The organism is Alloalcanivorax xenomutans (assembly GCF_032810065.1).
Classification (GTDB): domain Bacteria; phylum Pseudomonadota; class Gammaproteobacteria; order Pseudomonadales; family Alcanivoracaceae; genus Alloalcanivorax; species Alloalcanivorax xenomutans.
The window spans coordinates 2,976,547-3,034,217 of sequence record NZ_CP136538.1 but is presented as its reverse complement, the minus strand read 5'-3'; the positions used below and the strand labels follow the sequence as shown (position 1 = coordinate 3,034,217).

Here is a 57,671-nt window from a genome sequence, read left to right as displayed (position 1 = left end):
ATCGATTTCGGCGATGGCCTCCTTGAGCGGGTCCGGTGCCGCGAACAGCTCGCTTTGCATCGGCGCCGCCGGGCGCGTGGGCGCCGGCGCCGGCGCGGGGGTGCCGGTTTCCAGTTCCAGCAGTTTTTCCGTGGCCCGCTGGATCACTGGTGCCGGCACCCCGGCCAGTTGTGCCACCTGCAGACCGTAACTGCGGCTGGCGGGCCCCTCCTGCACCCGGTGCAGGAACACGATGCGATTGTCGTGCTCGCTGGCGGTGAGATGAGCATTGTAGACAGTGTCCAGAGTCTCCGGCAGCTGCGTCAACTCGAAATAATGGGTGGCGAACAGAGTGAAGGCGCGCAGCCGCGTGGCCAGATGTTCCGCCGCCGCCCAGGCCAGACTGAGCCCGTCGAAGGTACTGGTGCCGCGACCAATCTCATCCATCAATACCAGACTTTCCGGCGTGGCGTTATTGAGGATGTTGGCGGTTTCCGACATTTCCACCATAAAGGTGGAGCGGCCGCCGGCCAGATCGTCGGAGGAGCCGATGCGGGTGAAGATCCGGTCCAGCGGCCCGATGCGGGCGCTGGCGGCGGGCACCGCGCTGCCGATGTGAGCGAGCAGCGCGATCAACGCGGTCTGACGCATATAGGTGGATTTACCGCCCATGTTCGGACCGGTGATGACGACCATGCGGCGGCGATCATCCAGGTGCAGGCTGTTCGGCACGAACGCCTCTTCCAGCACCTGTTCCACCACCGGGTGACGGCCGTCGACGATCTCCAACAGTGGTGTCTCCAGTAATTGCGGCCGTACCCAGCCGAGCGCCTCGGCGCGTTCGGCCAGGGTCGCCAGCACGTCCAGTTCGGCCACCGCCGAGGCGCAAACCTGCAACGGACCCAGATGCGCCGCCACCGTTTCGATCAACTCCTCGTAGAGCCGTTTTTCCAGCGTCAGCGCCTTGCTGGACGCGGACAGCGCCTTGTCCTCGAAGGTCTTCAGCTCCGGCGTAATAAAGCGTTCGGCGTTCTTCAGGGTCTGCCGGCGTTGATAGTCCACCGGCGCCTGCTCCGCCTCGCGGCGGGACAGCTCAATATAGTAGCCGTGGACCTTGTTGTACTTGACCCGCAGAGTGGCAAAGCCGGTGCGCTCGCGCTCGCGCTTTTCAATATCCACAAGCACCGCGCCGGCGTTCTCACTGATGGCGCGCAACTCATCCAGATCCTCGCTGTAACCGGGAGCGATGACACCGCCGTCGCGGATCAGCATGGGCGGATTCTCGATCACGGCCCGGGCCAGCAATTCGCACTGTTCCGGGAACTCGCCCAAGCGCTCATGGGCTTCGGCGAAGGCGTTGGATTCCGGCAAGGCCGCGTGCAAGGCCGGCAGCGCTTCCAGGCTGGCGCGCAGGCGGGTCAGATCGCGGGGGCGGGCGGAGCGCAGCGCCACCCGGCCGAGGATCCGTTCCATATCGCCAATCCGGTCCAGCACCTGGCGCAGCGCCTCGAAACGCCAGCCGTCACGCAAGGCATCGATACGATCCTGGCGGCCATTGAGCACGGCGCGGTCACGTAATGGCTGGTGCACCCAGCGCTTCAGCAGGCGCGCGCCCATGGCGGTGGTGGTGTTGTCCAATACCCAGGCCAGGGAATGCTGCTCCCGGCCATCCAGCGTTTCGGTCAGTTCCAGATTGCGGCGGGTGGCGGCGTCCATGGCCACGCTGTCGTCGAACGACTCCACCGCCAGACCGGTGACATGGGGCAGGGCGCTACGCTGCGTATCGCGGGCGTACTGCAACAGCGCGCCGGCGGCGGCCACCGCGGCGCCCGCCGGCTGCCCGAAGCCGGACAGGTCCTGCACCTGGAACTGCTTGCACAGCTGCCGCCGCGCTGCTTCCTCATCGAATTCCCACACCGGCCGGACCCGGCTGCCGGGGCGCTCCGTCAAGGCCGTCGGAAAACCGTGTGCTTCGCTCAGCAACAACTCCGCCGGCTGCCAGCGCTCGAGTAACGCCTGCAACTGCTCCTGGCCTTCCACCTGGGTCACCACGAAACGGCCGGCGGCCACATCCAGCGCCGCCGCGCCCACACGGGGGCCGTCCTCGCACAAAGCGCAAAGCAGATTGTCGCGGCGCTCTTCCATCAAGGCTTCGTCACTCACGGTCCCCGGCGTGACGATGCGTACCACCTTGCGTTCCACTGGCCCCTTGCTGGTGGCCGGATCACCGATCTGCTCGCAGATCACCACCGACTCACCGAGCTTCACCAACCGTGCCAGATACCCTTCCGCCGCGTGATACGGAATCCCCGCCATCGGAATCGGCTTGCCGGCGCTTTGCCCGCGCTGGGTCAGCGTGATGTCCAGCAACCGGGCCGCCTTCTGCGCATCGCCGAAGAACAGCTCATAAAAATCCCCCATGCGGTAGAACACCAACTGGTCCGGGTGCTCGGCCTTGATGCCAAGGTACTGCTGCATCATGGGGGTGTGGCCGGATAGATCTTCCTTTGCCATATCTGCGTTTGATCCTCGATTTCTGGCGTTTTGGGCCATGCCATACCGTTCAAGACTTGCGTGAGCTTGCTTGAAACAGGGGCGCTCGTGTCGGAGCGAAGCGAACGATGAAGCATAACAAACGGAACACCGGGCCTCTATTGGCGATGTGGCGACGAGGGCGCGCTGGCCGGCAATCGATACTATCAGGCGGAGGCCGGATAAAGCATGGGCGGGAGGGAAGATGCGAAATCGCCATCTTCCCTAGCGGTGACCAGCAACGGGGCGTGTTTACACCTGCTCAAGCCCCAGATCGGCCAGTGCCGCGGCCGCGAATTCCCGTTGCTCGCTTGTCGGTTTCTGCTTCCAGTACAAACCCACCTGTCTGGCACCATTGTCCTGACAGGTCACTTTCTCCAAGGTATCGATGGAAGAGAGGGCGCGACCAACCTGATGCTCGGTGGCCATTTGCTTGAGTTTATAGCGGGCGATTTTCCCGACGGGAGTGAGTGGCATTTCCTCAAGGATAAAGGCGTGCTTTGGCCGGGCCGGTGGTTCGGCGATGCGTTCACCCGTATGCGCGATGAGCTCCTCGGGACTGACTTGCGCTCCTGGTGTCAGAGCGACATACAGAACCGGGAGTTCCCCCGCATAGGCATCGGGCATGGCGACCGCGGCAGCTTGTGCCACGGCCGGGTGAGCCATGGCTACTTCTTCGATCAGCAGCGGGTCGATATTGTGCCCGCTACGGATGATGATTTCCTTGCTGCGGCCAACCAATCGCAGGTCGCCTTCCTCGGTGACTTCACCAAGATCCCCGGTGCTGATCCAGCCATCGGCCGGGCCGCCCTGAATACCGTCGTTGGTGCGGTAGCCGAGAAAGACATTCGGACCGGACACGAACACTTCACCGGTGTCGCCGGGTTGGAAGCTGCCGTTCGGGCCGCCAATCGCCACCTTCATCATGGGGATGGGCCTGCCGCCGAGGATCGGGTGATAACTTCCATCAGCGCTTTGCGCGGTGGTGATGCCGGCGGTTTCAGTCTGGCCATAAAGCTGGCACACCGGTTTGCCGCTGAATTCTTCCACCTTCCGCTTCAATTCGGCGGGCAGTGGCGAGCCGCCGGTTACGAACCCTCGTAATGTACTCAGTGTCGAGCCGGCACGTGGGCTGGATACCATCGCCGAGAGCATGGTCGGTACTCCGCCGACAAGGGTCGCCCGGGTCTCGTCCACCAAAGGCCAGAAGCGGCTGATGACTTCTGGATTGCGTAGGCCCAGGGCGGTAGGAAACATCAGCGTGGCGCCGGCCGCGATGCCGGAAAGCAGCATGTCGACGGAGCCGCCGACGTGAAACAGAGGCAGCCCGGTAAGAATGCGATCGTTCTCCCGCCATCCGAGCGCCGAGGCGGCCATGATAGCGCCGGCCGCCAGATTGCGCTGCGTCAGTTCGGCAAGTTTGGGGGCGCCGGTGGTGCCGCCAGTATGAACCAGCGCCGCCGGTGCCGCGGGAAAATCCTCAACAGGCGAATCAGTATTGCCGTCTGCAAGCAGCTGTGCCCAGGAAAACGAAGCTGAGGTCGGCTCGCCCAGAGCCACCTCGATCAGGTTGATCTCGCTATCCAGTAACTCGATGGCGGCGCCGACCCGCTCGTGGACGTCCAGGGCGGGGTGAGGGCCCATGACAATGATCTCTCTGGCCCGGGCCAGTTTGAACTGGGCGGCCAACGCTTCCGGAGACAACAACAGATTCACCGGGAAAGCGACGCCCACGGTGAGGGCGGCAATCAGGCTGGAGACCGCTTGAGGAACCAGTGGCAGAAGTATGGGGATACCGTCTCCCTGACTGACGCCTCGTGCTTTCAGTGCCCGGCAAAGGGTTTCCACTTCCTCGAGTAGCTGACCATAAGTGAGTGTCACGGGTTGTGGGTCGCTGGCATCGCGCAGATAGATCAGCGCGGGATGATCCGGACGCCGGGCTGCGGTCCGGCGCAGCAAAGCCAGCGGGCTGGGAGCCTGTTCAAGCAGTTTGGCGGCCTCAGTGTCGTCATGAGGAATAGCCTGGCTCATCGATTCGTCTCCTGTTTCTTTGTTTTCAAATGAGGATGGATTGCCAACCCGCCCGAACTGAGACGAAAAGAGCTTTCGGTGACGGTGCTCAGGTTTCCAGTGATTTTTTGATCACTTCAACCCACAACGAAATCATTCGCCATCGATATTCGGGCCGTTTTCTCAGGATGTCGGAGAAGGCCACGCCTCTGAGGAATTCCACACTGAGATCCGCCAGAAGCTGATAATTTTCGTGCTTCTTCCAGCATTCAAGGAGCTTCCCGACCACCCGGTCCAGGTCAAAGCGGGCTGCTTTTTCCGCCTGATACAGAGCGTCGCGTAATTCCTGATCGTTTCGTGAGATCGCCCACAGCTCCATTTCGGCCAGATACGAGGGGCGGGCCATGTTGTCGCTCAAGGCGATCAGTGCTTTCTCCACGTCCTCGGCCGGGTCCGAGCAACTCAGAAAGGATTCATTGATCTGTTGCTCGTTCATTCGCACCAGTCTTTCGATGGTGGAGGCGAGCAGATCCGCCCTGCTCGGGAAGTGATAGAGCAGGGCGCCGCGACTCACGTTCGCTCTTTTCTGAACCGCCACCGTGGTGGTTTTTGCCACGCCTTCATCAATCAGCAATGCCACCGCCGCGTCGGTAATCCGGTCCTTCAAGGAAGGGACGGGCCGTGCTTCGGACGTTGAGGTCTTCATTGAGTTTGCACTCCGAAATCCAGGGTGATACTTTGCAGTCAGTCATGACTGACTGTCAAGAAGTCGAAAACCCCCTTATTGGAGAGAATCATGCTGGAATTGACAACCGTCCGGATTTCCCAGGATGAGAAAAACCCAAGAATCGCCCGGCTGCTCCTCAATCGTCCGGAAAAACTCAATGCCATCATCGATGAAACCGGTGACGATATCCGGCGCGCGGTAAGGTGGGCGGAAGAGAACGACCAGGTCCACGTGATTGTCGTTGAAGGCGCCGGCAAAGGGTTTTGTGGCGGTTACGATCTGACCTACTACGCTGAATCACAAAGAGAGAATCCCTGTCAGCAGGAAGCCATGCCCTGGGATCCCATGGTCGACTACGCCCATATGAAGCGGAACACCGAGGATTTCATGAGCCTGTGGCGGTCCCGTAAACCCACCATCGCCAAGATTCATGGCGCCGCCGCCGCCGGCGGAAGTGATATCGCGCTGTGCTGTGACCTGATGATCATGGCCGAGAATGCCCGTATCGGTTACATGCCCACCCGGGTCTGGGGATGCCCGACGACCGCCATGTGGACCTATCGGCTTGGGCCTGTCCGGGCCAAGCAGATGATGTTCACCGGGGATCTGATTTCCGGCAAGCAGGCTGGTGAATGGGGCCTGGCCAACTATGTGGTGCCGGAGGAGGAACTGGACGCCAAGACCATGGAAGTGGCGGGGCGCATTGCCGGGGTGCCAAGCAGCCATCTGAGCATGCACAAACTGGTGGTGAATCAGGTCATGCTGACCATGGGCCTGGAGCAGACCCAGATGCTGGCCACGGTGTTCGATGGCATCACCCGACACAATCCGGAAGGTCTCTGGTTCCGTCGTTATGCTCAGACCGAAGGGTTCAAGGCGGCCATCGAATGGCGTGACAGCGGCCGCGACATTCCCGAAGGCGATGAAGCGCGCCGCAAGATCGCCGAGCTGGAACAAAAGTTGAAGGAACTCAAGGGAGAGTGAGTCTCTCTGTCTGGCCGCTTCCCGGGTCCGACGAAGGGTGCGGCCAGGTCTGCATGGCATGGAGCCGGCTCACTGTTCTCTGAAAGGGCAAGATCAGATGCCCTTCCGTGTAGAGCCTGTCCAGCGATACATCGGCGTGCACGTAGAGCGGGCAAAGGCGGTCATAGCATTCGTCCACCAGGGCGATCAGCCGGCGTACGGCGTCGTCATGTCTGGACAGAGCCGGCAGCGCCCGGTCACCAGCGGCGACCTGGCTGGCGGCGTCCTCGGTGCCACGGGCGATGCCGGATGCCTTCGGTTTGCCACCCAGGGCCGGCACATCGCTGAGAAAAAGCGCCTGGAAATGGCTGCAAAGCGCCATGTAGTCAGAGCTGGACCTGGGTGTTTCACAGAGTTGAGCGAAGGTGGACCAGAGAGCGTGTTTCCCACGCCGGACCACCGGCAAGAGGCGCCGCTCCAACGTCCAGGGGGTGTCGGTAGCCGATTCTCCCGTTTCGAGATAGTCCAGGAAGGCGCCCTCCAGCGGCTCGCGATCCGCGATCCAGTATCGGGAAAAGGCGTTGCCGGCACGGAGCCGGTGGTCCTGCCCGCCGTCCACCCGGATCACCTTGAGATGTTGCTGTAGTGCGCTGACAGCGGGGGCGAAGCGGTCATAGTTAAAACCATCCTGATACAGATGTTCCGGTGCGCAGTTGGACGTGATGATCAGCGTCAGCCCGGCGTCGATGAGCGTTTCAAATAGCGGCCCCAGCAGCATGGCGTCACCGATATCGCTGACGAACAGCTCGTCGAAGCAGAGCACGCGCAGTTCACCGGCCAGCTCCCTCGCCAAGTGGCGAAGCGGATCGCCGTGGCCGGTTAATTGGAACAAGCGTCGATGCACCCATTGCATGAAATGGTGGAAATGCTGGCGGCGGACCGGGACCGAAAGACTGTGATGAAACTGGTCCATGAGCCAGGTTTTACCACGGCCCACCGGTCCCCAAAGATAGAGCCCGGCGGGGCGTTCGCCCCGTTTCAAAGCGTCAAAACACTGTTGCAGCGCGATCACGGCCTGTTCCTGGCCGGAGTCCATGGTGAAGCCATCCTTCAAGGCCTGGCGGTAGAGTGTCAGAGGGCCGGACTGGGGCATGGCGGTCACTGCCGAGGGTGGAAAGAGTTTGCTTGAGGTGAGCGGGAAATACGGTGTCGGCGGAACCACGGAAAGTCAAGCGCCTGGCTGCGGCGGGGCGAACTTGATTTATGTTAAAGATGTACATAATATACCTCTTTATAAGATGTATTTTTAATGTACCTTAAGGAGGTACCATGCTGTCAGCGGCCCAGATGGAGATCATCAAACAAACCGTTCCCGTGTTGGAGGACCATGGTGAGGTGCTGACGCGCCACTTTTATCAACGGATGTTCCGGGAAAACCCGGAGGTGCTGGCGTTCTTCAATCCGGCCCATCAGCATGCGGGAACCCAACAGCGCGCGCTGGCGGCCGCCATATGCGCCTACGCACGGAACATCGAAAACCCGGCCATGCTGGCGGGAGCGGTGGAACTGATCGCCCAGAAGCATGTCTCTCTGGGCATCCAGGCCGAGCATTATCCGATCGTGGGAGAGAACCTGCTGGCGTCGATCCGGGAAGTGTTGGGCGAAGCGGCCACGGATGAGATCATTGATGCGTGGGCGGCGGCTTACGGGGCATTGGCGGATCTCTTTATTCAACGCGAAGGTGAGATTTACCGCCACCAGACCGAGGTCCATGGCTGGCAAGGCTTCAAGCGGTTCGTCGTCCGGCAACGGGAAGCTGCCAGCGACAATATCGTTTCCTTGTATCTGGTCCCTGAAGACGGCCAACCTTTACAACCCCATCAGCCCGGTCAGTACGTGACGTTGCGTGTTACGCCTGAAAACGGTGTGCCGGTGATGCGCAACTATAGTTTGTCCAACCGGCCGGGCTCGGAGCACTACCGGATCAGCGTGAAGCGGGAGCTGGCCTGTGACGCCGGGGCGCCGGACGGTGTTTGCTCCAACTATTTGCATGACCGAATCGCGCAAGGCGATGTGGTGGAACTGGCGCCGCCCTGTGGTGAGTTTGTGTTGACCCCCATCGCGGAGGCCGGCAAGCCGCTGGTCCTGATTGCCGGCGGTGTCGGTATCACGCCGATCCTGTCCATGCTCTATGCGGCTCTGGAGCAGCAGCCTGACCGGGAAGTGATCTTTATTCAGTGCGCCCTTAACGGAGCGGTGCGTCCGTTCGAGCGGGAACTGGCCACGCTGCGCGGGGAGTATCCCAATCTGACCGTCCATGTACGCTTCAGCGAGGCTACTGATGAGGACCGTATCCGGGCGCTTCATGACAGTGAGGGCCTGCTGGATTCCGCTCTGCTGGATCAACTGATCGGAGACCAGGACGCGGAATTCTACCTATGCGGCCCGGCGCCAATGCTGAAGCATGGTTGGCGGCTGCTGAAGCAGCGCGCCGTGGAGGACGCCGACATCCATTTCGAGTTCTTCGGACCCGCCGGGGACCTTGCGGCTTAGCGAGCCCGAAGGCCGCCGGTTGAGATCGGGGGCGGAAAGCGCGGAAAATAAACCTGTCCGTTGCAAGCGCCCCGCCGGATACTTAGGCTTGGCGGTCTGTTTCACCGGGAGATCCGAAAATGGCATTCAAGGTTTATGTGGACGGTCAGGAAGGCACCACCGGTCTGCGTCTGTTCGAGTACCTGGAAGGGCGCGCGGACATCGAGTTGCTGCGCATCGACAGCGCTCTGCGCAAGGATCCGGACGAGCGCGCCCGGCTGCTGAACGCCGCTGACGTGGCCTTTCTGTGTCTGCCGGACGCCGCCTCGCGGGAAGCGGCGGCCATGGTCGATAACCCGGATACCTGTCTGATCGACGCCAGTACCGCGTTCCGGGTGGCCGACGACTGGGCCTATGGCCTGCCGGAACTGGAAGCCGGGCAGCGTGACCGCATCCGTGCCAGCAAGCGGATCGCCAATGTGGGCTGCCACGCCAGTGCCTTTATTCTGGCGGTGCGGCCGCTGGTGGATGCCGGACTGCTGCCGGCGGATTACCCGCTCAGCGCCACCTCCCTGACCGGCTACAGCGGCGGCGGCAAGAGCATGATCGCCGACTACGAAGCCGATAGCGAGGGCCGCCTGCGGGCGCCGCGCGCCTACGCCCTCGGCCTGGAGCACAAGCATCTGCCGGAAATGCAGCGCTACACCGGCCTGGCCCGGGCTCCGATCTTCGTCCCCACCGTGGGCCCTTTCCTCAAAGGGCTGGCGGTGACCGTGCCGCTGCAAATGTCCCACCTGAAACCGGGCACCGACGTTGGCCAGCTCTATGAGGCCTTGCGGCACCGGTACGCCGACGAGCCGTTCATCCGCGTCCACGCCCCGGACGATCCCGCCGGCCTCAACGGCGGTTTCTTCGACGTTCAGGGCAGTAACGACACCAACCGGGTGGATCTGTTCCTGTTCGGTAACGGCGAGCGCCAGTGCGTGATCGCGCGGCTGGATAACCTGGGCAAGGGCGCCGCCGGCGCCGCGGTGCAGAACATGAACGTGCATCTGGGGATCGACGAGACCACCGGTCTCCTGATCGACTGATCCGGCGCCCCCGGCGCCAGGTCAATGATGGCGCAGCGCGTCGATGAGCTGCGCCTTCTTCATGCCGCTGCGGCCCTCGATGCCGACCTTCCTGGCCTGCTGATATAACGCTTCGCGGGTCCAGTCCTCATAGGGGGGCTGTTTGCCGCCCTTGCGTCCGGCATTCGGAGTGTTGGCGATGCGGGCGGCCTTGGACTTACTCATGCCCCGGTCACGCAGTGCTTCATACTGATCGGGGTTCTTGATCTGCTTGCCCCTTGCTTGAGTAGAACGAGCTTTGCGAACAGCCATGATCGTCTCTCCTCACATGATGGATAAGCGGACTCCCATGGTGCATTCCTCAGGTTGGACACGTTGTATAACTTTGCAAAGTTGCGATGGCCGTGGAAATCAACCACCGCAACCCGGCTCCATATTGAAAACGGAGCCTCCGCGTTTCGCTCAGAAGTCGTAACGCGCCTGCAAAGCAATGGAGCGGCCCGGTTCCAGCAGTGGACTTACATCGGGGAACTCCTGCCCATAGCTGGCCCGGTCCACGTAATCCTCGTCATTGAGGTTGTCCACCGACAGGCGCAGGGTCAGCGGCGGCACCGGCCGGTACTCCGCGTAGATGTCCACCACCGTGTAGCCCTCCTGTTTGGCGCCGTTGCTCTCCACGTCGTCGTTGTCGAGGGCGATTTCCGCGCTGGCGCCCAGTTCCAGCGGCCAGCGTGGCACTGCGAACACGCCGCTGACGGTGATCAACTCACCCAGCGGCGCGGTGAAATAGTTGCCGTCGTAGGAGGTGGCCGGGTCGCCGTCTTTCTCCGAATCGATGTTGGCGTATTTCACTGACACTTCGCCCAGGCGCCCCATGTAGCCCACCGCCAGGTCGTAGCCATCGATGTCGAAATCCGCCACCGCGGCCGGGTCGCCGCCGTAGGACGGCACCCGGGCGTTGGCGATGGCGGTGCGGAAGCGATTGGCCTCGGCGAAGAAGCCGCCACGATGCAGGTGCAATCCGGCGGTACGGTTGTGGGCGCGCACCGGCTCCAGATTGGCGTAGTCCCAGGCGCCGTTGAGGATGTAGTTCTCGGCCAGGGCGGTGCCCGCCCAGACATCGGTGTAGCCAGCGTTCAGTGACAGATGATCGTTGACGTGGAACTCGCCGAACACGTTGCTGCTGACGCCCTCGTCGTCGTGGTGGGAATCGTCGGTACCGGTGAAGGTCTGGTCGTCGTAGCGGGCGCCATAGGAGAGTTCCAGCCGTTCCCACAGATCCTGGCGAAACTGCACGAAGACCCCGGTATTGCGGGCGGCTTCCTCCAGGTCCGCGCTGCCGGCCTCACGAAATATCGCGCTGTCATCGTAATGGTCGAGGCCGAAGGTGATATTGGCGAAGCGGGTGTGCGCCACGTTCTTGAGGGTGGCGGAGACGCTTTCGGTGATGCCGGTGTAGACCACCCGGGTATCCGGCGCGGACAGCGGCACTTCGCGGGTGTCCAGTTCGGTTTCGTTATGAGCCAGCGTTACCGCCGGGTTCCAGTAGCCCTGGCCGGTGTCGCGCTGGTAATTGAAGACGGTATTGCGGCGGGTCAGATCGTAGACCCGGGAATCGGGCACCGGCCGGCCGCCGTCCAGACCGGCGAAGTTGGCCCGGTAGGGGCGGGCGGCATCGTCGTTGACCACTTCGTGACTGAGCTCGAAGCGGCCCGCTCCGGCATCCTCGTAGGCCACCTTGACCAGGCCGCTGATCAGTCCGGGGGCGGTGAAACGGGCGGTGTCGCCGTTGCCGTCTTCGTAGTCATTGCCGTCGGTATGCTTGATGTAACCCAGCCCCTCGAAGCCGCCGGCCCGGCCAAAGGCGGCGCCGGCAACGGACCGGGTATCGCCGTTGGAGGCATAGCGTCCGTCCAGGAAAGCGCCCGCATTGTCGTCCGGCGCCAGCAGATCGGCCGCGTCCACGGTCTCGTAGGCGAGACTGCCGCCCAGTGCGCCGGGGCCGGCGTCGGCCGCCGCTACACCGGCGGAGGCGCGCGCGGCTTTGAGCAGGGACGGGTCGATCAGATTGGTGGCGTTGTGGTGGAACACCTTGTTGTTCTGCCGGGCGCCATCCACGGTGACCACCATGGCGGTTTCCTCGACACCGCGCACATAGACTTTCTGGTTCATGGCGATGGGGCCGCCCACCGTCACCGACGCCTCCTTCTTGAACAGATCCTTGATGTCCTGCGGACGCTGCGCCTCGATGGTCGCGCGGTCGTAGTCGAGGGTGCGCGGCCGCCCGCCCTGGTGAGTCGGCGCTGTGACCGTCACAGGGGCGAGCCGGGTGCTGGTGCTGGCGGCCTTGAGCGTATAGCTGCCGTCATCTTGACGTTCGGCCATCAGTCCGCTGCCGGCCAGGATGCGGTCGAGGGCCTCCTCGCGGCTGAAGCGGCCGCGCAGGCCGTCGCTGTGCTTGTCCGCCGTCAGCCGGAGGTCGCCGGCAATAAAGGTGCCGGAGCGTTCGGCGAAGCGTGTCAGCACCGTGTTCAGCGGCCCGGGGGGAATGTCGTACTGCTGTTGCTCGCTGCCGGGCGGGGTGGTTTGGGCGGTGGCGCCGGTGAACGGTACGCCGCCCAGACCCAGGGCCACGCCAAGGGCCAGGGCGCGCAGCCGGCGGCGCGTCGGTGCTGAATGTGACACGGTATCTCCTGTTGTCGTCGGTGCCCGACAGTGCGGGCTTACCAATACATCGAACAGGTAGGTTGAAAGCGGAAAATTATTTTTCTTCTGCCCGGAAGCCGGGGCCAGGGCCGATCTCCGTCCACCAGGGCAGAGGGCGTTGGATACGGATCGGCAGGGCCGCCTCCAGCATGGTCAGTGCCCGTTCCGGTTGCGCCAGCGGATAACCGCCGAAGACCCGCAGACCGGCCACCTCCGGCGCCACGTTGATGAAGCCGTGTTGGTAGTGCCCCAGCTCCTTCACCAATTCGTCGAGGCGGATGTCGTCGGCCAGCAGGATGCCCCGATGCCAGGCCTCGCGCGCCGGGTCCGCCCGGGCCGGTGTCTCAATGTCCGTTGCGGAAAAGCGGGTCTGAAAACCGGCCGGTAGCCGCGCCTGCTGGTGGCCGCGGGTGGTGATTGCCACCTCGCCTGCGTAGACCGCCAGGAAAGTGCGCTCCTGTTCCAGACGGACGGTGAAGCGGATACCCAACGGGCGGGCGACGCCTGCTGGTGTGGCCACTTCCAATGGCCGTGGGTCGGGGCCGGTTTCCAGCAGGATCTCGCCGCGCAGTAATTGAAAGTGGCGCTGGGGTCCGGTCAGGTCGGTGTTCAGCGCGGTGTCCGTGTTCAACCACACCCGGGTGCCGTCCGCCAGTTCCAGGGCGCGGATCTCGCCGACGCCGGTGCGGTGGCTGGCCCGCCAGGCGGCGATCCGCTCGCCGGCGCCGGTGACCTGCCAGCCGGACCAACCGAGGCCGCCGCTGGCAAGCAGCAGCGCCAATCCCTTGATCACGCCCCGGCGCCGCAGCCGATCATGGCGTGCGCGCTCCAGAGTGGCTTCGGTGTGATGTGGATGGTCTCCAGTGGCGGCTTCGAAGCGCTGCTCCACCTGTTCCACCAGGCGCCAGCCCTGTTGATGGTCCGGGTGCCGGGCCAGCCATTGCCGCCAGCGCTCGGTGTCCGCCTCCGAGGCCTGGCCGGAACGCAGTAGCGCGAACCAGTCGGCGGCGTCACTGAGGATCCGGGGATCGAGCGGCGCGGATCGTGTCACGAGTGGGGCTCCGGGGCGCCATCCAAACGTGCCTGCAAACGCAGACAGGCGAGCATCGCCCGCGACAGATGGTTGCGCACGGTGCGGTCGGTTATCCCCAGACGCTGGGCGATTTGCTTGCCGTTCAGGCCGTGCACCATGGACAGCACGAAAGTGCGCGCCACCATCGGCGGCAGCCGTTTCAACATGCCGTCCACCGCCACCAGCGCTTCCAGGGCGGCGGCGCTTTGCTCGGCGGATGGCGCCTCGGCCTGCGGATGGTGGGCCAGGGTTTCCAGCCAGGCCCGTTCGATTTCCCGGCGGCGCCACAGATCCGCGCACAGCCCCCGGGCCATGCGGCTCAGATAAGGGCGGGCGCTGCCATGATCCAGCGGTCGCGGCCGCGTCAGCAGACGCAGGAAGGCATCGTGGGCCAGGTCGGCGGCATCGTCGGCATCGCCCAAGCGGCGCTGCAGCACGCGGTGCAACCAGCCGTGATATTCACTGTACAAGGCGTGGACCGTAAGGGGGTCCCGTGTGGCGCCGGACATTTGCCGCCCCCGACATTTTTATAAGGTTAGGGATGACGGCGAGTCTATGTGAGAATGGATATCATTACAATGATGTCCGGGGGGAGGACAGAACCGGGAGGAAGCCTTCCTGATCCAGAAAACGCTGGTGGTCGCGGAGGGCGGGCAGCAATTGTTGGTCCGCGTAGGGGCAGCCGGTGTTGCCGGGATCGTTCTGACGTCCCTTGCCCGCCTGTTCGGCGCCATGGCCCTGGCCATCCTCCAGCGCCAGGAGCATGGGCTCATAGCCCAGGCGCCAGGCCGTCAGTTGCGGCAGGCTGTGTCGCAGCGCGGCGAGGATGCCCAGGCCGGCGAAATCCAGATCGCCCCAGAAGAACGCGGGCAAGGTGTTACTGAGCCAGCGCGCCTGGAAATCAGCGCCGTCGCTGCCGGGCAGAAAGGCGAAACGGGTGTGGGGGCTGGTGAGGCGCTGAGCGCTGGCGCGGAAACCGCCGCTGTAGAGCAAGGCGTGGCCGACGGGCGCCTGTTCCACCAGACGCAGGAAGCTGTCCTGGTTTTCCACGATCAGTAAGCGGTCGAAACCGGCCGGCGCCCAGGCGGTGAGCAGCAAAGGACGTGGCCGGAGGTGTTGGGCGCGCTCGCCGAACAGGCGGGCGAGCAGGTCCTGGCGGCCATCGAGAAACTTGGAGTCGCCGCGAAAGCAGCGGGCGGAGAGTTCACGCAAGGTGAGGTCGCTGTCCAGCAAATTAGCGGCAAGGACGAAGTGGCCGACCATGTCTTCCGGTGATTCACCGGCCAGTGCCGGTTGGGCATCGAGCAGAGCCGCGCCGCCATCCTGGAAATGCGCTTCATGGCCGCTCAGAGCGTTCTGCCAGGCTCGTCTCCGTGGATCCACGCGGGGACGATCGAGCCAGTCGCGCAGTAGTGCCTCGCAGCTTGGATCAAGACGCAGTTGGGCGTTCTCGTAGCGTTCCTGAAAAGGATCCAACCGGGAGTCGTAATGGATGCTGAAGACCCGGTATTCCCGTGCCAGCCGTTCCACCAACTGCCAGCGATAGCGGGTGTCCTCACTGAAGCGGAACAATTCCGGCACCGTGGTTTTTTTGACCCGCCGGGTGATGGCCTGGGTGCGTGGGCGCTCCAGCCGGTCCAGGAACCAGCTCAGTAACCGCCGCAGCCAGGGCTCCTCCTCCAGCCAGGGCGGCGCGCTCATGGCATCCCTTCCATCACGAGAGCCCTTCTATCATGAGAGTCCTTCTCATCACGAAATCCCTTCCATGAAGTCCAGCGCGCCTTGCTGGCGGATCACGCGCCGGTGTTGATCCCACAGCTCGGCGATGCGTTCCTGGTTGAGTTGCTGGCGGTCCACCAGCACGCGGGTATTGAGTTCGCCCACCGGCACCGGGCTTGGCACCTTGCTGAACACGAACTGGTTGCTGACCAGGTCCAGGAAGGGGCCGGCCTTGCTGGTGGGCATGATGAAGATCAGTTGCAGGCCCAGGGTTTCGGTGAGGTAACGGATCACCTGGCGCGAGCGGGTTTCGTCCATGTGCATGAACGCCTCGTCGACGATCACCATGCGCAGGTGGCTGTCGCCTTCGTTGAAGCGGAACGCGCTGGTGATGGCGGCGGCGCGGATAATGTAGGCGGGCGTTTCCAACTGGCCGCCGGAGCCGGTGCCGTACTGGCTGAGACGGATCGGCGCCTTGCCTTCCGGGTGTTTGAGAATGTCGTAGCGGCGATAGCGCCGGTAGTCGCTGATTCGCTCCAGTTCGCGCAGTGCCTGCTGTTCGTCGCCGTCCAACAGCAACGCAAGCAGCCGGTCGCGCACATCCGTGGCCTTGTCGGAGAGGGTGCTCTCGAACAGGCTGGCGCCGTCGCCCAGGTTGGGAATCTCGGTGACTTCGCGGAAGAAGTCCCAGTATTCCTTGTATTCCTGCACCCACTCCCAGTCGAAGGAGAACCGTTCCCGGTCGGCGCCGAAGTAATGGTGTTCCAACTCCTTGTTCAGATTCTTGAGAGTACGCTCGCCGTCCTTGATGGCTTGCTGGATCTGGTTGCACAGATCGCTGACGAAGGTGGTGTTGAAGGTGTCACGCAGGCCGCCCAGTTGTTCCAGTTTGCTCAGCAGGACATTGTTGCGCAGCCGGTTGTGCAGGTTGTCCAGCTGCTGATGCAGGTGGTGCACGTGGCCAAAGAACGGGGCGCTGTGCAGCTCCTCGGCGGTTTCGATAAGGATCTGATCCGCCGGCTGGGCCTGCTGATTGTAGTCAGCGACAAGCCGTTCCAGAGTGACTGCGTTGCTGTTCAGGGTGTTGAGCAGGGCCCGCTCCTCGCTGTCGAAATCGATGTCGTCCTGGGCGGCCTGCAAGCGCCGGTCCATGGCTTCGATACGGGGCAGCACATCCAGATCCGGCCAGTAGCGGGTGCAGGCGTGCAGGTGTTCCTCGGCGTCTTCCTGATCCTGTTGCAGTTGCTCACTCTGGTCGGCGAGGGCATTGATGGCACGTTCGCAGGCGTGTTGCTGCTCGCCGATCTTGCCGTTTTCCTCCTTCAATTCGCCCTGCCGTTGGCTCAGCTGCTTGTGCCGCTGACGGGCGTCCTGCTGTTGCCGTTCCAGCTCTTCATGGTCACTGAGGTCGAGATTGGCCAGGGCCTGTTCGGTGTCGGACAACTGGCGCTGGCATTGCAGCAGATGAGTGACGGTGGCCACCCAGTCCAGCGGCTTGAACTCGAGCACTTGCTGTTGCAATTGCCGCACCGCCTGATAATCGTCGCTGGCGTGGCGGTAGCTTTCCTGTGCGTCCATCAGGGCGTTGCGCTGCGCATACAGGTTGCGCTCGCGGGCGGTCTCGCCGAACACCAACTGGCTGTCGTCCAGATCGCAGCGGAACAGCGCGTAGTTGCCGGAACCCAGGCCATCGCTGGTAATACCACGCCGGGTGCGGCGCAGGGTTTCGGCGTCGCCGACTCGTACCACATTGCCATAGGAGGCCTTCAGATAATGCTCCGCCGTGCGATGAGAAAAACGCAGCACATGGAAGATGGACTCCGCCGGCAGCGCGGCTTTCTCCGCGTCCCGCCGCGCTTGCTCGCCCTGGATCACCCGGGCCTTGTTGCGCTGGCGGCCGGCCAGCCGGCGTACCACGCGGATCGCCTCGGCTTCGTAATCCGGCTCCACCAGAATGCCGAAGCGGGCGCCGCCCAGGTAACCCTCGATGGCCATTTGCCATTCCGGGTCCTGCACTTCCACGTGATCGCAGAGCACGCGCGGGTCGGCCTGGGGGCACTGCTCGCGGATCGCTTGCAGCGCTTCTTCCACATCACGGGGATAGTTCACCCGTTTTGATTCCAGTGTGCTGATGCGGTGCTGAATCTGCTTTTGCTGTTCGTCCAGTTTTTCCAGAGCCTGCGCTCTTTGCGTCACCAGGCGGTCCAGCCGCTGCGCCAGGGAGAGGCTTTCCCGGTCGGAGGCGGTTTCCGCCTGTCCGTGCAATTGCTCCGCCAAATAGTTGTGCAACTGTTGCTCGGCGCGGGCCTGTTCCAGACCGATTTCCAGCGGCGACAAATCGATCCAGTCCCGCGCCAGCATCTGATTCAGGTCCGGTATCGGGCGCTGCTCCAGGGCCAGCAGTTCCTTGCTGGTGGCGCGCCAGCCCTTGCTGGCGAACAACGGCAGTTCCAGCTCGATGCTGTGACGGTTGAGCAGATCACGCAGATTGCGTAATGCGGTGAAGTTACGGCTGCGCTGCTGATCCTGCTCCAGCAGGGGGCGGGCGCCTTGCTGCAACTGTTGGGTCAGGCTTTCCAGCTGTGCCTGCAGTTGCTGTTTATCACGCAGCGCGGGGATGCCCTGTATGCGTGCTTCCAGCCCCACCAGTTCGTCGTGGGCCTGCTCCAGGCGCTGTTCCACCTGTTCCGCTTCTTCGCGCAACGCCTGTTGTTGCTGGCGGAGCTGGGATTGTTCCTCTTTTTTCTCCAGATACTGGCGCTGGTTGCGGCGGTAACGTTGCGCGGCGGCGCCGTAGGCGAGGGCGGTGCGCTCCAGCCAGGTCTCTTGATACTGCCCGGCCAGGCCGCGGGCCTGCTCCAGATAGTCCACGCTGGCGCGCAGTTGCCGGGCCTCCTGCTCCATGCCATGGATAGTGCGCAGCATGTCGCGGATACGACGTAGCGTGTCGCCCATGTCCTGGGCTTCCAGCACTTCGCCGGCGACGAACTGATCGATGGAGTCCACCGGTTTGTACGCCATGAAACGGGCGAAGGTGCGGGCGGCGTTCTTGGCTTCCTGCTGGGACACTGCGTCGCGGCGGCCGCGCAGGGCGCCGTACAACCGGGCGAGATAAGCGCCTTTCTTCTCGTAGGTCTCCACGTTCTTCTTGCCGAACGTCCGGCGCAGCGCATTGGGCAGCTCGGTGATTTCCACCACCTGACGCTCGGCGCCTTCGCCGTGCACGAAGTGCGACAGGCTCAGCATCTCGCCGGGCACGATCATCAACAGCAGTTCATTTTGCCGCGCCTGGGCGGTGATGCCGGCGCGGTCCAGATGCGCGCGCACGCCAATCACCGCCGTGAACGGCTCGGCGGTCTCGCCCTTGGTGGGATGAAACACGCCGGCCAGGTAACCGTCGCTGTCATAGGGGCGGGCGAAGGCGCCGTCGTCGCAGCCGAGAATATAGGACGCCAGGGTACGCACCTGCTTGCCGCCCCGGCCGCGCTGGGTGGTTTCGTCCTGGCCCGGGTTGTAATTGAACAGATTGTCGTGGGCGGCGGTCATCAGCGTCTGCAGGGCGTCGGCGGCGGTGGTCTTGCCGGAGCCGTTACCGCCGGAGAACAGATTGATGGGACCGTATTCCAGCTCTTCGGCGGGCAGGTTGCCCCAATTGACGGTGATGGAACGTTTCAAAAACATGGGCGGCTCGGATCAACAAAGGCGAACGTGAAATAACCGGTCATGATGGCAGCTCTTCCGATGAAGGGGCTTCGGCGTCCGGCCCGTCGCCGGTGAGCTGGCTGAGTACCGCGTCGGTGACCAGGCTGGTGATGTCCGGACGGATGGTCAACCAGGTCTCGGCGTCTTCCAGACCGTCGTCGCTGGCGGTGCGGATCAGCCGTAACTGACGCAGCCGGCGGAACAGGGCGCGCCGTTCGGTGAGCGCCTCCGGCAGGGGCCGGCCAAGCAGATTCTTGCTGGCCAGATTAAAGGCTTCCAGCGGCAGCATCACCTGGCCGTGTTCGTCGATCTGACCTTCGCGCAACGCTTTGTCGTACTCCGCGCGCAACACCAGAATGGCGGCCACTTCCTGTTGGCTCAGGCGCTCACGCAGACCCTGGTTGAAGCCGTCCTCGCTGTCGGCCAGGCCGGGCACCTCGGCGCCGGGCGGAAACAGCCGCAGCGAATGAAAACGCCGTTCGTGCAGCAGGCGAATGCGCAGCACGCTCAAATAATCCTCCACCAGATCGGCCACCTGCAGGTAGCGATCGTAGAGCTCCGTTTCTTTTTTGCTTTCGTCGCGGCACAACACACCCCGGTCCAGCAGCCGGATCATCAGTTCGGAGAACTGATCCGGGCCGACGCCGCGGGCCTCCAGAGCCTCGGCCAAAGCGTCACGTATCGTCATCGTGTTCCAGTTCCAGCAAGAAACCATCACGGCGGGCGAAGTAGCGTTCGCCGATGATGGGGTCGGTGGGTTCGATGCGCAGCCGGAAACCGTTGGCCCGATGGTCGGCGCTGCCCAGCTCGATCACATGGCTGAGCGCCAGCAGATCGGTGGCGCTGTTCACCGGCAGGTCGCGGTTGTCGATGCGGCGGCTGGCGCCCAGAGCCTGTCGCAAATAGTCACGCAGACCTTCGCCGTGGATGCTGAACGCCTTCTCCAGCAACTGTTGAATCGCCAGGTCGCGCAGTGTGGCCGGGTCCGGCGCGTCCAACTGCGTCATGCGGCTTTGCACCTGCCGTTTCTCCCGCTGCTCGCGCAGCCGGTTCTGGGCCGGATCCACCAGCCCCAGACGCAAATGGGCCATGGCTTGCCCGGCGGCCTCCAGGCGCTTGGCGGCGGTGGCATCATCCAGCTCGGACAGCTCCCGACACAGGCCGACAATATCGCTGTGCTGCTGGCTGTGCAGATAGCTGAGCTGGCGGATAATAATGTCCGCCCGCCGGGTAAAGCCCTGCAGGGTCCGGCGTAGCGCCGGCAGCATGATCTCGGCGGCGCTGCGCATGCGGGTCTCGATGCTGTCCAGCAACTGCCACAACACCGAGCCCTCCGGGTTGATCACCAGATCCGGCGCCAGCCGCCGCAGTTCCAGCTCCGCGTTACGCTTCCACGCCTTGGGCTTGCGGCGGATGCGCTCGATCGTGTTCTGGATGCGGTCGCGGTGTTTCTCCACGCTGTCGGCGGACATGCGGATCGCCACGTCCGGCTGGAAGCGCTTCTCCATGAACTCGAAGAACTGGTCGCTGGCCTGCTGCACCAGTTGCTGGGCCTCCACTTCCTTCACCAACTCCCGCTTGCGCTCTTCCAGCTCGGCGATGATGTCGGTGAAGTCGGCGATGATGCGTTCGGAATGCTCGTGGGCGTCGAGCAGATCATAGACCTCGCCGCGATCCAGAAACGCGGCCAGCGCATTGAGCGTATTGCGGGTATTGCGATGGCGGGTGCGGATGCCGCGGCCGTCCACCTCCGCCAGAGTCTGGGTGAACAGGCGCCCGGTGCGGCTGAACGGATAGGTGGACTGAAACGACGCCTCGTCCTTGTCCCGCTTCAGCCAGCCGTGCTCCACCAGCGTATTGAGAATCCAGGCGGCCTGCTCCCGATTGTTGCGGAAGCGGCCGCCGTCCTCATCGCCGCCCTCCAGCAAGGGCGCCCGTTCCAGCGCCTCGCTGAACACATCCAGCACCTGCTCGCGCTTGAGCGACTCGCCGTAATCGGCCTGGGCGCTGTACAGACGCTCGTGCAACAGCCGCAGACACTCCGTCACCTGCTCGCGGTACTTGCCGGTCAGCGGCTTGAAGAATTGGTGGCGGTCTTCCGTGAAAAACATGGCGTCAGCTAAAGAGTTGAAATAAAGCGTTGGAATAAGGGCCGATGATACCGGCAATCGGCGGCGGCTGCCTGCTGGCCTGCCCGCATATTCAGAGCTATGTTGGCATCTTCGGTTGGATGCGCAAACCGGGGCTGACGGGGCAGGATAGGGGCTATGGACAAGCAGATCGAGATTTATCAATCGTCCGATGGGCAGACGCAAGTGGAGGTGCGTTTCGAGCGCGATACCCTGTGGCTGACACAAGCGCAAATGGCGGAGCTGTTCGACAAGGATAGGGACACCATTGGTCTTCATCTGAAAAATATCTATGAATCCAATGAGTTACAGATAGAGGCAACTACCGAGGATTCCTCGGTGGTTCGTCGGGAAGGGAACAGGCAGGTGCGGCGGAAGCTGCGCTTCTACAATCTGGACGCGATTATTTCGGTGGGCTACCGGGTCAATTCAAAGAAGGGCACCCAGTTCCGCATCTGGGCCACCCAGCGCCTGAAAGAGTACCTGGTACAGGGCTACGCCATTAACCGTGCCCGCTTCGACAAAAACGCCTCCGAACTGGAGCAGGCCCTGACCCTGATAAAGAAAGCCGCGCGAAGCCCGGAATTGAGCGGGGAGGCCGGCCGTGGCCTGGTGGATATTGTCTCCCGCTACACCCAGACCTTCCTTTGGCTGCAACGCTACGACGAGGGATTGCTGGAAGAACCGTCCGGGGAACGGGGCGGCCAGCTACCGGACGAAGCCGAAGCGATGCGCTCATTGGGCAGCCTCAAAGCCCAGTTGATGGAACGGGGAGAAGCCACGGAACTGTTCGCCAGACCCCGGGGCGATGGCCTGGGCGCCATCCTGGGAAACCTGGACCAATCCGTCTTCGGCGACCCGGCCTATCCAACGGTGGAAAGCAAAGCGGCGCACCTGCTGTACTTCATCGTCAAAAACCACCCGTTCGCCGACGGCAACAAACGCAGCGGCGCCTTCCTGTTCGTGGACTTCCTGCATCGTAACCGGCGCCTGTTCAACTCCCAGGGCGACCCTGTCATCAATGACACCGGCCTGGCGGCTTTGGCGCTGTTGGTGGCGGAGTCCGACCCGAAACAGAAAGAGACTCTGATCCGCCTCATCATGAACATGCTCAGTCAGGGGTAGGTCGCTCGGCCTCTCGCAATTCGGCAATAACTTCAACTCGAAGCCGCTGTGGGAGCCCAGCTTGCTGGCGAATGAAATTACTCTCTATCTCCACCTCAGCCACCATCCCCCCACAACCAAGCCGCCACCGCCTCCCGATTCCCCAACGCAATCTGCTGCGCCTCCGGCGCCCGATTATCGGCCACATCCAAATGCAGCAGCTGCACCACGTAATTCACCAGCGCGGCACGGCAGGGAATCAGCAAACGGCCGTCTTCCATGGCGTAATCCCGGGCGATCATCGCCTGCTGGCGGGCGTCCAGACGCGGGTCTGGCACCACTTCCAGGGTCAGCGGGGTCTGCCAGGCCTCGTCCTCGTCGGCTCCCTGCCACGCCTCGGTAACCGGTTCCGGATCATCCTCGATCCGGCTCAACACGAAATCCCGGTACGCCGAGTTCTTCTCGCACCAGGCGCGCACATGCCAGCGCAGCCCGCTGTGCACCACCGTATGCGGCTGAATCACTCGCTCCTCCGGCACCGGATTACGCAGGGACGCATAACGAATCTCCACCCGCAGCCCCTCCCGGCAGGCCTGCAGAATAGGGCGCAACACCGCCGGGCGAAGATCCCGCCGGGGCGGCAACAACACCTCCGTGTTCAGCTCCCGCACGTCCAACGCCTCGAAGGCGCAGCTCAAATCCTCCCGGGCGTGCATCATCTGCAAATACTCGTCCGCCACCCCGCGCGTAAACCGGGGCGTGAAGTCAGGGGAGGGCTTGTAACCCTTCAAGGAACGGTCATAGACCAGATTCTCCGGCGCGTGCTCGGACAAATACTGGTTGATGTCCTTGCTGGCCTGCTGCCGCCCGATCCCGAACGCCCGCTGCAGGTGATTGGTGGTCAACCGCCCCTCCCAAAGAGCGATCACCTCGATCAACCGATACCGCAGCAACAAATCCCAACGCAGAGGCCACTTCCCCGCGTTTTGCCCAGTAGTGCGCGCCATCTTCCCACCTCCCCAAAGTGCGCCAAAAAGCGATATAACCCGAAAGACGACATGTTCATGTAGTCAGTATTGTCATGACGATAATAAAGTCATAGCTTGGTTGTCCAGAGAGCGATGTCGCTTTGGTATCAGGGGGCTTGCCGTGGGAGCACGAGGAAGTAATAAGAAAGTGGGAGCTGCCGGACTGGCTCAGACCAATGTATGTGATAAAGTTCACACTCGTACAACGAAAAGCCCCGCGCCAGAAAGGCGCCGCCAGGCCGCGATTGGGGACGGCATGGCAAGAAGGGACAGCAACATGGAAAGCCCACACCACAACCTGAAAACCCGACAACGCCGGGAGCGTCACGGCTACCCGGACAATCTGTCCTTGCGTGTCCACCGCGCCCTGAGCTGGCTCGACCGCGCCGAGCAGGAAGCCGATCCGGACAGCCGTTTCATTTTTCTGTGGATTGCTTTCAACGCCGCCTACGCCACCGAAATTGACGACCGGCATGGGCTCAACGAGCAAACCACCTTCAACGGCTTCCTGCAGAAACTCTGGGACCTGGACAGCCAAAAGCGCCTGGACGAACTGGTATGGAGCGCCTACTCCGGTGCTATCCGAGTCCTCCTGGACAACCCCTACGTCTTCCGCTGCTTCTGGGAACACCAAAAAGGCAACCTGACGGAAGACCACTGGAAGCAGAGCTTCGAGCGCGCCAAGAAAGCCGCCAACACCGCCCTGGCCAAACAGAATACCCCCACCGTCCTCGCCATCGTCTTCAGCCGCATCTACACCCTGCGCAATCAGATCATCCACGGCGGCGCCACCTGGGGTGGCAGCGTCAACCGCCAACAGATCCGCGACTGCGTCGCCATCCTCAATGACCTGGTGCCGACGGTGATCGAGATCATGATGGATAATCCGGGGGCGCTGTGGGGGGAGGCGAGTTATCCGGTGGTGAGGAGCTAAATGTGGAAGTGCTCCTGCACGCGCAATCATTGCTCCAGCGGGGCGGTCCGCAGACTGCGGCAGAATTCTTGGAAGAGCACATGGCCAGACAGCCCGGGGACTTCCGTGTGGCTGCAGCACTAGGGCGGGTGTATCGGCGCCTTCAGCAACCCGAAAAAGCCGCTCATTGGCTGCGCTACTCACTTCAAAACCGCTATGTCACTCCTGACCTGGACGAGGAAGACATTACCTACTTTGGCGAGGCAGCAGAGGAAGAGCCGGCCCTTGATCTGGACCATGAATACGGTGTGGATACTTGTGGACTGAGGCCGGCTAACGACGATGCTCCTCTTGAGGGTGATCGAGAGGAAGAGCCTGGGAGTGAGGCTGAAGCGGGCAGGTCTTCTGCCCCTTTGACAGACATCCCCGATTTCGATCAGCAGAGCGAGCTCGTAGAGCCAAAGCAGGATGATGAGGATATTCCGTCCATAGAAGAGCTAGAGAACCTTCAGGAGGATCTTTCTGAGCTATTTGCAGAAGACGATGATGAGGAGGATGACGGGGCCGATGATGTCGTGTACGTCGAACCGATTCCGGATGACGCAGATTACTATGATGACGAGAATGAACTAGCCGACCATTTGACCCATTGGGAGAAGGCGGAAGGCATTGCAGCCGAGATTGCTGTCGAAGCGGGTTGGTTAAAAAAGGATATTGAAATCCTTATTGAAGTTCTCAGTTACCACTGTAGCCATGGGAAAACTCGGTCTGCTATCCGGGAACTGTTGGTCGAGAAAGAGGCAACTCCCGTAGAGCTAGAGATTCTGCATGATCTTAGGCAGTTGTGGGGTGGAGGGGGGTATAACCGATCATATAGAAGGAACAAGGCTGAAGACGGCTGGCCAAATGTTTCATGGCAGCTAGGGTTACGTCTGCTTAGAGGCCTGAGAGTGGATTCAGTTGACGAAGTCTTATTGTTCGTGGAGGACTGTTTCGAGGAATGGGGCGCATCCCCCAAGCAACTGAATGCCTTCCCGATATTTACTTATTATCTTGATTATATTCTGGCGCACATGGAAAGAATGTCAGAGCGTTGCGGCCAACCTATACCCTCGTATATCGAATATCAATTCTTTGATGATCAGGGCGAAGGCTATGAAGAATGGTATGAGCCAGGATTTCGCGATGGCTACAGGATCATAACGTGATGCCGGTGGAAGAGGGGTAGTTATGGTGATGCCGATTGTAGAGGGTGCTTTTGTCCGACTGAAAGACAGCCAAGACGCCAAAGATGTTGGTCTGGTGCAAAAAGTATCTGATGAGATTCCCGCAAGGGTCAAAGTTTATTGGGTAAAGCGTAAGGCCTCAGTCTCTCACCCGGAAACTGACCTGACATCGGGTCTGATGCGCGATATGGAGGTCGAGCATTGTCCAGTAAGAGCGACCCAAAACCCTTTGGGCTGGGGGATTGTCCGCGCAACACGGAACATTGCTGGTCATGCTCAAGCTCTCGTCGAATTTCAGGAGAACAATCAGCGCCTTTGGTTGCCCTGGCAGCGTCTGCGCCAAGTCCGTGGAGCTCTCCATAGCTTTAATCTTGGACGTTTCGAGGGAGAAGGAGGGGAGGAAAGGCAGCGGCTCCGCCTGCTTTCCTGGGCGATCCAGCTATGGAATGAAAATACCGGGGCATTGGCGACATTCGACGTTGATCCTCTTCCCCATCAGATCCATTTGGTCCATCACATCATCGGCTCGGGTCATTATAACTGGCTGATTGCGGATGATGTGGGGCTGGGTAAAACCATTGAAGTTGGGCTGTTACTTCACGCTGCCATGGCAAAAGGTGAGGCAGACAGGGTCCTCATCATCACCCCTGCCGGCCTGACCAGGCAGTGGAAAGAAGAGCTGTACGGCAAGTTCGGGTTCGAAGGATTCAGAATCTACGGGGATGACTTCCAGATCCACGATCCCAGGGACTGGAAAAAAGAAAACCATGTAATCGGTTCAATGGACCGCCTCAAACAGGATGATCACCTGAATATCCTGCTTCAGGCTGACGATTGGGACTTGGTGATTGTTGACGAAGCGCACCGGCTGTCACGCAGACAGTATGGCAACAAACTGGATGCCAGCCAGCGCTACGCCATGCTACATAAGTTGCGCAAACGTGCTCAAAACGTACTGCTGCTTACCGCGACGCCCCACCAGGGTAAGCAGGACAGCTTTGGCGCGCTATTGGAGCTGCTGGACCAGGATCGTAAAAGTGAGATCCGTACCCTTGCCCTAAACCCCGAAATCATCAGCGACATGGTTATCCGTAACTACAAGGCAGATGTCACTGATATGGAAGGCAACTTCCTGTTTCACGGGAAAACTGTGCGGCAAATCGATGTGCCCCTTTCGGAAGAAGCTGTTGAGTTCGATAAACAGCTCCGTGAATACCTGCGCAAAGGCTATGCAGCCCAAGATTGGGATGGGAAAGCCAAAGGGCGTGCCATCGGCTTTGTGATGACAGTGTATCGCAAGTTGGCAGCTTCTAGCGTGGCGGCAATAAATACGGCTCTTCAGCGGCGGCTGGAACGCTTGAGAGGTGAAGAAAAGCAGGCAACGCAGTTTTATGATGACGAGCGCTACCAAGGGGAACAGGAAGAGATAGAGGCCCAGAAAACCCAGGCATCTCCATTCTTCCCCGGCGAAGAGGGCATTCTAGAAGGGCTAATTGCAAAGGCGGCTAGTCTCGAAGCCAACGATGCCAAACGTCGTGCCTTCATGGATGGTCTGGTTGAGACGGTCATCAAGGAGAATGCTCAGGAAAAAATCCTGGTATTTACTGAGTACCGCAGCACTCAAAAGTGGGTCAAGGATGCCCTGGATGCTCGGTTCGGCAATGACAGCTGCGTGTTGATTCATGGTGGTATGGACATGCAGGAGCGTCGTGAAGCCATTGCCGCCTTCGAAGAGGATGGCGGTGCCCAGTTTCTGGTGTCCACAGAAGCGGGCGGTGAAGGTATCAACCTGCAGCATCGCTGCCACATCATGGTGAACTACGACCTGCCATGGAATCCTATGCGCTTGGTGCAACGTGTAGGCCGTCTCTACCGCTATGGCCAAAAGAAGCGGGTTGTTGTCTTTAATGTTCACCAATCAGACAGCGCAGATGAGCAGGTTCTCAGCATCCTTTACGACCGACTGGAATCTGTCGCTCAGGATATGGCCAATGTACAGCGGCATGAGTTCAACGATGCCATCAAGGAAGATGTTCTTGGTGAGCTGGCTGATTTAGTCGATATTGAGGAGGTTTTGGCTGAGGCGGCTAACGATAAGCTGGAACGTACCAGTGAGCGTATCAATGAAGCGCTTGAGCGGGCCAAGAAAGCAGCTTCTGAACAGCAGGAACTGTTTAAGCATGCTGTCAATCTGGACAACAAGGAAGTGGCTGGTGAGCTGGTTGTTACTGTCGAGCACCTTCAAGCCTTTATCGAGGGAATGGCCAGAATTGTTGGTTTTGAGGTCATGGAGAAGACCCACAAGGGGCTTGTTTGGCAAATAAAGCTCACCGAAGGGGCGATGGAGTCCCTGGGTGTTGTCCGTAGCCGCTTTGGCCTGGCTTTTGATCGAATGCTTGCAGCCAAAAAGCCAGAGCTACTACCAATGAATATGGATAACTGGCTATTCAAAGGGTTGATCGCGTTGGCTCGAAAGTATGACTTCGGAGGCACAGCAGTGGCCGGCAGTGGCTACCAATCCGAATCCGTTATTGTCGCGGTAGCTCGTTGGCAGAATGACCGTGGCAGGCGAGCACGCCAAGAACTGGCCATGGTGGCAGTGGAAAATGGCAATGCAAGCTTGAATCCACCCTGGTTCAGCGAGTGGCTGATGCAGCCATGCCCGCCCTCAGAATGCGAAGACACAGACAAAGCCCAGCGAAAAGCCTCGCTACAGCTTGCTAGTGAGCGTATGGAGAAGTTCCTTGCGGCGCAGAGCTCCGAAACGTTGCTGCCAGACCAGATGCAGTGGATTTCAGCAGGCTGGAAAGGTAGAGGGAGGAGGGCAGAATGAAATTGTTATCGATTCATAGGTTTGGATAATGATAATTATTTGAATTTATAGTCTCTGTTTATGAAAAACAGACCGAATAGCTTCGGTTGGGTAACTAGAGGAAAAAGTTTTGCCAATACCCGATTTCCAGTCCGTCATGCGCCCCATGCTGGTTTCCATCAATGATGGCAGCCCGAAACTCATGGCGGAGGTACAGGAGGATGTATGCACACACTTCCGCCTCACCGAGGAAGAGCGTGCCCAGCGTCTGCCCTCGGGCAAGCAGACCTACATCAAGAACCGGGTAGGCTGGGCGCGGACCTACATGAAAAAAGCCGGGCTGCTCACCAGTCCGGGCAAGGGGCTGATCCAGATTACCGACCGTGGCCGAAAAGCCATGGAGGATTGTCCGGAACGGATCACCGTGCGCTATCTGAAGAATTACCAGGAGTTTGTGGATTTCCACACCCGCTCCCCTAGAGAAGAAAACACGGAGCGGCAAGATGTAGAGACTAGTAGCGATACGCCGGACGAGCAGCTGCAGCAGGCCCATACCTCATTGATGGAATCTCTGGCCGATGAGCTACTGGATACCATCACGGCGGCGACGCCGTCCTTCTTTGAGAAACTGGTGGTGGATCTGATGCTGGCCATGGGCTACGGGGGATCCCGGGAGGATGCCGGGCAAGCCACCCGCTACACTAGCGATGGCGGTATCGACGGCATCATCAAGGAAGACCCGCTGGGCCTGGATGTGATCTATCTGCAAGCCAAGCGCTATACCGAGAAGGTAGTAGGCCGCCCGGAGGTGCAGGGTTTCGCCGGGGCGCTGGACATGCAGCGGGCCCGTAAGGGGGTGTTTATCACCACCTCCAAGTTCAGCGGCGACGCCCGTGACTACGTGGGGCGGATCGAGAAGAAGATCGTGCTCATCGACGGCCAGGAACTGGCCAAGCTGATGATACAGTACAACCTAGGTGTGGGAATCAAGGAAACCTACGAGGTGAAGCAGGTCGACAGCGACTACTTCAACGAGGAATAATCAGCCGCGCCGTCATCACTGCCGTCCATGGGACATACCAGACAACACCGAGATGTATCAATGACCCAAAAGCTCACCCTGCAACAACTGGAATCCTTCCTCTGGGAAGCCGCCGATATCCTGCGCGGCAATATGGATGCCTCCGAGTACAAGGATTACATCTTCGGCATGCTGTTCCTCAAGCGCCTGTCCGATGCCTTCGAGGAAGCGCGGGAAACCGTGGTGCAGTACTACCTGGGCAAGGGCAAGACCCAACAGCAGGCCGAGGCGCTGGCTGATGACGAGGATGAGTACGACAAGACCTTCTACGTGCCCGCCACCGCGCGCTGGGATGCCCTGAAAGACCTGAAGCACGATATCGGCTCCGAACTGAACAAGGCCACCGAGGCCATTGAAGAGCACAACGGCTCCCTGGAAGGGGTGCTGGTGACCATCGACTTCAACATCAAGAACAAGCTCACTGACAAGAAGCTGCGCGACCTGCTTAGCCACTTCAGCCGCCACCGGCTGCGTAACGAAGATTTCGAGCGCGCCGACCTGCTCGGCACCGCCTACGAATACCTGATCAAAATGTTCGCCGACAGCGCCGGCAAGAAGGGCGGGGAGTTCTATACCCCCTCGGAAGTGGTGCAGTTGCTGGTGTCCCTGCTCAAGCCCCACGCCGGCATGCGCATCTACGATCCCACCGCCGGTTCCGGCGGTATGCTGGTGCAAACCCGCAACTACCTGGCCACCCACGGCGAGAACCCGTCCAACCTGTCCCTCTACGGGCAGGAGATGAACCTGAACACCTGGGCCATCTGCAAGATGAACATGTTCCTGCACGGGGTCTACAGCGCCGACATCAAGAAAGGCGACACCCTGCGCGAGCCGCAGCACACCGAAGCCGGCGCGCTGATGACCTTCGACCGGGTCATCGCCAATCCCCCCTTCAGCCTGAAGAAGTGGGGCAAGGAAGACGCCGACAGCGACGCCTATGGCCGCTTCCCCTACGGCACCCCGCCCAAGGACGCCGGCGACCTGGCCTTCGTCCAGCACATGATCGCCAGCCTCAATGCCGAGGGCATGATGGGCGTGGTCATGCCCCACGGCGTGCTGTTCCGGGGCTCCAGTGAAAAGGCCATCCGCCAGGGCATCCTCAATGACGACCTGCTGGAAGCCGTCATCGGCCTGCCCGCTGCCCTGTTCTACGGCACCGGCATTCCCGCCTGCCTGCTGATCATCAACAAGGCCAAGCCCGCCGAGCGTAAAGGCAAGGTGCTGTTTATCAACAGTGAGCTGGAATACGAGGAAGGCAAGAACCAGAACAAGCTGCGCGAGCAGGATATCGAAAAGATCGTTCAGACCTTCGAGAACTTCGAGGAGATCAAGCGCTACTCCAAAGTGGTGCCGCTGGCCGAGATCGAGGAAAACGACTTCAACCTCAACATCCGCCGCTACGCCGACACCAGCCCGCCCCCGGAAATCTTCGATGTGCGCGCCATCCTTCACGGCGGCATCCCGGTGCGGGAAGTGGAAAACGAGTATATCCGCGAAGAGATACTGGAAGGCTTTGATGTGACTGCGGTGTTTGTGCGCCGGGATGATGACTACTATGACTTCAAGCCGAAGATCGGCAGCAAAGAAAAGATACGCGAAGTAGTAGAAGCCAATTACCCGACCGCCAGGGATGGCGGAAGTGCCGATAATGCAGGAGCAATTATCGGCCAGCTGGAGCGCTGGTGGGACAAGTATCGGGTCTCACTGAGTGAGATGGATGCCCAAGTGGCGGAAGCGGAAAACGTGATGAAGGGCTATCTACAGGAACTGGGCTATGAGTGAGACACGTTCCAGCCTTGAGGATGTCATTAAATCGAAGCCTGAAGATTGGGAGGAGAGGCGGCTTGGCGATCTTTTCAAGCAACGCAAAGAAAAAAATCGCCCGGACCTTCCTTTGTTGGCCGTAACAGGTGCCGGAGGGGTTGTGCCTAGAGACTCCTTAGAAAGGCGCGATACATCCAATGCGGATAAGTCGAAGTATCTTCGAGTTTGTGAAGGTGATATTGCTTACAACACGATGCGAATGTGGCAGGGCGTTTCAGGCCTTTCTGCACATGAAGGCATCGTTAGTCCTGCATATACTATTTGTCAGCCAGTTAATGGTGTTTCAAGTGGTTATATGTCTCAGCTTTTCAAGCTTCCGGAGTTAATTCAGGTTTTTCACCGAAATTCCCAAGGTTTGGTTGATGATACGCTCAACCTTAAGTTTGAGAATTTCTCTCCTATCCGTATTCCAGTTCCCCCTCTCCCCGAACAACAAAAAATCGCAGCCATCCTGTCCTCCGTCGATGACGTGATCGAAAAAACACGCGCACAGATCGACAAACTGAAAGGCCTGAAAACCGGCATGATGCAGGAGTTGTTGACCAAAGGCATTGGGCATACCGCGTTCAAGGATTCGCCGGTGGGGCGGATTCCGGAAGGGTGGGATGTAGTCTATATTTCTGATGTGTGTACCCACATAGTCGATTGCGTTAACAAAACCGCGCCTGTCGTGGATTATGTGACTCCATTCAAAATGATACGAACTACAAATGTTCGTGATGGCCGGATATTAACGGAGGGTATGCGTTATGTGACGCAAGAGACTTTCCAATCGTGGAGTCGCCGCCTCTCATTACGGAAAGGTGATCTTATCTTCACCAGGGAGGCTCCGGTTGGCGAATGTGGACTGGTAGATAATGCGGAGGGCTTGTTTCTGGGTCAGAGAACAATGGTTTATAGGGCTGATCCGCAAAAGTTAGACAATCGATTCCTGCTCTTCTCATTGCTCAGCGAATATTGTCAGAGTCAAATTGAAGACCTTAGTGGTGGCAGCACTACGCCCCACTTGCGGGTGCCAGATTGCAGCAAGATCATTATTAAAGTCCCCCCGATGGAAGAACAGAAAGAGATTAGCAGTGCTATCCACTCAGTTTTCGATAGCATTGACACTAAAGAAAGAAAAGTTACGCAACTGATAGCGGTTAAAAAAGCCCTAATGCAAGACCTGCTCACCGGCAAGGTCAGAGTCAACGTCGATAACAAGGAGAACGCAGTCGCCTGATCGGCGTGACTGCCCGTTATGTTTCAGGATGAAGCCGAAAAAGTCGAAATCCCTGCCATTGCGCAGCTAAAGCAGCAAGGCTGGGCCTTTGTTTCCGGTGCCGAGCTGGCGCCGGGGCAGCCGGGGGATGAGCGCAGTTACTACCGCGATGTAGTGCTGCTGAAACGGCTGGAGGCTGCCCTGCGCCGCCTGAACCCGTGGATTAGTGACGAAAACCTGCGCAAGGTGCTGCGCGAGTTTACCCACCCCCATTTCGCCGGCCTGATTGAATATAACCAGGCCCTGTGGGAAATGCTCTGCTGCACCGGTGATCACGCCATTTCGGTGGAGCAGGATCTGGGCTCCGGTCGCAAGGGCCAGACCGTCACCGTGGTGGATTTCGACAACCCGACAAACAACGACTTCCTCTGCACCAGCCAGTTCAAGGTGGAAGGCGCGACCCAGAACATCATTCCCGACATCGTCTGTTTCGTGAATGGCCTGCCGTTGGCGGTGATCGAGTGCAAATCTCCCTATGTGGCCGATGCCATTGGCGAGGGCATCAACCAGTTGCGCCGCTACGCTAACCTGCGCCGCCCGGAGGATGACGAAGGAGCGCAGAAGCTGTTCTGGTATAACCAGTTGATGGTGTCCACCTGTCGGGATCAGGCCCGGGTCGGTACCATCAGTTCCATGGCGCAGCATTACGGTGACTGGAAGGATGCTTATCCCTATAGCGATGCGGATATCCGTGAGTTGCGGGCGAAGCCGGAGGCGGGGAACGTAGCGACTGCCGGGAATGCGGCCAACAAGATTGAAGATGTGCCGTCCACGGCCTATCTGGAGCAGGCCAAGGCCATGGCTGCTGCCAATGGTGCAGGCGAAGTGGGGCAGAGCGATATTACCGCCCAGCAACGCCTGCTGATGGGCATGTTCAGCCACGACACCTTCCTCGATCTGATCCGTAACTTCATCCTGTTCGAGCCGGTGGAAGGTCGCCTGATCAAGAAGGTGGCCCGTTACCAGCAGTACCGGGCGGTGAACAAGGTCATCGAGCGGCTGAAGCATGGTACTACCCGGAAGGACAAATCCGGGGTGGTGTGGCACACCCAGGGCTCGGGCAAGTCGCTGACCATGGTCATGCTGGCGGTGAAGATGCGTCGTGATCCGGAACTGCAAAAGTACAAGCTGGTGTTCGTCACCGACCGTACCCAGCTGGAGAGCCAGCTCTCTGCCACCTTCCGCGATGCCCAGAACGAAACCATCTACAACGCCAGCTCGGTGGCCAAGCTGAAGGAACTGCTGACCAAGGATGCCTCTGACATTGTCACGGCCATGGTGCAAAAGTTTCAGGACGCGGAAGCCGAGGGCGACTTCACCGACTTGAACCCCAGCGACAAGATCATCGTGCTGGCCGATGAGGCCCACCGCACCCAGTTCGGCGGCCTGGCGGCCACCATCAATGCGGCCCTGCCCAATGCCCCCAAGATTGGGTTTACCGGCACGCCGCTGCTGAAGACCCAGAAGATGGATCAGGCCTTTGGTGGCTACATTGACCAGTACAAGATCAATGAGGCGGTGGAAGACGGCGCCACGGTGCGCATCATCTACGAAGGCCGCCAGGCCCAGACCGAGGTGGTGGGCGAATCCCTGGACAAGCTGTTCGATGAGTACTTCAAGGACAAGAGCGACGACGAGAAGCGCGAGATCAAGAAGAAGTACGGGGTCGAGCGGGCGGTGCGCGAAGCTCCGGCGCGGATTCGCTGGGTGTGCCTGGATCTGCTCAAGCACTACCGGGAGCATATCCAGCCTAACGGCTTCAAGGCTATGGTGGTGGTGGGCAGCCGCCATGCGGCCACGGTGTACAAGAAGACCCTGGATGAGCTGAGCGCGCCGCCGTCCGAGGTGATTATCAGTGGTAGCCACAATGATGAGGGCTACATTGCCAAGTACACCGACAAGACCCAGCAGAAGCAGGCCATCGAGGGCTTCAAGAAGCCCCTGAACGAGAACCCGCTGGCCTTCCTGATTGTGAAGGACATGCTGCTCACCGGCTTCGATGCTCCCATTGCTCAGGTGATGTACATCGACCGCAGCCTGAAGGATCACACCCTGATGCAGGCCATTGCGCGGGTGAATCGTACCTACAAGGGGAAGCAGGCGGGCTTTGTGGTGGATTACTACGGCCTGTCGGATTACCTCACCGAAGCGCTGGAGCAATTCAGCAGCGATGACGTGGAGGGCACCTATGTCACACTCAAAGACGAGATCCCCAGGCTGAAGGCGACGCATACGCGGGTGGCGCAGGTGTTCAGTGGCCTTAAGGGCTCGGATGTCGATGACTACGTGCTGTTCCTCAAGGACGAAGACATCCGCCAACAGTTCGAGCTGGCCTACAAGCGCTTTGCCCGGCAGATGGACGTGGTGCTGCCCGACCCGGCGGCCAAGCCGTTTATTGCCGACCTGAAGCTGTGGGGCAAGGTGCAAAACGCCGCCCGCAACCGCTACCGCGACCCGGGCCTGAATATCGCCGATGCCGGCGAGAAGGTGCGGCAATTGGTGGATGAGCACATCATCAGCACCGGCGTCGATCCGAAGATCCCGCCGGTGGATTTGATGGCGGCCAACTTCCGCGAATCCGTGGAGCAGATCAAATCCCCGGAATCCCGCGCCTCCGAAATCGAGAGCGCCATCAAGCACCACATCACCGTAAATCTGGAAGAAGACCCGGAATACTACAAGTCCCTGAGCTTGCGCCTGCGCGACATCATCGATAAGACCAACGGCAAGTGGGAGCAGCAACTGGAACTGTTGCTGGACATGGTCGGCACCCTGGAAAGCGACCACAAACAGGCCGCCGAAGATCTGGGCCTCACCGAAACCGAGCTGGCGTTCTACAACATCCTCATGGCGGAGGTGATCGAGCACGGTGGCGAGGAGGTGGTGAGTGATGCTGTCCACGACGAGATCAAGGCCACCACCCAGGCGCTGGTGGAGATGTTCGACGAAGCCACCCAGATCGTGGATTTCTTCAAGAAGCCGGACGAGATCAAGCGCATGAAGAAGGCCATCAAACGGGCGATCCTGGATTGTTCCTTTGGCGACAAGGCCATCGTGAATACGGTACAGGAGCGGTTTATGGATCTGGCGAAGACGAAGTTTCAGTGATGCGTTTGACCAAGCCTGAATACAGAGAGGCCAAAGGCTTTATTGCTGAGGTGATCCGCACCAACCGAAAGAAGTCCGCGGACATTCGGGTGGAAGAGGGGGCGGTAACGGTAGTAGTGCCCATCGAGACTTCTTTGGAGCGCATTGATGACCTGTTGGCATCCAAGCGTCGCTGGATTAAGGAAAAGATCGCCCTCCATCAGGAAATGGCCCCGCCCAGCAGCAAACGATATGTCTCTGGCGAGTCCTTCTCCTACCTGGGCCGCAACTACCGCCTTAAAGTGGAAAAAGGGCCTTTTGCCCCGGTCAAGCTTGTGCAAGGTCGCCTGGTCGTGTCCGTGCCTCAAGGGGCGGAACAACCCCACATGATCCGCAATGCCCTGGTCCGGTGGTACAAGCGCCAAGCCGAGTTGAAACTAAGGGAAAAAGTCGCCCGTTGGGCACCCCAGGTTGGTGTCGCACCTACCGGCGTGATCATCAAGACCTTCAAATCCCGCTGGGGTAGTTGTACCTCCAAAGGTGAGCTGCAATTCAATTGGCGGATCATGATGGCCCCGAACCGGATGGTGGATTACGTGGTGGTTCATGAGCTTTGTCACCTGATCCGTCATGACCACTCGCCGGAGTTCTGGGCGCAAGTGGGGAAGGTTCTGTCGGACTATGAGGAAAACCGGGAATGGTTGAAGCGGAATGGGTATGTGGTAACGGCTCTATAGGCGCCAATCTCAGGGCGTGGAAGTTGGATCCGCCGAACGCTTATCGCCCAAGTCCCAAGGGTGGACAATACCATTTGGTAGAGCTATAAAACTGTCCATATGGACAGTTTTATTGTTTGGGGGGTAAGGAAACATGAAACACCAATTTGGGGGTATATGGACTAGGAAGAAATTGACGGTTCTGGAAGCGTACTTGCGTTTCTACGTTACCGCACTCAAGAACCAGCCCTTTAAACTGCATTATGCGGACGCCTTTGCTGGTACCGGCTCACATTCACCTGCCAGGTTGGAGAATCAGGATATGCTGATTCCCTATGAAGACTTCAAAGGCTCGGTGGAAGTGGCGCTTTCGGTTGATCCCGCTTTCCACCAGTATCATTTCAATGATCTGAACCCGGCTCACATCGCGGAACTTGAGGTTATCAGGGATCGGCATCCCTACAAAGAGATCGAGATATATCAACAGGATGCCAATGCCTTTGTACCTACTTTTTGCTCAAGTCTGAGTGGGCACGATCGCGCGATCCTGTTCGTCGACCCATACAGTACCCAGCTTGACTGGTCCACGTTGGAGCATGTGGCGATAACAGAAAAGGTCGACCTTTGGCTGCTGTTTCCCATTTCTGTCATTCTGCGGATGATGCCCCGAGATGGGGACCGGATCAGGCCAGAGTGGCGTGAGACGCTGAATCGGCTTCTCGGTACGGACAAGTGGGAGGAAGCGCTTTACAAGCCGGTTGACCTGCCGATGATCGGTGATCTTTTCGGCGATGGTGATCCGACGCCCGTGGCGGAAAGGACCAATGTGGATGAGTTACAGAAATGGGTGAGTGCGAGGTTGGGCGAGCTATTCCCTTATGTGGCAAAACCGGTTTTGCTAAAAAACAAAGGGAGGCCGCTCTTCCTGTTCTTCTTTGCTGTTTCCAATCCGGAGCCGAAAGCGTGGGGACTGGCCGAGAAGGCGGTCTCCCATATTATCGAAAAGGATGTAGGTGGTGATGTGCCATGAGCAAAATCGAATGGACGGAGAGAACCTGGAATCCGGTGACTGGTTGCACCAAGGTGTCTCCCGGCTGCAAGCATTGCTATGCGGAAACCATGGCGAAACGCCTGCAGGCGATGGGCGCTCCCGGTTATGAGAATGGATTCAAGCTTAGTCTGGTTCCCGAGCGCTTGAATCAGCCCCTTCAGCGTCGCAAACCCACCATGTACTTCGTCAATTCCATGAGCGACCTGTTTCAGGATGGCGTTCCAGAGGCCTTTATTGATCAGGTGATGGACGTTATTCGTACGACCCCGCAGCACACCTATCAGATATTGACGAAGCGCAGTGGGAATATGCGTGATTATTTTCTGACCAGGCCGGTCCCGGAGAATGCCTGGCTTGGTGTGTCCGTCGAAGACAAAAAGTATGGCAAGCCTCGCATTTCGGATCTTCTGGCCATAAAGGCAAAAACACGGTTCTTATCAATCGAGCCGCTTCTTGAAGGGTTGGGCCGGTTAAAGCTGAAAGGCATCCACTGGGTTATCGTGGGTGGAGAGTCGGGTCATGGGGCCCGCCCCATGAAGGAAGAATGGGCATTATCCATACGTGACCAATGCGAACGGGCCGGTGTGGACTTTTTCTTCAAGCAGTGGGGGGCGTGGGGCGAAGACGGCAAGCTCCGTAACAAAAAGGCAAACGGGCGAACGCTGGATGGCAAGGTTTGGGACATGATTCCGACGGTGGCGATGGCTTGAGGGGCGAGGGCCTGATTAGCTCTGGGGGCGGCTTGCCGGCGAACGAAGACGGTAAAGAATTCGCTTGCAAGCGGAGCGCCGCCCGGCAAGCTTCCTACCGTTGTATCACCCTCTCCCCCGGCCCCTCTCCCCTCAAGGGAGAGGGGGGTTAAAAGAGCGTTAGACCTTCAGAACCGCCAATCCACTTTCCCCCAGAACATCCGTCCCGGTTCGTTGATGCGGGTGTCCGCGGGGAAGCCGAAGCCGGCGTTGCCGGCCAGGTTGAGGTGTTCGGCGTAGGCTTTGTCGAACAGGTTGTCGACGCCGGCGCTGACGGTGAACTGGTGGTTGATGCGGTAGGCGGTGTTGAGGGAGAAGACGCCGAAGCCGTTGCTGTCGCCGAGGTCGCGGCCGACCACGTTGCCTTTGTTGTTGGCGGTGCGGTGTTGGGCGGCGACCAGCCGCCAGAGGGCGCCGGCGCTCCAGTTGCCTTGTTCGTAGGTGGCGGTGAAGCGGGCTTCCAGCGGCGGCATTTGCGGCAGCGGTTCGCTGTCGTCGCGGTTGCGGCCCCAGGCGTAGGCGAGGGTGGCGTCGCCGCTGAGGTTGTCGGTGAAGCGGTAGCGGGCGCCGAGTTCGGCGCCGACGATGTGGGCGTCGATGTTATCGGCGTCGGTGCTGTAGCCCATCATGCCGCTTTGGTAGGTGAACAGGATGTAGTCGTTGATCTGGCCAACGTAGGCAGAGGTCCAGGCTTCCAGGTTGCCGTTGCGGTACTGGCTGCCGATGTCGAGCTGGGTGGTTTTTTCCGGTTCGATGGCGTCGAAGGCGTTGAGTGATCCGGCCGGGCCGCTACCGGGGGAGAACAGTTCCCAGTAGTCGGGGAAGCGCTGCACGTGGCCGATGCCGATGTAGTAGTTAGTGTTCTGGTTTAGATCCGCTTCATAGCGCAGGAAGCCGCTGGGCAGGGTGTCGCCGCGAGTATCGCCGGCGGTGGCGCTGTCGGCGGCGTCGCGGAAGTCGCGCACTTCGTTGCGGTCCAGGCGGGCGCCGGCGACGATGCGGCCGTTGTCGGTGACGGCATGGGTGACTTCGGTGAAGGCACCGTACTGGTGGAAGTCCGCGTCTTTGTCCCAGGCTTCGCCGCGATAGGCGTCCACGCCCATGGCGCTGCGTTTGCGGTGTTCGCTGGATTGGGCGTCGACGCCGGCCAGCGCTTCCCAGCCGTGACCGCGCCAGGTGAGTTTGAAGCGGCCGCCGAGGGTGCGACGGTCCACGTTGGAGGCCATGGGGCCCGCCATCATGCCGGTGCCGGACGGGGTGCGCAGGCTGTAGTTGTCCATCACGTGGTCGGCGTAGTTGTAGTAGACGCGGCCGTCGATCTGATCGAGCACGGCACCCAGGTTCCGGAATTCAAAGCGCATCCCCAGGCTTTCCCGTTTGAACTGGCTGCCGTCCATGCCACGCCCGGCGTAGCGGGCTTCGCCGTCGCCCTTGCCGGCACTCAGTTCGATGACGCTGTCGGCGTTGGGCGTCCAGCCGAGCACCACGTCGCTGTTCCATTTCTTCCAGCGTGAGGGCACGCGGTCGCCGTTGCCGTCCTTATAGTCGTCGGCGCGGGCGTTGTTGCCGGAGAGGCGCAGGTAGCCCAGCGGGTTGCCGAGGGTGGCGTCGATGCGCTGGTCGTTGCGGCCGTGGGAGCCCAGCAGCCATTGGGCGTCCACCAGGGCGTCCGCTTCGCTGAAGTATTGCGGGTCACGCTCGAACAGCACGGTGCCGGCGGAGGCGCCGGGGCCCCACTGCACGCTCTGCGGGCCTTTGATCACGGTGAGTTTGTCGTAGTTTTCCGGGGAGATGTAGGAGCTGGGGGCGTCCATGCGGTTGGGGCAGGCGCCGATCATCTGGCCGCCGTCCACCAGCAGATTCAGGCGCGAACCAAACTGGCCGCGCAGTACCGGGTCGCCGTTGCTGCCGCCGGAGCGGATGGCGGAGAAACCCGGGATGGTCTTGAGATAGTCGGTGGCGTCGCTGGCCGGCACCGGCTGGCGCGGCTGTTTGGGGTTGGCCTCGATCACCGGTCCGGAACTGGGCGCCACGCCGGTGACCACCACCGGGGCCAGCAGGGCCGGGGTTTGTTCGTCCTCGGCCAGCGCCGGAGCGGAGAAAGGAAGGAGTCCGCCTAGCAGAGCCGGGCCCCAAAGGCTCCGTCGTTGAATCAGGCGTAATGCAGAGACAGAAGAAGAGAAAGAAGAGAGAAAAGGCGTCGTCATGATCCCATCCAAGAAGTCAGTACCCAGCGCTCCATCGACCACCAAGCACGGCGGTAAAGTCGGCGCAGAGGCTAGCATCGAGGGGGATGGGACTCACTGCGGTGTTTTGCCGCGCTGGCTTCATCGTCACCATTTAAGCTGGCCAAGCTGGCGCTGTATTTGCATCGCCCCTTAGCGTGGTCTGTATTTGCCGCCAGGGCGGCTCCCACAGCGGCCTCGCAGCAAGCTGGCTTGCCAGCGAATGGTGAGATGGTCATAGAACATCAGGAGGGTAGGGTATGAGGAAAAACCCCGTGGTCGGCGTGCGCCGGCAGCGCGCTTTGCCGTTCCGGCCGTTCTGGCAACGCACCGCTTTTGCTCACCAGTTGTTCTGATCCGCTCCGAAATCGCGCTTTTGCTTTTTCCTTTTCCGCGTTTTCGGAGTGACCAATGACAACCTTATTGATCGACCGTATCGACTACCTGGCAACCTTCGATGATCAGCACCACGAGTGGCGTGACGCCGCCATGCTGATCCGTGACAACCAGATTCTGTGGGCCGGGCCGCGCACGGAGAAACCAGACCTTCCGGTGGACGAGACCCTGGACCTGAGTGGCCATGTGGTGATGCCCGGCATGGTGAACACCCACCACCACATGTATCAGAATTTCACCCGGGTGATGGCCCAGGACGACCCGCTGTTCCCCTGGCTCAATACGCTTTACCCGATCTGGGCGCGGCTGGACGACGAGGCGATCTACCTCAGCAGCAAGGTGGCCATGGCGGAACTGTTGCTCTCAGGCTGCACCACCGCCGCCGACCATCTTTATATGTTGCCCAACGGCGCCCGCCTGGACAGTCAGATCCAGGCCGCCGGGGAGATGGGCATCCGCTTCCACGCCGCCCGGGGCGCCATGTCGCGGGGGCAAAGCCAGGGTGGTTTGCCGCCGGACAATTGTGTGGAGAAGGAAGACCACATTCTGTGTGACGCGGAACGTCTGATCCGCCGTTACCACGATGCCGGCCGCCATTCGATGCTGCGCCTGGTACTGGCGCCGTGCTCGCCGTTCTCGGTGACACCGGAACTGATGCGGGACGCCGCGCAGTTGGCCCGGCGCCACCAGGGCGTGCGTCTGCATTGCCACCTGGCCGAGGAACTGGATGAGGAGGATTACTGCCTGGCCCAGTACGGCATGCGTTCGGTGGCGTTCGCGGAGTCAGTGGAATGGCTCGGTGAGGATGTGTGGTTCGCCCACGGTATCTTCCTCGACGACGAGGAGATCGCGCTGCTGGCCCGCACCGGCACCGGTATCGCCCACTGCCCCAGCGCCAACATGCGCTGCGGGCAGGGCATCGCCAAGGTGCGCCAGTTGCTGGACGCCGGGGTGCCGGTGGGGCTGGGGGTGGACGGTTCCGCCTCCAACGATTCCAGTAATCTGTTCCTGGAGGCGCGCATGGCGATGATGCTGCAGCGGGTGGCGCCGGCCCGTTACCGTTCGGAAGCGCCGGGCGGGCGGGGCGGATTCGGCGGCGATCCCGGGGCACTGTCGGCCCGGGAGGTGTTAACCCTGGCCACCCGCGGCGGCGCCCGCTTGCTGGGCCGGGATGACATCGGTCATCTGGCACCGGGGATGAGCGCGGACTGGGTGGCGGTGGATATGAATCACCTGTCCTTCGCCGGCGCGCAGCGGGATCCGCTGGCGGCGCTGGTAATGTGCGGGCCCTTTCTGGCCAGTCAGGTCATGGTCAATGGCCGAATGCGGGTTCGGGATGGCCAACTGCTTGGCACGGAACCCGCGGTGCTGATACGGGAACACGCCCGGGCCATGACGCGTCTGTATCAGTAGAGGGGGCAGCGCAGGCTACGGTTGTTTCGACGCCCAGATCGCCAGCTTATGCTGGATCGACTGCTGGGAAACCTGATCCTCCGGCAGTGGCTGGATGACCTTGTCATGAACCAGCAGGCGGTAAATGTACTCCAGCTTCAGTGCCGCCGAATCGGTGGGCTCGAACTCGACCACGCCCCGCTTCTCGCCGTACTCCATGCCGAGTGCGATGGCTTTCTTGACCCATTCCTTCTCATTCTTGAGCTTTTTCATGATGACTCCGAAGGCCAGGGGCTACTTACGGCCCAGAGTAACAAAGCCGATGGAAGGATGCCCTGTGTTTCCCTTCGGTTTCGGGGCGCCAGTCCGTGAACCGGTGGCCGGTTTGCTGGATCACCGGTGGGCAGCGTCGGTAAAGTCCGCCATCATGGATGGCGATTTTTTTGATCTTCTCTGAACATCAGGAGTCACCATGACCATACCCGAGCAGGTCACTGCATTGGCCGACACCCTGCGTGAACGGGGCCTGCGCGTGGCCACCGCCGAGTCCTGCACCGGCGGCGGCATCGCCCGCGAAATGACGGAGCTGGCCGGATCCTCGGACTGGTTCGAATGCGGCTTCGTCACTTACTCCAACGAGGCCAAGCAGAGCATGCTGGGTGTCTCGGAAGCGATTCTGGCCAGCGCCGGCGCGGTCAGTGAACAGACCGTCCTGGCCATGGCCCGGGGCGCGTTGGGGCGTTCCCGGGCGGATCTGGCGGTGGCGGTGAGCGGCGTGGCGGGGCCCGGCGGCGGCAGCGCCGATAAGCCGGTGGGCACGGTGTGGATCGCCTGGGCGCAGCAGCCGGACTGGGCCCGCGCCGAGCGATTCCACTTCGACGGTGATCGTGGGCAGGTCCGGCATGCTACCATCGCCGCCGCCCTGGAAGGGCTGCTGGCCCGCCTCGAATAAGGGGGGGTTGCAGTGGCGCGGGACAGTGTCCATAATGCTGTCCTTATAGACAGTGCTGATCAAAGGGTCAGGCCGAAGGACGCTCGCCGGCCAACGATCAGCAGGCTCTTGCCAGGGCACATGCCGGTCAGCGGCGAGCCACGGCGTCATTAAGGAATAAGCGGAATCCAGGAATAAACGGACAGGGGTCATTCAATGAGCGATAAAGGTAAAGCACTTTCCGCGGCACTGTCGCAGATCGAGCGGCAGTTCGGCAAAGGTTCAGTGATGCGCATGGGCGACCGCAAACGCGAGCGCATGCCCTCCATCTCCACCGGATCCCTGGGCCTGGATATCGCCCTGGGCATTGGTGGTCTGCCCAAGGGCCGGATCGTGGAAATCTACGGTCCTGAATCTTCCGGTAAAACCACGCTGACTCTGAGCGTTATCGCCCAGGCCCAGCGCAAAGGCGCCACCTGCGCTTTCGTCGACGCCGAGCACGCGCTCGACCCGGATTACGCCGAGAAACTGGGCGTCAATGTGGACGACCTGATCGTGTCCCAGCCGGACACCGGTGAGCAGGCACTGGAAATCACCGACATGCTGGTGCGCTCCGGCGCGGTGGATGTGGTGATCGTCGATTCCGTGGCGGCGCTGGTGCCGAAAGCGGAAATCGAAGGCGAAATGGGCGACGCCCACGTGGGCCTGCAGGCCCGCCTGATGAGCCAGGCGCTGCGCAAGATCACCGGTAACGTGAAAAACGCCAACACCCTGGTGGTATTCATCAACCAGATCCGCATGAAGATCGGTGTGATGTTCGGCAATCCGGAAACCACCACCGGCGGTAACGCGCTGAAGTTCTACTCCTCCGTGCGTCTGGACATCCGCCGTATCGGCGCGGTGAAGCAGGGTGACGAGGTGACCGGTAACGAAACCCGGGTCAAGGTGGTGAAGAACAAGGTCTCGCCGCCGTTCAGACAGGCTGAGTTCCAGATCCTTTACGGCCAGGGCATCAACCAGCTCGGCGAGGTGCTGGACCTGGGCGTGCAGCAGGGCCTGGTGGACAAATCCGGCGCCTGGTACGCCTACCAGGGCAACAAGATCGGCCAGGGCAAGCAGAACGCCTGTGATTATCTGGCCGAGCATCCAGAGGTGGCGGACGCCATCGAGAAGGAAATCCGGGCACGCCTGTTGGGTACACCGGCGGAAGAGAGCGCCGAAAATGCGGCCCAGCCAGAGTCCACGGAAGAGTAAAGACGGCGCCCCGGCCCCCGCCGATGCCGCCCAGGGGCGCCAGTATGCGGTCAGCTTGCTGGCGCGCCGGGATCACTCCCGCCACGAACTGCGCGCCAAGCTGACGCACAAGTTCGGCGCGGCGCTCTGGCTGGACGAAGTGCTGGCCTGGTGCGAGGAGCAGGGCTTCCTGGATGACCGGCGTTTCGCCGGTTTTTTTGTCCGTTCAAGAATCGAACGGGGACAGGGGCCGCTGCGCATTCGCGCCGAACTGCAACAGAAAGGGGTGGGGGAGGCGCTGGTTACCGAGGCGCTGAGTGAAGCCGAGTGCGATTGGTTCGCCCTTGCCACCGAGGTCCTGGGCCGGCGCTTCCGGCATCCGCCGGCGGACCAGAAGGAAAAAGCCAAACAGCTGCGTTTTCTGCAGGGCCGCGGCTTCGATGCCGAGCAAAGCTTCCATGCCCTGGATCAGCAACGTGAGCAGGACTGAGCCAAAGCCCCATCTTGAAGACCTGAACTTAGCGGTCGCTACAACGCCGCTGTGCCGCTGTGGGAGCTTGCCTGCAAGCGAATTTTTTTTAGCTCTTGTGCCCTCCTCAATTCGCTTGCAGGCAAGCTCCCACAGTGGCATTGCGTGCAAGCGCCCCGCCTCGTCAACAGGCATAATACCCGCTCCTGTTTTCTGCCCTGGACGTCCGCCCCATGGAATATCTTGGCGACCCCTGGCTGGTGGCGGCCCTGCTTGGCTCGGGGGTGATCGCCGGCTTTATCAATACCCTGGCCGGCGGTGGCGGCCTGTTGATTCTGCCGCTGCTGATGCTCAGTGGCATGGGCCCGGCCTTGGCCAACGGAACCATGCGGGTGGCGGTACTGATTCAGTGCGTGGAAGGTGTGCGCCAGTTCCACCGGCACGGTTCGGTGCCGTTCAAGGTCCTGCCCGGCATCCTCATTCCCACCCTGAGCGGTGCCTTGATCGGCGCGGTGGCCGCCTCTTTCCTGCCCACGACCATTCTCAAACCGGTGTTGCTGACCACCCTGGTGGTAATGGCGGTGATCATGGTGGTGCGTCCCTCCACGTTGATGCCGGAGGAGGGCGAAACGCCCAAGGCGTTGGCCAGTACCCCCGCCGCCTGGCTGGGCCTGTTCCTGACCGGCGCTTACGGCGGGTTTGCCCAGGCCGGCGTCGGATTCCTGGCCATCGCCGTGCTGGCCGGCCAGTTACGCTATGACCTGCGCCGCACCAACGCGCTGAAACTGGCCATGACCGCCAGCTTTACCATCCTCGCTCTGGTGGTGTTCGTCTGGCGCGGCCAGGTGGCCTGGCTGCCGGGTCTGGTGGTGGGGCTGGGCACTTTGTTGGGAGTGCGTCTGGCGGTGGGCTTCGCCCACCGGGTCTCCGGCGGCTGGCTCAAAGGGCTGCTGCTGATCATGGTGCTGGTGACCTGTTCCGCCGCTTTCCTCAAGGGTTGATCGGCCATGCCTATCGGTGTTCGTGACCCATCGCAACCGGTCGATGACGACGCTATACTTGCCGGTCACCCCCAATCCAGCAATGACGTGTTCCTTATATGAAGAGCGCTGAGATTCGCCAGGCCTTTCTTGATTACTTCGCCAGCCAGGGCCATACGGTCGTGCCGTCCTCCTCCCTGGTGCCGGAGAACGATCCCACCCTGCTGTTCACCAACGCCGGGATGAACCAGTTCAAGGACGTGTTCCTGGGCCGTGAAAAGCGGGATTACACCCGTGCCACCAGCTCGCAACGCTGCGTGCGTGCCGGCGGCAAGCACAACGACCTGGAAAACGTGGGCTACACCGCCCGTCACCACACCTTCTTCGAGATGCTGGGGAATTTCAGCTTCGGCGACTACTTCAAGCGCGAGGCGATCCGCTTTGCCTGGGAATTCCTCACCGGCACCCTGGGGCTGCCGGAAGAGCGCCTGTGGGTGACGGTGCATGTCTCCGATGACGAAGCCGCCGACATCTGGCTCAAGGAAATGGGTGTCAGCGCCGAGCGCTTCTCCCGCCTGGACGAGGACAATTTCTGGCAAATGGGCGATACCGGTCCTTGCGGTCCCTGCTCGGAAATCTTCTACGATCACGGCGAGGACGTTCCCGGTGGCCCGCCGGGCTCCGAGAACGATGACCTGGATCGCTACATCGAGATCTGGAATCTGGTGTTCATGCAATACGATCGCCAGCCGGACGGTGAGCTCCAGCCGCTGCCCAAGCCCAGCGTGGATACCGGCATGGGGCTGGAGCGTATCGCCGCGGTGATGCAGGGCGTCCACTCCAACTATGAAATCGATCTGTTCCAGGCCCTGCTGAAAGCCGCCGCCGAAGCCACCGGTTGCCAGAATCTGGAAGAGAAGTCTCTGCGGGTGATCGCCGACCACATCCGTTCCGCCAGCTTCCTGATCTGCGATGGTGTGATTCCCTCCAACGAGGGGCGCGGTTATGTGCTGCGCCGCATCATCCGCCGGGCACTGCGCCACGGCCATAAACTGGGGCAGGACAAGCCATTCTTCTCCACCCTGGTGAAAGCGCTGGTGGCACAGATGGGCCAGGCCTACCCGGAGCTGGTGCGCGAGCAGGCACGCATCGAAAAAGCACTGCTCACCGAGGAAGAACAGTTCGCCCGCACGCTCAACGCGGGCATGAAGGTGCTGGAAAATGCCATTGCCGGCCTGCAAGGCAGCGAACTGCCCGGCGATGTGGTGTTCGCGCTGTACGACACCCATGGTTTCCCGCCGGATCTGACCGCCGACGTGGCCCGCGAGCGCGGCCTGACCGTGGATATGGCCGGCTTCGAAAAGGAAATGGAGGCGCAGCGGGCCCTGGCCCGGGGCACCGGCGCCTTTGCCAATGATTACAGCGACCGTCTCACCATCGAGTCGGTGACCGATTTCTCCGGTTACGAGAAGCTGGCGGATCAGGACGAGATCGTCGGTCTCTACAAGGACGGCAACGCCGTGAACAGCCTCAATGCCGGTGATGAAGGCATGGTGGTGCTGGCGCGCACGCCGTTTTACGCCGAATCCGGTGGTCAGGTGGGCGACACCGGCCTGCTGGTCAAGGGCGACAGCCGCTTCGCCGTGGCGGATACCAAAAAGCGCCAGTCCGCCCATGTGCATCTGGGCACGCTGGAAGCCGGCACTCTGAAGGTAGGGGACAAGGTCGATGCCTACGTGGACGTCGAGCGCCGCAACGACATCATGCGCAACCACTCCGCCACTCACCTGATGCATGCCGCGCTGCGTCAGGTGCTGGGCGGGCATGTGCAGCAGAAAGGCTCGCTGGTGGCGCCGGATTACCTGCGCTTCGATTTCTCCCACGGCGAGGCGCTGAGCGCTGAACAGCGCGAGCAGATCGAGACCATCGTCAACCGTCAGATCCTGGCGAACACGGCGGTATCCACGGAGTTGATGGACATCGACGCCGCCCGTGAGGCCGGTGCCATGGCCCTGTTCGGCGAGAAATACGACGACCAGGTGCGGGTGCTGACCATGGGGCGCGATGGCTTCTCCAAGGAGCTTTGCGGCGGCACCCACGTGAGCCGTACCGGCGACATTGGCCTGTTCAAAATCACCCTGGAAACCTCCGCCGCCGCCGGCGTGCGCCGTATCGAGGCGGTCACCGGGGAAGGGGCCTTGGCGCTGGTGCGTCAACACGAAGCGGCGCTGGCGGAGATTGCCGGCACTCTCAAGAGCAGCCCGGAACTGGCCGCCGAGCGGGTGGGTGCCCAGGCTCGCCGTGTGCGCGAGCTGGAGAAGGAAGTGGAACGCCTGAAGCAGAAACTGGCTTCCGGTGCCGGCGGTGATCTGACCGCCGACGCCCGCGAGGTGGCCGGGGTGAAAGTGCTGGCCACCCAGGTGGACGGCGCCGACGCCAAGACCCTGCGGGTGACCATGGATAAGGTGAAGGACAAGCTCGGCTCGGCGGTGATCCTGCTGGCGGCGGTGGAAGGTGACAAAGTGGCGCTGGTGGCCGGCGTCACCAAGGACCTCACCGACCGCTTCAAGGCCGGTGATCTGATGCGCCAGGTGGCCGGTCAACTGGACGGCCGCGGTGGCGGCCGGCCGGACATGGCCCAGGGCGGTGGCAACGACGTGGCGGCGCTGCCGAAAGCGCTGGCCGGCGTTTACGACTGGGTGGCGGAACAGGCCTGAGCCCGCGGCGTTTCGGCGGGGAAAACCGGCCTCACATGATAACCGGGCGCGGAAATGTTACCCTTACGCGCCCTTTTTTGCGGAACAACGTCATTTATGGCCCTAATTGTTCAGAAATACGGCGGCACCTCCGTGGGGTCCGTCGAACGCATCCAGGCCGTCGCCGAACGGGTGGCGCGCTTTCACCAGCAGGGTGATCAGGTGGTGGTGGTGGTCTCCGCCATGAGCGGCGAAACCAACCGTTTGATCGAGCTGGCCAACGGCATCAGCGGCACCCCGTCTCCGCGGGAAATGGACGTGCTGGTGTCCACTGGTGAGCAGGTCACCATCGCGCTGCTGTCCATGGCCCTGCATGGCCGTGGCATCGACGCCCGTTCCTACACCGGTTGGCAGGTGCCGATCCGCACCGACCGCAGCCACTCCAAGGCGCGTATCGAGGACATCGACGACCAGAAAATGAGCGCCGACCTGAAGGCCGGGCGCGTGGTCGTGGTGGCCGGGTTCCAGGGGATCAACGACGACGGCCACATCACCACCCTTGGCCGGGGTGGTTCCGACACCACGGCGGTGGCCCTGGCGGCTGCCCTGAAGGCCGACGAGTGTCAGATCTATACCGACGTGGACGGGGTTTACACCACGGACCCCCGGGTGGTGGACAGCGCCCGCCGCCTGGACAAGATCACCTTCGAGGAAATGCTGGAAATGGCCAGCCTCGGCTCCAAGGTGCTGCAGATCCGTTCGGTGGAGTTCGCCGGCAAATACAATGTGCCGCTGCGTGTACTGTCCAGTTTTCAGGAGGGTCCGGGCACCCTCATTACCGTCGACGACGAGGTGGATATGGAAAAGCCGGTAATTTCTGGCATTGCTTTTACCCGTGATGAAGCCAAGATCACCGTGCGTGGTGCCCCCGATACCCCGGGTATCGCCGCCAAGATTCTCGGCCCGGTAAGCGATGCCAATATCGAAGTGGACATGATCGTGCAGAACGTGGGGGCCGACGGCGCCACCGACTTCACGTTCACGGTGCACCGCAACGACTTCAACAAGGCCAAGGACGCGCTGCAGAAATCGGCCTCGGAGCTGGGCAGCCCGGAGATCATCGGTGATGACAAAATCGCCAAGATCTCTCTGGTGGGTGTGGGCATGCGCTCCCACGCTGGCGTGGCCAGCAAGATGTTTGAAACCCTGGCCCAGGAAGGGGTTAATATCACTATGATCTCCACCTCGGAAATCAAGATTTCCGTGGTGGTGGCCGAAAAGTACCTGGAGCTGGCGGTTCGCGCACTGCACCAGGCCTTCGAGCTGGATCAGCCCGCCGCCTGACGAGACATTCTTATTGGCATGCGGCATACTACCCGCCTCGCACACGGGGCGGGTACCGGCTTCCCGATAGTGGAACGCTCAAGGATGACGGGTGGCTCGTATCCAGTGTGCAAAACCGCGCTCACTGAACAACATATGGATTCGAGGAGGGAACTCCCATGCTTATTCTGACCCGCCGCGTCGGCGAGACGCTCATGGTCGGCGACGATGTCACCGTCACCGTTCTGGGTGTAAAAGGTAACCAGGTACGTATTGGTGTTAACGCGCCCAAAGAGGTGGCGGTGCACCGTGAGGAAATTTATCAGCGTATCCAGCACGAAAAAGGCTCTGATGGCGAGTCTGCCTGATTTTTGAGCTGTATTTTCTGTCCAAACTGGTATGATGCGCGGCGATGTCACGAGTCGCCGTGAGAACAAAGCGATCGACCGTGTTCCGGAGAGGTGGGTGAGTGGCTGAAACCAGTTCCCTGCTAAGGAACCATACGGGTTACCGTATCGCGGGTTCGAATCCCGCCCTCTCCGCCATACAAACAAAAGCGCCCCGCTCCGCGGGGCGTTTTTGTTTGTATCGGTGACGGGTAGGGCTGAGAACCCGCCGGTTCGACAAGCCGCGCTTGCGCGGCGCAGGACGTCGCAAAGCGACGCCCCGAAGGGGTGAGCCGGCACGCCGGCGAATCCATCCCGCCCTCGGCACCTGACTCTCGTGCCACCATTCTCCTAAGCGCCCCGCTCCGCGGGGCGTTTTTGTCTGTATCGGTGACGGGTAGGGCTGAGAACCCGCCGGTTCGACAAGCCGCGCTTGCGCGGCGCAGGACGTCGCAAAGCGACGCCCCGAAGGGGTGAGCCGGCACGCCGGCGAATCCATCCCGCCCTCGGCACCTGACTCTCGTGCCACCATTCTCCTAAGCGCCCCGCTCCGCGGGGCGTTTTTGTTTGTATCGGTGACGGGCAGGGCTGAGAACCCGCCGGTTCGACAAGCCGCGCTTGCGCGGCGCAGGACGTCGCAAAGCGACGCCCCGAGGGGGTGAGCCGGCACGCCGGCGAATCCATCCCGCCCTCTCGAAGCTGACTCTCGCGCCCCCCTGATTTCTCAAGCTCCCACAGCGGCTTCGTAGACAGGTCTACGGGAAATTCTATTTAGCAGCGAATGGCGTGCTAGCGTGCTAGCGGATAGTCGAGCAGGCATCCGACCCGGTGGCCCTCCAGAACAGAAGGGTCGAAGCAGACGATATTGTTGTCCCGGCGCCAGCCGCAGGGGTAAAACCCGGCATGGTAGACCTGGAACAGCGCTTCAAGCACCGGTTCGCCGTCCGGGCCCAGGCAATGCCGTGCCGCCGACACCTGCTTGAGTTGTTCCACGGCGTCGTAGAGCAGGGTGGTGACGAAGTTTTCGAACTCGGTCTGGGTTTTCCTGAGACGGCGTTTGACCAGCGTCATCCGGATCGGCTCCCAGTGTTCCCAGAATGGGGCGACGGCTTCCTCAATATCCGGGCTGATGGCGGCGTAGGCGTCGGTGCAATAGAAAGGGGAAACCGCATTGGCCTGCACGTCCTGCCAGATACGGTACTCCGGCGGTAACTCCTGCGAGTTCTCCAGCAGCATGGCCCGGTCCAGATCGGTGAGGACCTCCGTGCCGCCGGGCAGGGCTTCCCGGTGGGCGGCGGAGAACAGCCGCTCCGAAAAGGGGAGCCGGACCGGCTCCAGTACCAAGGACAAGTCATAATCAGACAAGAGGCTTCTCCCAAATCACGCTAATGGTTTAAGCCTGGCGTTCACCCAACGTCCGGCCCTGGAACCGGATCAGCAACTGCGCCAGTGAGTCCGCGCTGACTCTCAGCTCCGAGGCCATCATCACGCCCATGTCCACTTCAAACACGGCAGACTCCTGGTCGCGCAGCAGCAGCGCCATGCCGCCGCTGTCGTCTCCGATCATCAGGTAGCCCGGCAGATACTCCGCCACCTCATAATCGCGATTGCGTTCCGCGATGCTGTCCGCGTCCAGCAGCACCAGGTTGCCTCCGGTGTACAGGCCATCGCTGAGCCGGAGAAAGGCTGCATAGTCCGGATGCAGCGGCCGGCCCAGTCCGGCTTCGGCCCCGGCAAGGGCTTCCGGGGAGGCCGGCGGCTCCAGCCGGTAATGTTGCTCCAGGTTTGCTCTGTTCAGCATGGTCGCTACCGTTCAGTTGTCGCCGATCAGCCAGGGCCGGCATTCGTCCCGATTCATAAGTACGATTTGTTGTGCCTCCGGCGGGCGGTTGGGCGTTTGCTCCAACCGCAGCCACTGTAGCAGGTAGCCGACCAGCGCCGCCCGGGTGGGCAGGGCCAGTTCACCATCCTCCATGCCGTAATCGGCGGCGATCAGCGCTTGCTGCCTGGCGTCCAGGCGAGGGTCCGGTGCCAGCCGCAGGGTGATGACCGTCTGCCAGGCGCGGTCCTGCCGTGCGTCCCGGCTGGCCGGGGTGAGCAGACGGGCGCCGTCGCCGATGCGGCTCAATACGAAATCGCGATACTCCCGGTTTTTCTCACACCAGCCACGAACGTGCCAGCGATAGCCCGAGAACACCACGGTATGAGGGTGGATTACCCGGGGCTCCGGCTCGGGGTGAGCCAGCGAGACGTATTCGATTTCCAGCCGCCGCCGCTCCCGGCAGGCCTGGATCAGCGGCCGCAGCACTTCCGGGCGGAGCCCCCGGTTCGGCACCGGCAGCATCTCGATATTCAGTTCCCTGACCGCCAATTGCTCGAAGGAGCCGGCCAGATCCTCGCGGGTCCGGACCATTTGCAGGTACTCGTCGGCGGCTCCCAGGGTAAAGCGCGGGGTGAATCCGGGGCCGGGCCGGTAGCCCTTGAGGGAGCGGTCGTAGACCAGATTGCCCGGTGCATACTGCTTCAGGTACACGTTGATGTCCTTGCTGGCCTGCTGGCGGCCAATGCCGAAGGCGCGCATCAGGTGATTGGTGGTGAGGCGGCCCTCCCAGAGGGCGATGATCTCGATCAAACGGTAACGCAGCAGCAAATCCCAGCGTAACGGCCAGTCGCCGGCACTCTTGCGGGGGGAACGGGACATTTCCCATGGGCTCCAAAAAACGACGTGTTCATGTAGTCAGTGTTGGTATGACCACACTGAATACATATTATGGTCTCCTTGCCCGGCAGGGCGCTGGAACAGGTCACGAATCCAGACCATCGTGAATCGGTTCACCGCGCTTCCGGGCCAGGAAGAAGAATCGAGACCCTGAGTAGGCTCTGAGATCGAATAAAGAAAGGAATGTCCGCGCCGCCTTTGGGACGCGTCGCCGGGGTAACTATCCGTTGGGGAAGGATAGAGGGTGAGCGAGATGGGGATCTTCGCTTTGGGGGCATCGATACCATCGATGACCGGTCATCGGGGGGAATCTTCGTGCCATCCACCTGCGGTGGAGGGTCCTTCAGTGCAAAGGTGCATTCGGGTGGGCATGACCTTTCGTGGTTGTGACATGGCGCCGGCCATGTCCATCGTCGCCCAGAGGTAATGCCATGGCCCAGCGTTTGCGCCACACCCTAGTCCTGGAACCCGGTTTCGGGCCGCCGTCCCCCTATGCCTGGAGCGGACTGCCGGAATCACCGGAGACCACGGAACGGGTTGCCCACCGTCTTGGCCTGCATGGCGAAGGCGGCTTGCTGGTGCCCGACCGGGGCTATGGCCATCGTCTCAAGTCCGTGCTGAGCCGGCGTTCCCTGGTGCGGCGGGGTCTCCGCCATGGCGAACTGGAGGTCTTGTCGCGGGTGGCGGCGCTGCTGGTCAACGAGCATACCGGCAACATCCAGGTGCTGGACCGGGAGCAACGTCCGCTGGACCCCCAGGCGTTAATGCTGTTGTTACGGGTGGATCCGGACGGGGTTCGTCAGTCGGTGGATGAGCAGATCCAGCAGCACCAGCAACGACTGGAAGGGTTGGTGACCTTGCACCATTGCACTCCCGCCCCCGGGGAGCAGCCGCTGCTTTCTCCAATGGCGGCGGAGGAACCGGAGCCGGCCATGTTACCGTTCCGGGCCGGGCTCTGGGAGCGGTTCCTGGCGCTTTGGTCGGCGCGCCGGCGGGCTTGTCTGGCAAGTCGGCGGCGGCGGTGGCAGGAACAGCAACAGCAGGTGCGGCTGGCCTGGTTGCAGCGCCTGCATCGACACGCTGGCCAGTTCGAGCGGCTCAGGCGGCTGTATCAGGCGGCCCGGCAGGGGCAGCGCCAGGCCCTGGAAGGCGTGCTGGCCCATCGGTTGTCCATGGTGCCCTGGCCGCGGGTGACTCAGGTGGCGTTCCAACTCAGCGATGATCTGCGCGGCCTGACCCTGGAAGTGGATGTGCCGGATCCGGCGCTGTTCCCCTATACCAAACTGCGTCCGCACCCGCGTGGCGCCGGGGTATTGGTGACCTGGCTGTCCGACGGTGCCCGGCGGCGCCTGCACCGCGAGCACGCTCATGCCACCGGGGTGCGCTTGATCGGTGAAGCGCTGGCGGCGATTCCGCAGGTGCATTGGCTGGTGCTCTCCGCCCATGGCCGGGGCCGTGCCGGTGATCCGGTGCGCGGCCACTATCTCTACAGCGTTCGAGTGGAGCGTGGCGGCTGGCACGGGCTGGTGTTCGAAGAGTTTTCCAGTCACCCGCCGGAGCGCATTTTGTCCGGCTTCGAGTATCGGCAAACCCTGGATGGCCAGGGCAACTGGCGGCCGGTACAGCCCTTTTCCACCCAGCCCCCCGAAGCACTTTAACCCCCGTTGACAATATCGCTACATTCCTGCGCCGGCTGACGTAGTACAACCGTACCAGATACCCACATGAAAATGAGGGGTAAGGACCCAGAACAACAATATTCAGGGGATCGGCTTATGTGCGAGCGAGGAATCGGTTGGCTGTCATTGTGTTTGCTGTTGGGCGTGCTGGCGGGCTGCGGTGGTTCGGGCGGCTCGGACTCTGGTGGCGATAATCCTGGTGGCGAGAACCCGGGAGGTGAAGTGCCGGATCCGGAAGGCCAGGGCCGGGTGTTCACGGTAGCGCCGGGCGAGGACGCCACCCAGAGTATGGTGGACGCCATGATTCAGCTGAAACCGAAGGACGTGCTGCAATTCGAATGTGGTTTCTTCGAGCTGGATCAGGGGCTGCTGATTCAGGCCACGGAAGACGTCACCATCCAGGGCTGCGGCAAGGATAAAACCGTGCTGTCATTCCGCGACAGCGTCAACGTCACCGGCCTGGAAGCACTCAATGTGCGCGGCATCACGGTGAAGGATCTGACTATTCTCGACTCCCCCGGTGACGCTTTTAAACTCAAGGGCGTGAAATGGGGCACCCTGAGCAAAGTGCGCGCGATCTGGTCCGGCGGCGGCGAACCCATCACCGCGGCCAATTACAGTGGGCGCCTGCAGGTGGCCTGCACCGCGCCGCCACTCAACGAGGGCGACCCGGCGCCGGATTATGTGCCCAGTTCCAGCAGCGGCCGTTATGGCATTTACCCGGTGGAGTCGGAATACATCCTGGTGGAGGACTCGGAATCCATTGGCGCCTCCGATGCCGGCATCTACGTGGGACAGACCGATACCACCATTATTCGTAACAGTCGCGCCGCCTATAACGTCATGGGGTTCGAGATCGAGAACGTGCGCGGCGGTGAATACGACAACAATATCGCCGAATGCAACACCGGTGGCTTCCTCATCTACGATCTGGAGAACATCACCCGCTACGGCGACACCTCGGTGATGGTCAACAACGTGGCCCGCAACAACAACACCTACAACTTCGCCCACAGCGGCCTGGTATCCATGGTGCCGCGTGGGGTGGGGTTCATCACCCTGGGCTACGACAATATCGAGGTTTACGACAACCTCTTCGAGGATCACAGCACCGCCGCCATCCTCTACATCAGCTATGAACTGATCGACGGTCCAGGGCAAACCGCCGACAAGAAGCTGGATCCTTATACCGAAGGGCTGCACATCCACGACAATGTTATCCGTAACTCCGGTTACAGCCTGCCACCGCCGGATCTGGAGGCGGCCGCGAACGGTGACATCCAGACTTTGCTGCCGATGATGATCGGCCTGAAAAATCTGCCCACCATCAATGATCCTTCCGAGTTGCTCGGCAGTCTGGACAATCTGTTTAATCTCGGCCGCGGCGCGCACATCATCTGGGATGGTTTACTCGATGACCTGGACGCGGACTGCCCCTATCCGGTGGACGCCAACGGTGATCCGGTGCCCGCCGATGCAAACGGTAAACCGATCCACACCAACCAGCATCCCAATCCGTCCTGCCACTACAACGCCTATAAGTTCGACGATCAGGGGCAGCGAAAACTGCCGCAGTGGGGCTCGTGCATTCATGACAACCAATTCGATGAAGACAGCGTGCCGTATCTGAATTTCCACGGCACCGATGGGCTCGAAGTGGTGATGGCTCTGGCCGAGCAGGATCTGTCTCTCCTTGATCCCGCTGAGCTGCTGGAGGTCATCCAGGGCCTGTTGAATCTGCCCAGCGATCGCAAGCTGGAAGATCACGACTGCCAGGCCCGTTTCGGCAAGCTGCTGGCGCCGCTGCCGAGGGTGACGATTCCGCCGTTCGAACCCAGCGGCGAGCACGATCCGGCGGTGTCCGAGGAATACGTGAAATTCCTGTGCGAAGCGGAAACCGCCCAGAACGCCATCAATCGTCCGGCCCTGGCGGTGGACTGTCCGCGTCTGGATCAATACAACCTGTTCGCCGATCCGGCGGATCCGCGCAGCCTGCCCCATGAAGGGGGCGTGCCCTTTGTCCTTAACACCAAGCTGTTTTCCGACTACGCCACCAAGTACCGGGTGGCCTTTATTCCGCCCGGAGAACAGGCGGTGTATCAGGACGGTCGGGACGGCGCCAACCCGAACGGCGCCATTGAGTTCCCGTTGGGGACGGTATTGGCGAAAACCTTCGCCTTCACCGACGAGGAGCAGGGCACCGAGCAACTGGTGGAGACCCGCCTGCTGATCAAACGGGAAAACAGCAGTGGCAATGCTTACTGGGCCGGCTTGCCGTACATCTGGGATGAGGATGGCGTGGCCCGGCTGGCCATGGGTGGCGGCGCCCGGGCGGTGAGCTGGCATTACCGTGACGTGGACAGTGGCGCGGTGATCAGTGGCGACACCGAGCGCTACAATATTCCCAATGCCAACCAGTGCATCACCTGCCATGGCAATGACGATCAGGCCACCGGCAGTCCGCCCATCGGTCCCAAGCCGCGTAACCTGAATCTGGCCTACCGGCCGGAAAGCACCTTCATGGGGGAGCAGGGACAAGGCGGCTTCCCGCGCGTGAATCAATTGCAGTACTGGGTGGAGCAGGGCCTGCTGGCCGGCGCGCCGCAATTGCAGATCGATAGCCGTGGCGTGGCCACCAACGTGCCTCGTTTGCCGCATTGGAACGTGGCCGGCGACGGCGGCGAAGCAGCCCATTCCCCGGCGGATATCGAGCAGCGGCTGCGGGCCTATATGGAAGTCAATTGCCAGCATTGCCACAACGACAAGGGTGCCGCTTCCAACACCGGCTATTACCTGGATCACTTCCGCGACGTGGATGCCGGCTACGGTATTTGCAAGAAACCCACCGCCACCGGCGGCGGCTCCTGCGGCCGGCAGCATGTCGTGGTGCCTGGTAACAGCGAGGCCTCCATTGTCACCTGCCGAATGGAAGCGGAACACGATCCGCAACGGATGATGCCGCCGATAGCGCGCAGTGTGGCGGATGACGAGGCGGTGGCCCTGCTGCGGCAGTGGATCAATACGGTGGTGGACGAAAGCTACACTAACGCGGGGGCTTGCCAGTAGAGCAGCACTGTTTGCCAGGGGAGGAGAGCCGGCGGGCAGCGTTCCAGGACACGGGAGAAGCACGGTCCTGGAACGCTGCCCGCCGGCTCTCCACGAGTTCTGGAAGCGCCGGTTTCCAATCAAGCCAGGGCTTCGCAGCCCCTTCTGTACCAGCGGTTCTCTCCATGATCCTCTCCATGATCC

The 57,671-nt window shown here is 61.2% G+C and carries 42 protein-coding genes and 1 tRNA gene (1 of these 43 running past the window's edge); 25 read left to right on the top strand and 18 right to left on the bottom strand.

The features are described from left to right. The 3 genes from mutS to RYH70_RS13870 all read right to left on the bottom strand — a co-directional run. Nucleotides 1–2,493, bottom strand: the 5' portion of a protein-coding gene (gene mutS / locus RYH70_RS13880) for a DNA mismatch repair protein MutS (protein WP_026949488.1). Its footprint begins 63 nt before the window's first position; the window shows 2,493 of its 2,556 coding nt (coding positions 1–2,493); its start codon is at nt 2,491–2,493; the stop codon falls past the left edge of the window. Between the two features lie 270 nt (nt 2,494–2,763). Beyond that, nucleotides 2,764–4,542 carry an AMP-binding protein gene (locus RYH70_RS13875; protein WP_317009289.1) on the bottom strand — a complete coding sequence of 593 codons (1,779 nt, stop codon included), beginning with the start codon at nt 4,540–4,542 and terminating at the stop codon, nt 2,764–2,766. Nucleotides 4,543–4,630: 88 nt separating this feature from the next. Beyond that, nucleotides 4,631–5,227 carry a TetR/AcrR family transcriptional regulator gene (locus RYH70_RS13870; protein ID WP_055099151.1) on the bottom strand — a complete coding sequence of 199 codons (597 nt, stop codon included), beginning with the start codon at nt 5,225–5,227 and terminating at the stop codon, nt 4,631–4,633. Between the two features lie 90 nt (nt 5,228–5,317). On the opposite strand from RYH70_RS13870, the gene RYH70_RS13865 reads away from it, so the two are divergent. Further along, nucleotides 5,318–6,232: a crotonase/enoyl-CoA hydratase family protein gene (locus RYH70_RS13865; RefSeq protein ID WP_022995275.1), complete on the top strand. Its 915-nt coding sequence runs from the start codon at nt 5,318–5,320 to the stop codon at nt 6,230–6,232. On the opposite strand, the gene zapE is transcribed toward RYH70_RS13865, so the two are convergent. Continuing rightward, nucleotides 6,219–7,364 (bottom strand): cell division protein ZapE, encoded by a 1,146-nt coding sequence (gene zapE / locus RYH70_RS13860; RefSeq protein ID WP_317009288.1) that lies wholly within the window; start codon nt 7,362–7,364, stop codon nt 6,219–6,221. The genes RYH70_RS13865 and zapE overlap by 14 nt on opposite strands. A gap of 176 nt (nt 7,365–7,540) precedes the next feature. Here zapE and hmpA point away from each other — a divergent pair, with 176 nt between their 5' ends. Together hmpA and argC are read left to right on the top strand one after the other, a co-directional pair. Further along, nucleotides 7,541–8,764: an NO-inducible flavohemoprotein gene (hmpA, locus tag RYH70_RS13855; RefSeq protein WP_317009287.1), complete on the top strand. Its 1,224-nt coding sequence runs from the start codon at nt 7,541–7,543 to the stop codon at nt 8,762–8,764. A 119-nt stretch (nt 8,765–8,883) separates the two neighbouring features. Beyond that, nucleotides 8,884–9,834 carry an N-acetyl-gamma-glutamyl-phosphate reductase gene (gene argC / locus RYH70_RS13850; RefSeq protein ID WP_317009286.1) on the top strand — a complete coding sequence of 317 codons (951 nt, stop codon included), beginning with the start codon at nt 8,884–8,886 and terminating at the stop codon, nt 9,832–9,834. Nucleotides 9,835–9,855: 21 nt separating this feature from the next. Here the strand turns inward: argC and RYH70_RS13845 are convergent, their stop codons facing one another. The 8 genes from RYH70_RS13845 to RYH70_RS13810 all read right to left on the bottom strand — a co-directional run bounded on the left by RYH70_RS13845 (nt 9,856) and on the right by RYH70_RS13810 (nt 21,123). Further along, nucleotides 9,856–10,125: a DUF7218 family protein gene (locus RYH70_RS13845; protein WP_022995271.1), complete on the bottom strand. Its 270-nt coding sequence runs from the start codon at nt 10,123–10,125 to the stop codon at nt 9,856–9,858. A gap of 150 nt (nt 10,126–10,275) precedes the next feature. Next, nucleotides 10,276–12,498, bottom strand: a complete 2,223-nt coding sequence (locus RYH70_RS13840; RefSeq protein WP_316308366.1) for a TonB-dependent receptor — start codon at nt 12,496–12,498, stop codon at nt 10,276–10,278. A 76-nt stretch (nt 12,499–12,574) separates the two neighbouring features. Beyond that, the gene (locus RYH70_RS13835; protein WP_317009285.1) at nt 12,575–13,570 is read right to left on the bottom strand and encodes a FecR domain-containing protein; all 996 of its coding nucleotides are present in this window, start codon (nt 13,568–13,570) and stop codon (nt 12,575–12,577) included. Further along, nucleotides 13,567–14,100, bottom strand: coding sequence for a sigma-70 family RNA polymerase sigma factor (locus RYH70_RS13830; protein WP_317009284.1), 534 nt, complete (start codon nt 14,098–14,100; stop codon nt 13,567–13,569). Before RYH70_RS13830 ends, RYH70_RS13835 begins: the two co-directional genes overlap by 4 nt. Nucleotides 14,101–14,164: 64 nt before the next feature. Further along, nucleotides 14,165–15,292: a Wadjet anti-phage system protein JetD domain-containing protein gene (locus tag RYH70_RS13825; RefSeq protein WP_317009283.1), complete on the bottom strand. Its 1,128-nt coding sequence runs from the start codon at nt 15,290–15,292 to the stop codon at nt 14,165–14,167. Nucleotides 15,293–15,340: 48 nt separating this feature from the next. After that, the gene (locus RYH70_RS13820; RefSeq protein WP_317009282.1) at nt 15,341–18,991 is read right to left on the bottom strand and encodes an ATP-binding protein; all 3,651 of its coding nucleotides are present in this window, start codon (nt 18,989–18,991) and stop codon (nt 15,341–15,343) included. A 40-nt stretch (nt 18,992–19,031) separates the two neighbouring features. Continuing rightward, on the bottom strand, nt 19,032–19,700 hold the full coding sequence (locus RYH70_RS13815) for a DUF4194 domain-containing protein (protein ID WP_014995452.1): 669 nt from the start codon (nt 19,698–19,700) through the stop codon (nt 19,032–19,034). After that, nucleotides 19,687–21,123 carry a Wadjet anti-phage system protein JetA family protein gene (locus RYH70_RS13810; protein WP_317009281.1) on the bottom strand — a complete coding sequence of 479 codons (1,437 nt, stop codon included), beginning with the start codon at nt 21,121–21,123 and terminating at the stop codon, nt 19,687–19,689. Before RYH70_RS13810 ends, RYH70_RS13815 begins: the two co-directional genes overlap by 14 nt. A gap of 156 nt (nt 21,124–21,279) precedes the next feature. Between RYH70_RS13810 and RYH70_RS13805 the strand changes: the two genes are divergently transcribed. Beyond that, nucleotides 21,280–22,266: a virulence protein RhuM/Fic/DOC family protein gene (locus RYH70_RS13805; RefSeq protein ID WP_317009280.1), complete on the top strand. Its 987-nt coding sequence runs from the start codon at nt 21,280–21,282 to the stop codon at nt 22,264–22,266. 95 nt (nt 22,267–22,361) lie between these two features. Here the strand turns inward: RYH70_RS13805 and RYH70_RS13800 are convergent, their stop codons facing one another. After that, nucleotides 22,362–23,252: a helix-turn-helix transcriptional regulator gene (locus RYH70_RS13800; protein ID WP_317009279.1), complete on the bottom strand. Its 891-nt coding sequence runs from the start codon at nt 23,250–23,252 to the stop codon at nt 22,362–22,364. Nucleotides 23,253–23,550: 298 nt separating this feature from the next. On the opposite strand from RYH70_RS13800, the gene RYH70_RS13795 reads away from it, so the two are divergent. The 10 genes from RYH70_RS13795 (at nt 23,551) to RYH70_RS13750 (ending at nt 37,954) form a co-directional block, all read left to right on the top strand. Then, nucleotides 23,551–24,207 (top strand): HEPN domain-containing protein, encoded by a 657-nt coding sequence (locus tag RYH70_RS13795; RefSeq protein ID WP_317009278.1) that lies wholly within the window; start codon nt 23,551–23,553, stop codon nt 24,205–24,207. Between the two features lie 2 nt (nt 24,208–24,209). Beyond that, nucleotides 24,210–25,394, top strand: a complete 1,185-nt coding sequence (locus tag RYH70_RS13790; protein ID WP_317009277.1) for a tetratricopeptide repeat protein — start codon at nt 24,210–24,212, stop codon at nt 25,392–25,394. Nucleotides 25,395–25,416: 22 nt separating this feature from the next. Continuing rightward, on the top strand, nt 25,417–28,245 hold the full coding sequence (locus RYH70_RS13785; protein ID WP_317009276.1) for a helicase-related protein: 2,829 nt from the start codon (nt 25,417–25,419) through the stop codon (nt 28,243–28,245). Between the two features lie 109 nt (nt 28,246–28,354). Further along, nucleotides 28,355–29,266 (top strand): restriction endonuclease, encoded by a 912-nt coding sequence (locus RYH70_RS13780; protein WP_317009275.1) that lies wholly within the window; start codon nt 28,355–28,357, stop codon nt 29,264–29,266. A 60-nt stretch (nt 29,267–29,326) separates the two neighbouring features. Further along, a complete protein-coding gene (locus RYH70_RS13775) occupies nt 29,327–31,087 on the top strand; it encodes a type I restriction-modification system subunit M (RefSeq protein WP_317009274.1) in 1,761 nt (586 codons plus the stop codon). Next, nucleotides 31,080–32,351: a restriction endonuclease subunit S gene (locus tag RYH70_RS13770; protein WP_317009273.1), complete on the top strand. Its 1,272-nt coding sequence runs from the start codon at nt 31,080–31,082 to the stop codon at nt 32,349–32,351. The genes RYH70_RS13775 and RYH70_RS13770 overlap by 8 nt, the downstream gene beginning before the upstream one ends. Nucleotides 32,352–32,369: 18 nt before the next feature. Beyond that, nucleotides 32,370–35,498 (top strand): type I restriction endonuclease subunit R, encoded by a 3,129-nt coding sequence (locus tag RYH70_RS13765; RefSeq protein WP_317009272.1) that lies wholly within the window; start codon nt 32,370–32,372, stop codon nt 35,496–35,498. Continuing rightward, entirely contained in the window at nt 35,498–36,214 is a 717-nt protein-coding gene (locus RYH70_RS13760; protein WP_317009271.1) for a M48 family metallopeptidase, read from the top strand. Before RYH70_RS13765 ends, RYH70_RS13760 begins: the two co-directional genes overlap by 1 nt. 133 nt (nt 36,215–36,347) lie before the next feature. Continuing rightward, a complete protein-coding gene (tcmP, locus tag RYH70_RS13755) occupies nt 36,348–37,223 on the top strand; it encodes a three-Cys-motif partner protein TcmP (RefSeq protein ID WP_317009270.1) in 876 nt (291 codons plus the stop codon). After that, the gene (locus tag RYH70_RS13750; protein ID WP_317009269.1) at nt 37,220–37,954 is read left to right on the top strand and encodes a DUF5131 family protein; all 735 of its coding nucleotides are present in this window, start codon (nt 37,220–37,222) and stop codon (nt 37,952–37,954) included. The genes tcmP and RYH70_RS13750 overlap by 4 nt, the downstream gene beginning before the upstream one ends. 167 nt (nt 37,955–38,121) lie before the next feature. Here RYH70_RS13750 and RYH70_RS13745 read toward each other — a convergent pair whose 3' ends face one another. Next, nucleotides 38,122–40,200 (bottom strand): TonB-dependent copper receptor, encoded by a 2,079-nt coding sequence (locus tag RYH70_RS13745; RefSeq protein WP_317009268.1) that lies wholly within the window; start codon nt 40,198–40,200, stop codon nt 38,122–38,124. A gap of 429 nt (nt 40,201–40,629) precedes the next feature. Here RYH70_RS13745 and RYH70_RS13740 point away from each other — a divergent pair, with 429 nt between their 5' ends. Next, nucleotides 40,630–42,027 carry an 8-oxoguanine deaminase gene (locus RYH70_RS13740; RefSeq protein WP_317009267.1) on the top strand — a complete coding sequence of 466 codons (1,398 nt, stop codon included), beginning with the start codon at nt 40,630–40,632 and terminating at the stop codon, nt 42,025–42,027. A gap of 15 nt (nt 42,028–42,042) precedes the next feature. Here the strand turns inward: RYH70_RS13740 and RYH70_RS13735 are convergent, their stop codons facing one another. After that, nucleotides 42,043–42,279, bottom strand: coding sequence for a DUF5062 family protein (locus RYH70_RS13735; RefSeq protein ID WP_014995436.1), 237 nt, complete (start codon nt 42,277–42,279; stop codon nt 42,043–42,045). Nucleotides 42,280–42,478: 199 nt separating this feature from the next. Between RYH70_RS13735 and RYH70_RS13730 the strand changes: the two genes are divergently transcribed. From RYH70_RS13730 to RYH70_RS13695, 8 genes are all read left to right on the top strand, one after another. After that, a complete protein-coding gene (locus RYH70_RS13730; protein WP_026949498.1) occupies nt 42,479–42,958 on the top strand; it encodes a CinA family protein in 480 nt (159 codons plus the stop codon). 195 nt (nt 42,959–43,153) lie between these two features. Continuing rightward, nucleotides 43,154–44,191 carry a recombinase RecA gene (gene recA / locus RYH70_RS13725; protein ID WP_022995256.1) on the top strand — a complete coding sequence of 346 codons (1,038 nt, stop codon included), beginning with the start codon at nt 43,154–43,156 and terminating at the stop codon, nt 44,189–44,191. Then, nucleotides 44,160–44,660, top strand: a complete 501-nt coding sequence (locus RYH70_RS13720; protein WP_284455843.1) for a regulatory protein RecX — start codon at nt 44,160–44,162, stop codon at nt 44,658–44,660. The genes recA and RYH70_RS13720 overlap by 32 nt, the downstream gene beginning before the upstream one ends. Before the next feature lie 212 nt (nt 44,661–44,872). Beyond that, nucleotides 44,873–45,640, top strand: coding sequence for a sulfite exporter TauE/SafE family protein (locus RYH70_RS13715; protein WP_022995677.1), 768 nt, complete (start codon nt 44,873–44,875; stop codon nt 45,638–45,640). 98 nt (nt 45,641–45,738) lie between these two features. After that, complete coding sequence (alaS, locus tag RYH70_RS13710; RefSeq protein ID WP_080531248.1) at nt 45,739–48,336, top strand: alanine--tRNA ligase; 2,598 nt, start codon at nt 45,739–45,741, stop codon at nt 48,334–48,336. A gap of 96 nt (nt 48,337–48,432) precedes the next feature. Continuing rightward, a complete protein-coding gene (locus tag RYH70_RS13705; RefSeq protein ID WP_022995679.1) occupies nt 48,433–49,659 on the top strand; it encodes an aspartate kinase in 1,227 nt (408 codons plus the stop codon). Between the two features lie 158 nt (nt 49,660–49,817). Continuing rightward, nucleotides 49,818–50,006 (top strand): carbon storage regulator CsrA, encoded by a 189-nt coding sequence (csrA, locus tag RYH70_RS13700; RefSeq protein ID WP_022995680.1) that lies wholly within the window; start codon nt 49,818–49,820, stop codon nt 50,004–50,006. Between the two features lie 87 nt (nt 50,007–50,093). Further along, nucleotides 50,094–50,183 (top strand) — tRNA-Ser (locus RYH70_RS13695). Between the two features lie 630 nt (nt 50,184–50,813). Here RYH70_RS13695 and RYH70_RS13690 read toward each other — a convergent pair. From RYH70_RS13690 to RYH70_RS13680, 3 genes are read right to left on the bottom strand one after another with little or no spacing between them, the layout of a single operon-like run. Then, nucleotides 50,814–51,389, bottom strand: coding sequence for a hypothetical protein (locus tag RYH70_RS13690; protein WP_317009266.1), 576 nt, complete (start codon nt 51,387–51,389; stop codon nt 50,814–50,816). Nucleotides 51,390–51,417: 28 nt separating this feature from the next. Continuing rightward, nucleotides 51,418–51,825, bottom strand: coding sequence for an SMI1/KNR4 family protein (locus tag RYH70_RS13685; protein WP_051414455.1), 408 nt, complete (start codon nt 51,823–51,825; stop codon nt 51,418–51,420). 12 nt (nt 51,826–51,837) lie between these two features. Further along, nucleotides 51,838–52,725, bottom strand: a complete 888-nt coding sequence (locus RYH70_RS13680; RefSeq protein WP_317009265.1) for a helix-turn-helix transcriptional regulator — start codon at nt 52,723–52,725, stop codon at nt 51,838–51,840. 449 nt (nt 52,726–53,174) lie between these two features. Here RYH70_RS13680 and RYH70_RS13675 point away from each other — a divergent pair, with 449 nt between their 5' ends. Together RYH70_RS13675 and RYH70_RS13670 are read left to right on the top strand one after the other, a co-directional pair. Continuing rightward, a complete protein-coding gene (locus RYH70_RS13675; RefSeq protein WP_317009264.1) occupies nt 53,175–54,401 on the top strand; it encodes a hypothetical protein in 1,227 nt (408 codons plus the stop codon). Between the two features lie 117 nt (nt 54,402–54,518). Next, a complete protein-coding gene (locus RYH70_RS13670) occupies nt 54,519–57,488 on the top strand; it encodes a parallel beta-helix domain-containing protein (protein WP_317009263.1) in 2,970 nt (989 codons plus the stop codon). The last annotated feature ends 183 nt before the right edge of the window (nt 57,489–57,671 follow it).

Coding starts and splice junctions, on each gene's coding strand:
- RYH70_RS13875 (WP_317009289.1), bottom strand. CDS start 4,542: ATGAGCCAGGCTATTCCTCATGACGACACTGAGGCCGCCAAACTGCTT.
- RYH70_RS13870 (WP_055099151.1), bottom strand. CDS start 5,227: ATGAAGACCTCAACGTCCGAAGCACGGCCCGTCCCTTCCTTGAAGGAC.
- RYH70_RS13865 (WP_022995275.1), top strand. CDS start 5,318: ATGCTGGAATTGACAACCGTCCGGATTTCCCAGGATGAGAAAAACCCA.
- zapE (WP_317009288.1), bottom strand. CDS start 7,364: ATGCCCCAGTCCGGCCCTCTGACACTCTACCGCCAGGCCTTGAAGGAT.
- hmpA (WP_317009287.1), top strand. CDS start 7,541: ATGCTGTCAGCGGCCCAGATGGAGATCATCAAACAAACCGTTCCCGTG.
- argC (WP_317009286.1), top strand. CDS start 8,884: ATGGCATTCAAGGTTTATGTGGACGGTCAGGAAGGCACCACCGGTCTG.
- RYH70_RS13845 (WP_022995271.1), bottom strand. CDS start 10,125: ATGGCTGTTCGCAAAGCTCGTTCTACTCAAGCAAGGGGCAAGCAGATC.
- RYH70_RS13830 (WP_317009284.1), bottom strand. CDS start 14,100: ATGTCCGGCGCCACACGGGACCCCCTTACGGTCCACGCCTTGTACAGT.
- RYH70_RS13825 (WP_317009283.1), bottom strand. CDS start 15,292: ATGAGCGCGCCGCCCTGGCTGGAGGAGGAGCCCTGGCTGCGGCGGTTA.
- RYH70_RS13820 (WP_317009282.1), bottom strand. CDS start 18,991: ATGTTTTTGAAACGTTCCATCACCGTCAATTGGGGCAACCTGCCCGCC.
- RYH70_RS13815 (WP_014995452.1), bottom strand. CDS start 19,700: ATGACGATACGTGACGCTTTGGCCGAGGCTCTGGAGGCCCGCGGCGTC.
- RYH70_RS13810 (WP_317009281.1), bottom strand. CDS start 21,123: ATGTTTTTCACGGAAGACCGCCACCAATTCTTCAAGCCGCTGACCGGC.
- RYH70_RS13805 (WP_317009280.1), top strand. CDS start 21,280: ATGGACAAGCAGATCGAGATTTATCAATCGTCCGATGGGCAGACGCAA.
- RYH70_RS13800 (WP_317009279.1), bottom strand. CDS start 23,252: ATGGCGCGCACTACTGGGCAAAACGCGGGGAAGTGGCCTCTGCGTTGG.
- RYH70_RS13795 (WP_317009278.1), top strand. CDS start 23,551: ATGGAAAGCCCACACCACAACCTGAAAACCCGACAACGCCGGGAGCGT.
- RYH70_RS13785 (WP_317009276.1), top strand. CDS start 25,417: ATGGTGATGCCGATTGTAGAGGGTGCTTTTGTCCGACTGAAAGACAGC.
- RYH70_RS13775 (WP_317009274.1), top strand. CDS start 29,327: ATGACCCAAAAGCTCACCCTGCAACAACTGGAATCCTTCCTCTGGGAA.
- RYH70_RS13770 (WP_317009273.1), top strand. CDS start 31,080: ATGAGTGAGACACGTTCCAGCCTTGAGGATGTCATTAAATCGAAGCCT.
- RYH70_RS13765 (WP_317009272.1), top strand. CDS start 32,370: ATGTTTCAGGATGAAGCCGAAAAAGTCGAAATCCCTGCCATTGCGCAG.
- RYH70_RS13760 (WP_317009271.1), top strand. CDS start 35,498: ATGCGTTTGACCAAGCCTGAATACAGAGAGGCCAAAGGCTTTATTGCT.
- tcmP (WP_317009270.1), top strand. CDS start 36,348: ATGAAACACCAATTTGGGGGTATATGGACTAGGAAGAAATTGACGGTT.
- RYH70_RS13750 (WP_317009269.1), top strand. CDS start 37,220: ATGAGCAAAATCGAATGGACGGAGAGAACCTGGAATCCGGTGACTGGT.
- RYH70_RS13745 (WP_317009268.1), bottom strand. CDS start 40,200: ATGACGACGCCTTTTCTCTCTTCTTTCTCTTCTTCTGTCTCTGCATTA.
- RYH70_RS13740 (WP_317009267.1), top strand. CDS start 40,630: ATGACAACCTTATTGATCGACCGTATCGACTACCTGGCAACCTTCGAT.
- RYH70_RS13735 (WP_014995436.1), bottom strand. CDS start 42,279: ATGAAAAAGCTCAAGAATGAGAAGGAATGGGTCAAGAAAGCCATCGCA.
- RYH70_RS13730 (WP_026949498.1), top strand. CDS start 42,479: ATGACCATACCCGAGCAGGTCACTGCATTGGCCGACACCCTGCGTGAA.
- recA (WP_022995256.1), top strand. CDS start 43,154: ATGAGCGATAAAGGTAAAGCACTTTCCGCGGCACTGTCGCAGATCGAG.
- RYH70_RS13720 (WP_284455843.1), top strand. CDS start 44,160: ATGCGGCCCAGCCAGAGTCCACGGAAGAGTAAAGACGGCGCCCCGGCC.
- RYH70_RS13715 (WP_022995677.1), top strand. CDS start 44,873: ATGGAATATCTTGGCGACCCCTGGCTGGTGGCGGCCCTGCTTGGCTCG.
- alaS (WP_080531248.1), top strand. CDS start 45,739: ATGAAGAGCGCTGAGATTCGCCAGGCCTTTCTTGATTACTTCGCCAGC.
- RYH70_RS13705 (WP_022995679.1), top strand. CDS start 48,433: ATGGCCCTAATTGTTCAGAAATACGGCGGCACCTCCGTGGGGTCCGTC.
- csrA (WP_022995680.1), top strand. CDS start 49,818: ATGCTTATTCTGACCCGCCGCGTCGGCGAGACGCTCATGGTCGGCGAC.
- RYH70_RS13685 (WP_051414455.1), bottom strand. CDS start 51,825: ATGCTGAACAGAGCAAACCTGGAGCAACATTACCGGCTGGAGCCGCCG.
- RYH70_RS13680 (WP_317009265.1), bottom strand. CDS start 52,725: ATGTCCCGTTCCCCCCGCAAGAGTGCCGGCGACTGGCCGTTACGCTGG.
- RYH70_RS13675 (WP_317009264.1), top strand. CDS start 53,175: ATGGCCCAGCGTTTGCGCCACACCCTAGTCCTGGAACCCGGTTTCGGG.
- RYH70_RS13670 (WP_317009263.1), top strand. CDS start 54,519: ATGTGCGAGCGAGGAATCGGTTGGCTGTCATTGTGTTTGCTGTTGGGC.